General features: G+C 43.7%; 51 protein-coding genes, 8 tRNA genes, 3 rRNA genes and 1 other annotated feature (2 of these 63 running past the window's edge). Of the genes, 9 read left to right on the forward strand and 53 right to left on the reverse strand.

Translation table 11 applies throughout. From position 1 onward, the window contains the following. Positions 1-586, reverse strand: partial view of a membrane dipeptidase gene (locus tag MHI32_RS24145; RefSeq protein ID WP_340011097.1) — the 5' portion only. It extends 575 nt beyond the left edge of the window; only the first 586 of its 1,161 coding nucleotides appear in the window; its start codon is at positions 584-586; its stop codon lies beyond the left edge, outside the window. 14 nt (positions 587-600) lie between these two features. Beyond that, the gene (locus MHI32_RS24150) at positions 601-1,575 is read right to left on the reverse strand and encodes an ornithine cyclodeaminase family protein (protein ID WP_340011098.1); all 975 of its coding nucleotides are present in this window, start codon (positions 1,573-1,575) and stop codon (positions 601-603) included. Between the two features lie 183 nt (positions 1,576-1,758). On the opposite strand from MHI32_RS24150, the gene MHI32_RS24155 reads away from it, so the two are divergent. The 3 genes from MHI32_RS24155 to MHI32_RS24165 all read left to right on the forward strand — a co-directional run bounded on the left by MHI32_RS24155 (position 1,759) and on the right by MHI32_RS24165 (position 5,488). Next, complete coding sequence (locus tag MHI32_RS24155; protein WP_076278866.1) at positions 1,759-2,694, forward strand: aldo/keto reductase; 936 nt, start codon at positions 1,759-1,761, stop codon at positions 2,692-2,694. A gap of 520 nt (positions 2,695-3,214) precedes the next feature. Then, a complete protein-coding gene (fabV, locus tag MHI32_RS24160) occupies positions 3,215-4,405 on the forward strand; it encodes an enoyl-ACP reductase FabV (RefSeq protein WP_340011102.1) in 1,191 nt (396 codons plus the stop codon). A 162-nt stretch (positions 4,406-4,567) separates the two neighbouring features. Continuing rightward, complete coding sequence (locus MHI32_RS24165; RefSeq protein WP_340011103.1) at positions 4,568-5,488, forward strand: aldo/keto reductase; 921 nt, start codon at positions 4,568-4,570, stop codon at positions 5,486-5,488. A 210-nt stretch (positions 5,489-5,698) separates the two neighbouring features. On the opposite strand, the gene MHI32_RS24170 is transcribed toward MHI32_RS24165, so the two are convergent. Beyond that, entirely contained in the window at positions 5,699-6,481 is a 783-nt protein-coding gene (locus MHI32_RS24170; protein ID WP_340011104.1) for a hypothetical protein, read from the reverse strand. Continuing rightward, entirely contained in the window at positions 6,478-7,419 is a 942-nt protein-coding gene (locus MHI32_RS24175) for an ABC transporter ATP-binding protein (RefSeq protein WP_340011105.1), read from the reverse strand. Before MHI32_RS24175 ends, MHI32_RS24170 begins: the two co-directional genes overlap by 4 nt. Before the next feature lie 156 nt (positions 7,420-7,575). Here MHI32_RS24175 and MHI32_RS24180 point away from each other — a divergent pair, with 156 nt between their 5' ends. The 3 genes from MHI32_RS24180 to MHI32_RS24190 all read left to right on the forward strand — a co-directional run bounded on the left by MHI32_RS24180 (position 7,576) and on the right by MHI32_RS24190 (position 10,788). Further along, positions 7,576-8,313, forward strand: a complete 738-nt coding sequence (locus tag MHI32_RS24180; RefSeq protein WP_076307310.1) for a LytTR family DNA-binding domain-containing protein — start codon at positions 7,576-7,578, stop codon at positions 8,311-8,313. Then, positions 8,306-9,595 carry a GHKL domain-containing protein gene (locus MHI32_RS24185; RefSeq protein WP_340011107.1) on the forward strand — a complete coding sequence of 430 codons (1,290 nt, stop codon included), beginning with the start codon at positions 8,306-8,308 and terminating at the stop codon, positions 9,593-9,595. Before MHI32_RS24180 ends, MHI32_RS24185 begins: the two co-directional genes overlap by 8 nt. A gap of 563 nt (positions 9,596-10,158) precedes the next feature. Beyond that, entirely contained in the window at positions 10,159-10,788 is a 630-nt protein-coding gene (locus tag MHI32_RS24190; protein ID WP_339244585.1) for a glycoside hydrolase domain-containing protein, read from the forward strand. A 364-nt stretch (positions 10,789-11,152) separates the two neighbouring features. Here the strand turns inward: MHI32_RS24190 and MHI32_RS24195 are convergent, their stop codons facing one another. The 5 genes from MHI32_RS24195 to MHI32_RS24215 all read right to left on the reverse strand — a co-directional run bounded on the left by MHI32_RS24195 (position 11,153) and on the right by MHI32_RS24215 (position 17,730). Further along, positions 11,153-12,970, reverse strand: a complete 1,818-nt coding sequence (locus tag MHI32_RS24195; protein ID WP_076308782.1) for a M56 family metallopeptidase — start codon at positions 12,968-12,970, stop codon at positions 11,153-11,155. 2 nt (positions 12,971-12,972) lie between these two features. Further along, positions 12,973-13,362 carry a BlaI/MecI/CopY family transcriptional regulator gene (locus MHI32_RS24200; protein WP_076308781.1) on the reverse strand — a complete coding sequence of 130 codons (390 nt, stop codon included), beginning with the start codon at positions 13,360-13,362 and terminating at the stop codon, positions 12,973-12,975. 342 nt (positions 13,363-13,704) lie between these two features. Next, complete coding sequence (locus tag MHI32_RS24205; protein ID WP_076278873.1) at positions 13,705-14,712, reverse strand: iron ABC transporter permease; 1,008 nt, start codon at positions 14,710-14,712, stop codon at positions 13,705-13,707. Continuing rightward, the gene (locus MHI32_RS24210; RefSeq protein WP_080742574.1) at positions 14,709-15,758 is read right to left on the reverse strand and encodes an iron ABC transporter permease; all 1,050 of its coding nucleotides are present in this window, start codon (positions 15,756-15,758) and stop codon (positions 14,709-14,711) included. The genes MHI32_RS24205 and MHI32_RS24210 overlap by 4 nt, the downstream gene beginning before the upstream one ends. After that, positions 15,745-17,730, reverse strand: a complete 1,986-nt coding sequence (locus MHI32_RS24215; RefSeq protein ID WP_340011109.1) for an AraC family transcriptional regulator — start codon at positions 17,728-17,730, stop codon at positions 15,745-15,747. The genes MHI32_RS24210 and MHI32_RS24215 overlap by 14 nt, the downstream gene beginning before the upstream one ends. Positions 17,731-18,456: 726 nt before the next feature. Here MHI32_RS24215 and MHI32_RS24220 point away from each other — a divergent pair. Further along, positions 18,457-18,726 (forward strand): AAA family ATPase, encoded by a 270-nt coding sequence (locus MHI32_RS24220; protein ID WP_254849021.1) that lies wholly within the window; start codon positions 18,457-18,459, stop codon positions 18,724-18,726. Between the two features lie 207 nt (positions 18,727-18,933). Here the strand turns inward: MHI32_RS24220 and MHI32_RS24225 are convergent, their stop codons facing one another. The 5 genes from MHI32_RS24225 to MHI32_RS24245 all read right to left on the reverse strand — a co-directional run bounded on the left by MHI32_RS24225 (position 18,934) and on the right by MHI32_RS24245 (position 24,049). Then, the gene (locus tag MHI32_RS24225; RefSeq protein WP_339244600.1) at positions 18,934-20,091 is read right to left on the reverse strand and encodes a hypothetical protein; all 1,158 of its coding nucleotides are present in this window, start codon (positions 20,089-20,091) and stop codon (positions 18,934-18,936) included. 71 nt (positions 20,092-20,162) lie between these two features. Further along, positions 20,163-21,308 (reverse strand): hypothetical protein, encoded by a 1,146-nt coding sequence (locus tag MHI32_RS24230; protein WP_076220373.1) that lies wholly within the window; start codon positions 21,306-21,308, stop codon positions 20,163-20,165. 18 nt (positions 21,309-21,326) lie between these two features. Then, entirely contained in the window at positions 21,327-22,535 is a 1,209-nt protein-coding gene (locus MHI32_RS24235) for a hypothetical protein (RefSeq protein ID WP_076185530.1), read from the reverse strand. Further along, a complete protein-coding gene (locus MHI32_RS24240; RefSeq protein ID WP_076220372.1) occupies positions 22,528-23,391 on the reverse strand; it encodes an ABC transporter ATP-binding protein in 864 nt (287 codons plus the stop codon). The genes MHI32_RS24235 and MHI32_RS24240 overlap by 8 nt, the downstream gene beginning before the upstream one ends. Continuing rightward, positions 23,381-24,049: a hypothetical protein gene (locus MHI32_RS24245; protein ID WP_036687472.1), complete on the reverse strand. Its 669-nt coding sequence runs from the start codon at positions 24,047-24,049 to the stop codon at positions 23,381-23,383. The genes MHI32_RS24240 and MHI32_RS24245 overlap by 11 nt, the downstream gene beginning before the upstream one ends. Positions 24,050-24,507: 458 nt before the next feature. Between MHI32_RS24245 and MHI32_RS24250 the strand changes: the two genes are divergently transcribed. Beyond that, positions 24,508-24,795: a transposase gene (locus MHI32_RS24250; protein WP_339244607.1), complete on the forward strand. Its 288-nt coding sequence runs from the start codon at positions 24,508-24,510 to the stop codon at positions 24,793-24,795. A 262-nt stretch (positions 24,796-25,057) separates the two neighbouring features. After that, entirely contained in the window at positions 25,058-25,222 is a 165-nt protein-coding gene (locus tag MHI32_RS24255) for a hypothetical protein (protein WP_139331146.1), read from the forward strand. A gap of 499 nt (positions 25,223-25,721) precedes the next feature. Here the strand turns inward: MHI32_RS24255 and MHI32_RS24260 are convergent. From MHI32_RS24260 to MHI32_RS24450, 39 genes are all read right to left on the reverse strand, one after another. Beyond that, positions 25,722-25,800 (reverse strand) — tRNA-Leu (locus MHI32_RS24260). A 19-nt stretch (positions 25,801-25,819) separates the two neighbouring features. After that, positions 25,820-25,896, reverse strand: a tRNA-Arg gene (locus MHI32_RS24265). A gap of 10 nt (positions 25,897-25,906) precedes the next feature. Further along, positions 25,907-25,981: transfer RNA gene (locus tag MHI32_RS24270), tRNA-Gly, on the reverse strand. 36 nt (positions 25,982-26,017) lie between these two features. Further along, positions 26,018-26,090 (reverse strand) — tRNA-Lys (locus tag MHI32_RS24275). A gap of 14 nt (positions 26,091-26,104) precedes the next feature. Continuing rightward, positions 26,105-26,182 (reverse strand) — tRNA-Asp (locus MHI32_RS24280). A 25-nt stretch (positions 26,183-26,207) separates the two neighbouring features. Next, positions 26,208-26,284 (reverse strand) — tRNA-Met (locus MHI32_RS24285). An 89-nt stretch (positions 26,285-26,373) separates the two neighbouring features. Further along, positions 26,374-26,449, reverse strand: a tRNA-Val gene (locus tag MHI32_RS24290). A gap of 89 nt (positions 26,450-26,538) precedes the next feature. After that, a tRNA-Glu gene (locus MHI32_RS24295) sits at positions 26,539-26,613 on the reverse strand. A gap of 619 nt (positions 26,614-27,232) precedes the next feature. Continuing rightward, positions 27,233-27,349: ribosomal RNA gene (gene rrf, locus MHI32_RS24300) — 5S ribosomal RNA — on the reverse strand. A 146-nt stretch (positions 27,350-27,495) separates the two neighbouring features. Next, positions 27,496-30,421 (reverse strand): 23S ribosomal RNA (locus tag MHI32_RS24305). Between the two features lie 262 nt (positions 30,422-30,683). Continuing rightward, positions 30,684-32,241, reverse strand: a 16S ribosomal RNA gene (locus MHI32_RS24310). Together the 16S, 23S and 5S rRNA genes form the textbook arrangement of a ribosomal RNA operon. Before the next feature lie 453 nt (positions 32,242-32,694). Next, positions 32,695-34,461: a LysM peptidoglycan-binding domain-containing protein gene (locus MHI32_RS24315; protein ID WP_340011112.1), complete on the reverse strand. Its 1,767-nt coding sequence runs from the start codon at positions 34,459-34,461 to the stop codon at positions 32,695-32,697. Positions 34,462-34,765: 304 nt separating this feature from the next. Next, complete coding sequence (gene ilvE, locus MHI32_RS24320; RefSeq protein WP_036685189.1) at positions 34,766-35,647, reverse strand: branched-chain-amino-acid transaminase; 882 nt, start codon at positions 35,645-35,647, stop codon at positions 34,766-34,768. 4 nt (positions 35,648-35,651) lie between these two features. Next, the gene (pheA, locus tag MHI32_RS24325; RefSeq protein ID WP_036685188.1) at positions 35,652-36,539 is read right to left on the reverse strand and encodes a prephenate dehydratase; all 888 of its coding nucleotides are present in this window, start codon (positions 36,537-36,539) and stop codon (positions 35,652-35,654) included. Beyond that, positions 36,536-37,513 carry a homoserine kinase gene (gene thrB, locus MHI32_RS24330; RefSeq protein ID WP_038573028.1) on the reverse strand — a complete coding sequence of 326 codons (978 nt, stop codon included), beginning with the start codon at positions 37,511-37,513 and terminating at the stop codon, positions 36,536-36,538. Before thrB ends, pheA begins: the two co-directional genes overlap by 4 nt. A gap of 59 nt (positions 37,514-37,572) precedes the next feature. Then, a complete protein-coding gene (locus MHI32_RS24335) occupies positions 37,573-38,859 on the reverse strand; it encodes a homoserine dehydrogenase (RefSeq protein WP_036685184.1) in 1,287 nt (428 codons plus the stop codon). A 33-nt stretch (positions 38,860-38,892) separates the two neighbouring features. After that, entirely contained in the window at positions 38,893-39,330 is a 438-nt protein-coding gene (locus tag MHI32_RS24340) for an ACT domain-containing protein (protein ID WP_038573029.1), read from the reverse strand. A 158-nt stretch (positions 39,331-39,488) separates the two neighbouring features. Further along, positions 39,489-40,850 carry a hypothetical protein gene (locus MHI32_RS24345; protein ID WP_340011115.1) on the reverse strand — a complete coding sequence of 454 codons (1,362 nt, stop codon included), beginning with the start codon at positions 40,848-40,850 and terminating at the stop codon, positions 39,489-39,491. Positions 40,851-40,916: 66 nt separating this feature from the next. Next, a complete protein-coding gene (locus tag MHI32_RS24350; protein ID WP_038573031.1) occupies positions 40,917-41,693 on the reverse strand; it encodes a hypothetical protein in 777 nt (258 codons plus the stop codon). 14 nt (positions 41,694-41,707) lie between these two features. Then, positions 41,708-42,454: a hypothetical protein gene (locus MHI32_RS24355; RefSeq protein WP_076129386.1), complete on the reverse strand. Its 747-nt coding sequence runs from the start codon at positions 42,452-42,454 to the stop codon at positions 41,708-41,710. Between the two features lie 10 nt (positions 42,455-42,464). After that, positions 42,465-43,787 (reverse strand): SPFH domain-containing protein, encoded by a 1,323-nt coding sequence (locus tag MHI32_RS24360; RefSeq protein ID WP_038573034.1) that lies wholly within the window; start codon positions 43,785-43,787, stop codon positions 42,465-42,467. A gap of 210 nt (positions 43,788-43,997) precedes the next feature. Further along, positions 43,998-45,308 carry a GTPase ObgE gene (gene obgE / locus MHI32_RS24365; protein ID WP_076277483.1) on the reverse strand — a complete coding sequence of 437 codons (1,311 nt, stop codon included), beginning with the start codon at positions 45,306-45,308 and terminating at the stop codon, positions 43,998-44,000. Between the two features lie 15 nt (positions 45,309-45,323). After that, positions 45,324-46,064 carry a Spo0B domain-containing protein gene (locus tag MHI32_RS24370; RefSeq protein ID WP_076105522.1) on the reverse strand — a complete coding sequence of 247 codons (741 nt, stop codon included), beginning with the start codon at positions 46,062-46,064 and terminating at the stop codon, positions 45,324-45,326. Between the two features lie 243 nt (positions 46,065-46,307). Next, entirely contained in the window at positions 46,308-46,619 is a 312-nt protein-coding gene (rpmA, locus tag MHI32_RS24375) for a 50S ribosomal protein L27 (protein WP_036685171.1), read from the reverse strand. 17 nt (positions 46,620-46,636) lie between these two features. Then, complete coding sequence (locus MHI32_RS24380; protein ID WP_036685168.1) at positions 46,637-46,972, reverse strand: ribosomal-processing cysteine protease Prp; 336 nt, start codon at positions 46,970-46,972, stop codon at positions 46,637-46,639. Positions 46,973-46,984: 12 nt separating this feature from the next. Further along, positions 46,985-47,296 (reverse strand): 50S ribosomal protein L21, encoded by a 312-nt coding sequence (rplU, locus tag MHI32_RS24385; protein ID WP_036685166.1) that lies wholly within the window; start codon positions 47,294-47,296, stop codon positions 46,985-46,987. A 14-nt stretch (positions 47,297-47,310) separates the two neighbouring features. Beyond that, positions 47,311-47,397, reverse strand: a sequence feature (ribosomal protein L21 leader region). Beyond that, positions 47,312-47,479, reverse strand: coding sequence for a hypothetical protein (locus MHI32_RS24390; protein ID WP_155288184.1), 168 nt, complete (start codon positions 47,477-47,479; stop codon positions 47,312-47,314). It overlaps the preceding feature by 86 nt. Beyond that, positions 47,460-48,701 carry an Rne/Rng family ribonuclease gene (locus tag MHI32_RS24395; protein WP_340011117.1) on the reverse strand — a complete coding sequence of 414 codons (1,242 nt, stop codon included), beginning with the start codon at positions 48,699-48,701 and terminating at the stop codon, positions 47,460-47,462. Before MHI32_RS24395 ends, MHI32_RS24390 begins: the two co-directional genes overlap by 20 nt. A 54-nt stretch (positions 48,702-48,755) precedes the next feature. After that, on the reverse strand, positions 48,756-49,598 hold the full coding sequence (locus tag MHI32_RS24400) for a M50 family metallopeptidase (RefSeq protein WP_036685160.1): 843 nt from the start codon (positions 49,596-49,598) through the stop codon (positions 48,756-48,758). Beyond that, the gene (locus MHI32_RS24405; protein WP_076194474.1) at positions 49,591-50,487 is read right to left on the reverse strand and encodes a M23 family metallopeptidase; all 897 of its coding nucleotides are present in this window, start codon (positions 50,485-50,487) and stop codon (positions 49,591-49,593) included. The genes MHI32_RS24400 and MHI32_RS24405 overlap by 8 nt, the downstream gene beginning before the upstream one ends. 201 nt (positions 50,488-50,688) lie before the next feature. Further along, a complete protein-coding gene (minD, locus tag MHI32_RS24410) occupies positions 50,689-51,483 on the reverse strand; it encodes a septum site-determining protein MinD (RefSeq protein WP_036685156.1) in 795 nt (264 codons plus the stop codon). 5 nt (positions 51,484-51,488) lie between these two features. Beyond that, positions 51,489-52,148 carry a septum site-determining protein MinC gene (minC, locus tag MHI32_RS24415; RefSeq protein ID WP_036685154.1) on the reverse strand — a complete coding sequence of 220 codons (660 nt, stop codon included), beginning with the start codon at positions 52,146-52,148 and terminating at the stop codon, positions 51,489-51,491. Positions 52,149-52,227: 79 nt separating this feature from the next. Further along, positions 52,228-52,758 carry a rod shape-determining protein MreD gene (mreD, locus tag MHI32_RS24420; RefSeq protein ID WP_081386380.1) on the reverse strand — a complete coding sequence of 177 codons (531 nt, stop codon included), beginning with the start codon at positions 52,756-52,758 and terminating at the stop codon, positions 52,228-52,230. Next, on the reverse strand, positions 52,758-53,636 hold the full coding sequence (gene mreC / locus MHI32_RS24425) for a rod shape-determining protein MreC (RefSeq protein ID WP_076129391.1): 879 nt from the start codon (positions 53,634-53,636) through the stop codon (positions 52,758-52,760). The genes mreD and mreC overlap by 1 nt, the downstream gene beginning before the upstream one ends. Before the next feature lie 62 nt (positions 53,637-53,698). Next, positions 53,699-54,733, reverse strand: a complete 1,035-nt coding sequence (locus MHI32_RS24430; protein ID WP_036685150.1) for a rod shape-determining protein — start codon at positions 54,731-54,733, stop codon at positions 53,699-53,701. A gap of 38 nt (positions 54,734-54,771) precedes the next feature. Then, entirely contained in the window at positions 54,772-55,461 is a 690-nt protein-coding gene (radC, locus tag MHI32_RS24435; RefSeq protein WP_036685147.1) for a DNA repair protein RadC, read from the reverse strand. Between the two features lie 25 nt (positions 55,462-55,486). Further along, on the reverse strand, positions 55,487-56,083 hold the full coding sequence (locus MHI32_RS24440; protein WP_076277490.1) for a Maf family protein: 597 nt from the start codon (positions 56,081-56,083) through the stop codon (positions 55,487-55,489). A 34-nt stretch (positions 56,084-56,117) separates the two neighbouring features. Next, positions 56,118-56,363 carry a DUF4321 domain-containing protein gene (locus MHI32_RS24445; RefSeq protein ID WP_036685144.1) on the reverse strand — a complete coding sequence of 82 codons (246 nt, stop codon included), beginning with the start codon at positions 56,361-56,363 and terminating at the stop codon, positions 56,118-56,120. Between the two features lie 199 nt (positions 56,364-56,562). Further along, a protein-coding gene (locus MHI32_RS24450) for an SPOR domain-containing protein (protein ID WP_076194477.1) crosses the window boundary here: on the reverse strand, positions 56,563-57,671 show its 3' portion. 130 nt of this gene lie beyond the right edge of the window; 1,109 of the gene's 1,239 nt are visible here — the last part of the coding sequence; its start codon lies beyond the right edge, outside the window; it ends in the stop codon at positions 56,563-56,565.

Here is a 57,671-nt window from a genome sequence, read left to right on the forward strand (position 1 = left end):
CCCCGGCGTTTGATTGTTCTGCACAACCCGCCCCAATCTGGTTCTGATTGTTGTAGGTCAATTGTAGAATTCTTAATCCGAAGTTATAAAGTACATCTAATTGATCGAGATTCGTGCCCAGACCATCCGTTTCTTGTGCTGTGATAATGCCCGCTTTATAACCATTACGCTTGGCAGCACGTATGTCTTCGGCAGTTAAGGCTTTGATTAACCAATCTGCAGAATCAAATTGCAGCTGTACCTCTGCCATGCTTGTAATGATGCTGTCTAAGGATTCCAAATGAAGTTCGCGGTTCCCTGCTGTAATTCCAGACTTGTACCACTCTTCTTTATACTCAGGGATCTCTCCGCTCGCAGATAGCTTTGTGATGATTTTTGCAGGCATACTGCTGTATACCATTGGCTCATCTTTATAAGGCTCACATAATTCTTTGATTCTGTCAGAGATAGAGTCTGGAATCGCGCTTGGAGATAAGGGACCTTGAAACAGCAGATCGATAATAATGTTCTGCTCATGCAAGCGTTTAGCCCGCTCCTCCTCTTGCTCCGTCAACTTGAAATCATACAGGCCTTCATAAGTGCTCATCGTGTAGTCGCTCCTTAGAATGCAATTTCAGTGCCTTTATGTAATCTAACAGCTTCATTATATATAAAATTAGCTGCTGCTAAATCCTCTATGGCCAGCCCTAATCCTTTAAAAAGAGTTATTTCAGCCGCGGACCTTCTGCCCTCGATAGTGCCACTGATCAGCTCACCAATCTCCCCGACAATATGATCTGCTGTGATTTTGCCTTCGTTCAGCGGGATTAAATAATCCCCAGATTCATTCTGAGCGGATTCCAGCCGATCTACATATAACTTAGCTAATTGGACGGTCTCCGAATCCAGCTCACGATCATTTGGTCTACATGCGCCAACAGCATTGATATGTACACCCGGTTTCAGCCATTCTCCCTTGAGCACAGGTTCGGTGGATGCTGTCACGGTACAAATGATATCCGCTGCGCTGACTGCCGCTTGAACTGTCTCGGCAACAATGATCTGCACATCATATTTTTGGCTCATCTCCATTTGAAAATCCTGTGCCTTTGCGAGTGTCCTGCTCCATACTTTTACCTCGCGGATGGGTCGAACCCGCAACATCGCTTCCAGATGACTTTTTGCTTGTTCCCCAGTTCCAAGAAGAGCAAGGATTTCGGCATCCTCTCTGGCCAGATATCGGGTTGCTGCTGCACTGACTGCCGCCGTACGAATGGCTGTAATCTTTTGTCCATCCACTATAGCTTTCAGAACACCCGTAGATGAATCGAATAGGGTAACAAGACCTTGATGAGAAGGCAGGCCTGAACCATGATTGCTGGGAAATACACTGATGATTTTGGCACCAGCTACCTCTTCATGCTGCAAATAACCCGGCATTAAGCCGAGCAGATTGCTCTTTTGTAAAGGAAGCACTTGTCTTAAGCTTTGTACCGCTTGTCCAGCGGAAAGAGCCTTCAAAACAGATTCCATAACGGAGATGCAAGATTCCATAGCTAACAGTTCGGCCACTTCATTTTGATTAATGACTAGCATAAGACGGACCTCCTTCTCCTCATCATGATTGCACGAACGCGAATATAAAATTTTTCTTACTATCATAACTTATCCGGTTTAAATATTCATGTATAAAGCTGGAAGGCAAAATTTGTCCTGACCCGAGTTATTCTCTATACTTAATATAGTACGTATTATATTTTAAGGAGCTGACTATTGATTATGGCTAATAAAATAACTTTAGGAAAAACCAATCTGCAGGTTCTCCCGCTGGGTCTGGGTGCCAATGCTGTTGGCGGGCATAATTTATTTCCGGGTTTAAATGATGAAACCGGCAGAAATATTGTGCGCAGCGCTCTGGATCATGGGATTAATTTTATTGATTCCGCCTTTATTTATGGACCAGGAAGATCCGAGGAACTGATTGGCGAAGTGCTGAAGGAAAGAGGCGGCCGCGACAATGTGGTCATTGCTACTAAAGGCGCTCACGTGATTACCGGTGACAAGATTACACTCGACAACTCTCCAGCTTTTCTAAGACAGTCTGTAGAAGACAGCTTGAAACGCCTCCAGACCGATTATATTGATCTTTACTATATTCATTTCCCTGATGAAAGCACACCTAAGGACGAAGCTGTAGGTGAACTTAAGAAGCTGAAAGATGAAGGGAAGATTAGAGCCATCGGGGTGTCTAACTTCTCCATTGATCAGCTGAAAGAAGCCAACAAAGATGGTCATGTGGATGTTCTTCAATCCCACTACAATCTGCTGCATCGTGATGCGGAACAAGATTTGCTGCCTTATACGCAGGAGCATGGCATTTCTTTCGTGCCCTATTTCCCACTTGCGTCGGGCCTGCTGGGCGGCAAATATAAGCAAGGCGATACATTCAGCGACATTAGAAAAAATGACCCGCTATTTCAAGGGGAGACCTTTGCCAAGAATCTGGAGAAGGTGGACAAGGTTCGTCAGATTGCCAATGCTAAAGGTGTCGAAGTCGCACATGTCGTACTTGCCTGGTATTTGACCGTACCTTCCATCGATGCGCTTATTCCGGGCGCCAAACGTCCTGAGCAGATCGTTTCCAACTTAGAGACGCTGAAGGTGCGGCTGACACCAGAAGAGATCAAAACTATAGATTCCATATTTAAGGCGTAATCTAGCCTCATTAGATTAAGGGGTTGTCCCATGGCCACGAAATGGCTGCTGGGGCAGCCCCTTTTGTGCTTGGGTTCATCGGATGATTCGGGTTAGATAGTTCGATTGCCACGATTCGTAAGATTCGTCATTCGTTCGTTTTATTTCCTTCGTACGTTCGGTCGACCTATCACAGCTCCCCGCACAATGCCCCTATCGGACACAGTTGACCCTTAACGCAGCATTATTGCACATTTGGAATTCCAACGGACCTCATAGCCTCTATTGGCACAAAATACACCTAATATGAACCTTTTTCTAAGCAATAACGTCTCTGGGGTCCGAAACCCTGCTGAAAAGGCGATAAATTTGCATATAACGTCATCTGGGTCCGTAAGCGGCAGCGGATGGCAGTCGATCGTAGTGGAGAGCAGTCATTCTTCTCCAATATCCTAAATTCTTTGTATTAGTAAATATTGTTTGCTATACTTTCTCTGAAGTAACATTGGACTTTAATTTTTATAAAAAGGGGAATTCCTTGATGATTATTCAACCTAAAACTCGCGGATTTATATGTACAACAGCCCATCCAGAGGGATGCGCCAAACAAATACAACAACAAATTGAATATGTAAAAGCACAAAAGAAAATTGAGGGACCTGCTAATGTACTAGTCATTGGCGCTTCTACCGGATACGGACTAGCTTCCAGAATTTCAGCCGCTTTCGGTGCTGGCGCCAACACTATTGGTGTTTTCTTTGATAAAGCTGCTGAAGGTCAACGTACAGCTTCTGCTGGCTGGTACAACTCCGCAGCTTTTGAACAACAAGCAGCGCAGCTTGGACTTAAATCTCACAGCATAGTTGGCGATGCCTTCTCCGATGCTATCAAAGAGAAGACCATTGAATTGATTAAAGCTGAATATGGCACAGTTGATTTAGTTGTCTATAGTGTCGCTTCACCACGCCGCACTCATCCGGTAACAGGAGAAACCTTCTCCTCCGTCATTAAACCGGTGGGAACCGCTTATTCAAACAAAACCTTGAACTTCCACACAGGTGAAGTTTCCATGACCACTATTGAGCCTGCTTCAGAAGAGGAAGTACGTCAGACCATCGCAGTTATGGGCGGCGAAGATTGGAGAATGTGGATCGATCAGCTTCAAGCAGCTGGCGTGCTTGCCGAGGGAGCTACAACCGTTGCTTACTCCTACATCGGGCCTGAAATCACTCACCCTATCTATCGCGACGGAACGATTGGTCAAGCCAAACATGATCTGGAACAAACAGCGGTCCAACTGAATGATCGCCTGTCCACTCAAGGTGGACGTGCTTTTGTTTCCGTGAACAAAGCTCTGGTAACCCAATCCAGCTCCGCGATTCCTGTAGTCCCTCTTTATATTTCTGCATTGTATGAAGTAATGAAGGAAAAAGGGCTGCACGAGAACTGTATTGAACAAATGTACCGTTTATTCTCTGAGCATCTTTACAGTGGGGGCGAAGCTACTGCTGACGGAGGCTGCTTGATCCGAATTGATGACTGGGAAATGCGTGAGGATGTTCAGACTGAGGTTATGAAACGTTGGGACGAGCTGACAACCGACAATGCAGGTGAGCTTGCTGATCTTGAAGGCTACCGCCAAGATTTCTTTAACCTGTTTGGTTTTAGAACAGAGGGTGTAGACTACGAAGCTGACATTGATCCTAATGTCGACATTCCAAATATGTATTAATAACTGATTTATAGACAAATGAGGTTATCTCTGAAGTAGTGAATTCTACTGATGAGATAACCTCTTTCTCTTTTAGATAGACATTGGCTTACCTCCCCTCTTTATGATATGGTTTGATTGAATACTGCATGTTCTACTAACATTCGAAGGAGTGAGTCACTTTTGGTTAAAAAAATTAGTGTAGCAAACGGCGCACTTGAGGTGTCACAAATTTCGCTTGGCTGTATGCGGATTGCTGATTTATCTGCAAAAGAAGCAGATACACATGTACATAGTGCCCTCGAGCTCGGAATAGACTTTTTTGACCACGCCGACATCTACGCAGCTGGCAAAGCCGAGGAAGTATTCGCAGGTGTACTGGAGAACAATCCGGGTATGCGTGATAAAATGATGATCCAAACCAAATGCGGAATCCGCAACGGTTTTTTTGATTTCTCCAAGGAACATATCCTGCAATCCGTGGAAGGCAGCCTTAAGCGCTTGAAAACAGACTATATCGACGTCCTACTGCTTCACCGTCCTGATACGCTATTCGAGCCAGAAGAAGTCGCTGAGGCTTTTGATATTCTGGAAAGCAAAGGTATGGTCAAACACTTTGGTGTCAGCAATCAGAACCCGTTGCAAATCGAGCTGCTTAAAAAAAGTGTAAAGCAACCGCTGCTGTTCAACCAGCTGCAATTGAGCATTATGGTCACTGGCATGATTGATACAGGTTTCAATGTGAATATGACTAACTCCGGTTCAGTTGTTCATGATGGCGGGATTTTGGAGTACAGTCGCCTGCATGACATGACCATTCAGCCTTGGTCGCCTTTCCAATATTGCTTCTTTGAAGGCGTATTCTTAGATAACGATAAGTTCCCTGAATTGAACGAGGTCATTAACCGCTTAGCAGCTGAAAAAGACGTAACCAATACAGCGATTGCCATCGCATGGATTCTCAGACATCCGGCAAATATGCAGCCTGTCGTTGGCACAACTAATACGCAGCGCTTGCGTGATATTGCCAAAGCTTCCGATATTACTCTCACTCGGCAAGAATGGTATGAAATCTACCGTGCTGCCGGCAATGTCCTTCCATAAACACCTAAAGCCACGAGGTACGTTATTAACGTACGCCGTGGCTTTTTTACCAGAGAGCGATTCAATCCTCACGTTCTAGTAAAACTAGATAGACAGCGTCAAGATATTCGTATACTCACAAAAAGAACACAAAAAATAATAACTACTACCGAAATACTTAAGATCATAGTGAATCTTTTGTTATCCTTTTTCATAATCCATCCTTCCTTCCTATAGATGCACATCTCTCTTTTCAAAAGAAATTAAAGCAACGCTCAAGCAAACTCCTATGATTACAACAGGGATTAGGATCATACGAACACCCTCGTTTAGGGTATATATTTCATGTGAATTTACAGCAGAGAATTTAAAAATTTGCGTCGTTAGCGTATTTTCAGAAATCACTCTCAGATATACATACGAAGAGTCTTTCAGATAACCACTGAGCAGAAAATCGCCAAATACAAAAACAAACGTGGCAATAACAGCGGTAGCCGATTTTTTCATCAATACTCCTAACAACAGCACGACAGCGGAATAAGCTGCGAGATACAAAATATTGAATCCAATAGCCCCCATAGCAACGATAAACTTCCCCTCTAAGCTTTCATTTCCGATATGGGAACCCGTAACAAGCGCTGCCAGCATATACAATACATAAAAAAGACCAAAAAATTGAATTACCCACCATAATACAACTTTTAATTCGGTCAGATATTTTCCCAGTAAATATAATGACCTGCTCTGACCCGAAGCGATAATGATTTGAACCGACCCATACTCAAATCCCTCGGTAGCAAAAAAACAAACGTAAATCGGGATGATAAAATACAGAAAAAAAGATAACTGAATGCTAGTGATTAAAGGCTCTAAAGGACTGTCTATATCAAATCCTACTTGTACCCCCATCCAAACCAGTAATAAGGCACTTCCAAACAGCAAAAGAAGACTTATCCCCTTGAACATGGGATCCTTGGTTACATAATAAGCTTCAGCCTTAAGAAAATTCCTCATTCGTTACCTCCAGCAATTAGATCCATATAATAGTTCTCAAGATTTGGTGCCGACAGGTTAATCCCTTCAATATGGATGCCCCGCTTTAGAAAAAAAGACATCAGCTCTTCCAGATTTGTACTCTCTTTAGGAATTTGAATTTCTCCAGCTTCGCTGATCGTAATGGTTTCTAGTTGGAGTTCACTTTTCAAAATCTGAAGTGTCGCTGCGGGATCAGCCGTTCGAATACAGATCTTTGTTTCCGCCGTATGTAAGAGTTCCTCCGCAGAAGCTTCTTTGATTAACCTTCCTTTATGAATAAAACCGTATTGGGTCGCAAGTAGCTGCAACTCACTTAAAATATGACTGGATATTAGTATAGTCACTCCTTGCTCTTTGGATAGCTTCTCCAGGATCTTTCGCACTTCTACAATGCCTGACGGATCAAGACCATTAATAGGCTCGTCCAATACCAGAAATTTGGGATCGTTAAGTAGAGCAATAGCCAGACCTAAACGTTGTTTCATCCCAAGGGAGTATTCTGAGGTTAGCTTAGAACCGGCATCTGCCAGAGAAACTGCCTGCAATACTTCCGCAATTCTGCTCTTATCCTTAATCCCAAACGCACGGCAATAAAACGTAAGATTTTGCTTCGCATTTAGATTAGGATAAAGCGCTGGCCTTTCAATTAGAAATCCAACCTTTCGCCTCGCCTCGTGAACAGCTTTTGTGTCCTTTTTTTCAAAAAGAGAGATTTCGCCATGTGTCGGATGTACCAATCCGCCTATTATTTTCATTAATGTAGTTTTACCTGCCCCATTTTCGCCAACAAACCCATAAATATCTCCTACCCCAATCGTCATATAGACATCCTGAAGCGCAAAAGACTCTCCGTATTGTTTGCTTAAACCTCTGGCCTCAAAGATCGTTTGAGTCAAATCAAACACTCCTCTTCTCACTTTTCCACATCCTAACATGTTGTCATGGACACTACATTCAAACTGTAATAATCAAGTTAGTTAATGTAATTATTAAGAAGGATTTGTATAATGTGACTTATATGGTCGACAAATTCCCGGATATTTTGGACAATTCTTGTCGAAAGGAATGATAAAGTGATACGTATTGCTGTCTGTGATGATGACTTTCCCACTACTGAATTAATAGAGAGACTTATTCTGGAGACTCAAAGGAATTTCACAAGGAAAATAGAGGTGTCGATCTTTTATTCCGGAGAAAGCTTCACTAAGACCATTCAAGAGGCCTGCGCGTTTGATATTATTTTTATGGACATTGAAATGGCGGATATGGATGGAATAAAAGCTGGGTATGTACTGCGGGGAAATGATGAAAATGATCTAGTGCAGCTTATCTATGTCTCTAGTCATGATGAATATCATCTGCAACTCTTCGATGTTCAGCCCTCGGGATTTATAAAGAAACCTATCGATTCAGAGATATTTAAGCAAAAACTGATTTCTACGATTGAAAAAGTAATTCGCAAGCTGCAGCAAGGCAAAAAAAACTTCTTATCACTACAGCAAAAAGGAAAAGAAATTCTAATCCCCTATCGAAATATCATCTATCTGGAAAGCAACCGGCGGAGAATTATTCTTTATTCCTGCAACGATCAACTCGACTACTACAGTACACTAAACGAGGAAGAGCAGAAGCTTCCTGTGAGCGATTTTGTCCGAATCCATCAATCCTACATCGTTAACTTTTACTTTATTAAAGAAATCAGTAACCAGGGAGTAATTCTCCTTAATGGCGAAGCCTTACCCATTAGTGCAAAATACAGTGCCGATTTTAAGAAAAAATATCTGAAATTCAGGGGGAGTCTTGTTGGATAATATCTTTCTGGAGGAGTTATTTTATCTAGTAACGCTTCCACTTTTACCTATCATCATTCATTACTTCTACAGCCATTGTTTCGTTAGCCGACTTACCACCAAAGCCAATCTTGTTATCGTGTACTCTCTATATTTCCTCTGTATTGTCTTTCTGCACTATAGCTCACTGCCAGGCTCAATCCTACTCACACTCAATATTGGCCTGATTGCTCTCTTATCTTTTTTTTACAATGGAAATATCAAATGGCGGATCGTTGCCGCTCTTTTTCTGGTTGCGCTTATTACGCTTAGTGAGTTATCACTACCCCTATTTTACTCGACAAAGGGATATATTCTGAACCAGTTTCTTTCCAAGCTGCTGATGTTTATATTAGCTTTTGTATCCGTGCGCGTAGCTAAAGCCTTTGGAAATGGCGGGTTATCTAAATGGTATTGGGTTCTATTATTTATTTGCCCTTCTATAAGCACACTAGGGATCTACAGCTTCGCATCCAGTCTTTATATGCAGTCCTTCCCTACCCTTGTTCCAATCCTATCCACAGGACTACTCATTATAAATTTATTGATATTTATCTTATGCGACCGTATGTTAGTTATCCAATCTGCACAGAACCAAAGTTACTTACTTGAGCAACAAAATGCTTACTATGTAAATCAATATCTTTTGACAAAAGAAATACAGGAAGAATCTTTTAAGTTCCAGCATGATATTAAAAATATTCTCATAGGTTTACGCGCAAAGGTACAATCCGGTGAAGATGCCAATCTGAATGAGTTGGACAACTTACTGGGGCAAATAGACAATCCAATAGGCGTCAGCAATAGCGGGAATACGATTATTGATTCCATTATCAACTACAAGCAGCAGGTCGCTGAGAAGCATCAGATCCCCTTCAAGTTAGACTTGAACATCCCTGTACAGCTGACGCTCGACACCACAGTTATCAGTGTGATTTTAGGAAATGCACTGGACAATGCCATTGAAGCTTGTTGCGATAAAAGAAATGAAGAGTGCTATATCACCATACATATGCATTATCTTAATGAAAGCTTGTTCATCCGGATTCAGAATCCTTATGTGAATGAAATTCATACGAATCGTTTTGGCGACATCTGCTCCACAAAAACTAATAAATCCGGTCATGGTATAGGCTTAAAAAGTATCCAGAAGGTCGTTGAGGATAGTAATGGTTTAGTAGATATTTCATATAACAATAATCTATTTCAAGTCGAAATTGTTCTTTTTATGGTCCCCTGTAAAAAAAGGAACAGCCTATCGTAAGTACAATAGGGTGTTCTTTTTTAGTTAACAGTGAGATAAATCGAACCTCCACAGTTTTCCTCTCGATTTTGAGTAAACATATTATTGTGAGGATACCGAAATATAAGTCTAAGAATAGAAATCTAAAAAGCCAAAAAAATTCTTGTACAATGAAGCTTTTTCGCGGCTTTTTCCGCATTCACAAAAAGTCATAAGGATACAAAACTCCCACAGTTGGACATTAGAAAGAGAACGAAATGCACTACGAGAAAACCAACTCTCCCCTAACAAACTTAAGCGAAATTTAATAAAAATCTCAATAAAAATGCAGATCTGTTCTTCTTTTTCTAGATTAGATTTATAAATATGCTAGTTACTCCTCAAACAATGAATCTAGCACGGTTGAACCTCATATCCAACTAACTAAAGTCAATTGCCTCTTTTATATCTACTAAATTATTCCCCCAAGAACTTGTGAACTATTTCTCATATACTATTTTAGGTTGGCGCCAATCTTTCTCATAGAGGTCTTATGAATGCAGTTTAAAGAAATCTATCTAATAATTTGAAAGAAGGAAACCACATTGGCACTGGGTTGTGATACTGCAACAAACGTTACTTCAGCAAGATTGATGACACTTCAAAATAATAACTTTACATTTGTTGGACGATACCTGAACCGTGTAGAAGGTTCTCATGACGGGCTTACAGATGCTGAGATTACACGAATTTCTAATGCTGGGCTGTTCATAGTATCCCTTTATGAAAACAAAGGTGGAACAACTGTCAGTTACTTTACGAATGCACAGGGTGTTAGTGATGCGAAAGATGCTGTAGAATTGGCAAATGACTTCGGACAAACGAATGCCACTCCGATTTATTTCGCCGTGGATCGCGATATGACCACTACTCAAATTACTGGAAATGTTGTGCCTTATTTCCAAGGGATAATGTCAGTTCTAAACAGCAGCACTCAAAATCCTAACGGTTATAAAGTGGGAATCTACGGTTCAAGAGCTGTTTGTGCCTACATCCGCGGCTCCTTCTCAGCTACGACACGTTATACTTTTATCGTCGATAATAGCTGGGCAGGGACTTTCAATGATTGGAACTTAACTCAATATAATTTTAACACCACGCTTGGCTCAGGCAACGGTCAGATTAAGATTGATTACGTAGAGTCATCTTCTCATGGAGGAGGGGGTTGGAAATAGTAACCTATTTTATTCAAATTGAGAAACAAATAGAAGGGATCCTTTAGCCTCCGAATTTTCTCACTGCTGCATGTACCGCTAGATACCTTATAATATCCTATAAGAAGTTGCATCTGTAACACAACATATTAATTCATTGGATTCATGTTATTTTTTAATCAATGAACGTTGCAAAATTGGATCCCTTACAATTCGCTAATACTCTTTTCGAATATTTCTCTCATAGGCTTCTATCCTTAGGCATACTTTAGGATAGAAGCCTTTTTGACTTTAGTTCGGGAATTAGTATTCATCGTATCTATTTTCCCATTATCTGAGATCCCATTGGACAATCAAAAAGCGGCCATTCCAATGGCCGCTTTTTTTAAGGATTTAGAAGCTTATCATAAGCTTCATCATAAACCCAAGTGATTCCTTCATCTTTACTGGTAAGATATATAGTTCCTGCCACACCGGTATCTTGATCAATTAACGAGATAGGGAACAGTCCTTCCTTTCTATTAAAGATAGGAGAAAGGGGATTTTTTTTATATTTATCAAACTTTTCTGGAAGCGATACAGCAAGCCTTTCCCAAGTTTGCCCCTGATCTTTGGTCCAATAAATTACAGGACCCTCATCCATATAATATCTGTACCCTAAAAACCCGATATCCGAACTAGAAAACCCCACGCCGGTCAAATGTTCCGAATATATATCATTTGGATTGCCTATCTCTTTCCACGTCTTACCTCCGTCAGAGGTTTGATATACGTAATTCAGCGCACTCCCAACTCCTTGTGAAGCACCACTGACCAGCCAACCATCATTTTTATTCGTGAAACCGATAAATTTTGTTTCATATCCCATTGCTCCAGGAATAGGATAGTCATTCCATGTCTGTCCCTTATCATTACTGATTAAAACATGCAGCGGCAATGATTTTCCATCTGCAAAACCATAAACAATAGCTGTTTTATCCTCGGATATAAAATAACCGGTGTTCTCTTGCCCCATTCCCAGAACCCCTCCGGTCGTATCCAATTTTAATGGCACATTTGCTTTAACATCTCCATTCCGATATGAAACAGAAACGTTCCCCTCTGCATCTATGGAGTACGAATTGCCAGCATCATTAACAACAACTTGCTCCCCATCAAAGCCAATGGAATAGATCGTGCCGGGTTTGATGAATTCGCTGCCTTTTATATTAGTGCACGCCGCCAACACGCTGATTACCCCGATCAAAAGCAGGACGGTATAAAATAGAGTGATGCCGTTTCGTTTTTTCTTCGTATTAAGAATAGATATAAATCGCTCTTTCATAGAAATTCCCCCTCCTGAAAAGTTAGTTGATAAAGCCAAAAAGCGGGGATCCGAATTCTGCATGACAGATAAGATAGCCTCACAATATTTTTTACGGTAAGATAAGCTTCGTGTACCCACTACCGTCTCATCACAGTAAATTTCAATTTCACGTCCTGCTTGGCGTACCATGAACCACACGAAAGGATTAAACCAATGAATTGCATGTACAATTAAGAGGAGTATCTTGTATATAATGTCATGTCTCTTATAATGAACTAACTCATGCTTGAAGATAAATTCAAGCTCTTCATCGTTATATTGATCATGCGGCAAGAAGAGAATCGGCTTGTAAAAACCAACTAACATTGGATTTGGAACCTTTTCACTAATTAAAACGGTGATGGATAATTTCATTTTCATTTCTTTATAAACTTGGTTTATTTTCAATACCATCTGGTCACTTAAAAGAGAATTACTCCAACGAAGAGACTGTTTTCTGAAAAAGTAGTAACTGGTAAAATGATAAAGCAAAAAAAGTACGAACCCGGAAAACCAGAGCCAAGTTAAGATGTCCATAAGAGATGGTATATGATTTAACGATGCGGCCTGCTGAACAGGATGAGAAATCCCTGACATATCAATTTGTATGCTGTTGGAAGGAATGTCTTGAAACACTGTACTTATCTTTGAGCTATCAGGAAGCGGAATCCGTACGACATTATTGGCAAACGAAATGTTAAACGGAAGTAGCAAGCGTATAGTCAAAATCATCCATATCCAATATTTCCATTTTGCCGAATAGTTTTTGCTTAACCATGGAGACAAGAACATTAAAACGAAAATCATTAGACTTGTCGTTACTGAAATTATTAAAAAATCCGAAAAAAGGCTGGTCATTATCAGGATTCCTCTCTTTCTACCCGGTCAAGCATTTCACGCAGTTCTGCAAGATCATTTCTATCGATAGCCTTGCCATTGTACAGCGACATCACCATATCTTGAATAGAATTACCGAATAGTTTTTCAAGAGTAGATTTTCCTTCACATTCCTTATAATCCGTTTCTGAGATGGCTGCACGATAACTATTGCTCCGTCCCTCCTTTTCACAATACAAAAATCCCTTATCAACGAGTCGCGAAAGCACCGTCATTAAAGTAGCCAAAGCCCAATTTCGTTTATTACGTAATTGATCCGATATGTAGGAAGAACTCACTGGATTCCCAGTTTTCCAAATGACAAGCATAATTTCTAACTCTGCATCAGGTAGCTTCTTAATTTCATTAATCATGAATCAACCTCCATATTATACAGTTGTATAACTGCTTTTATTATACAACTGTATAAATAAAATGCAAGTGATCTTTTCTTTTGTTTCTATAAATTAGAGACGTTGAAAAGTAGGAAAAGGTTTGCACCTTATAGTATCAATGCTAAATCATCGAATGCGAAGCTAACGGTATATACTAGAACTTTGGAAATAGGGTAATTCAGAAGTAGTAGTAGAGGAAAATCTAATGCTCCTATTAGAAATTCAATAAGCTCTGAAAATGAAAAAGGTCTATAAAATCGCTTATTAAGCAATCTTATAGACCTTTTTAGTATACGGTGAGAGGCTCGAACCTATCGATATTTATTTTGAACGCATTAATAGATATAGAAAATAAGGCACACTCAGCATTGTTACAATAATTCCTGCGGGAATATCTGACTTAAAGCTGACCGTTCGAGCAATCGTATCCGCTACAAGCAGCAATAGCGCACCAATAAGCGCTGAAGTAGGTAGAAGCACTTTGTAGTCGTGACCTACCAGCTTGCGAGCCACATGCGGACTAATCAATCCAATAAAGAAGATCGAGCCCCCGAGCGCTACACAGCCAGAAGCTATGCCTACAGCCGCAATCGCCAAGCGCAAAAATTTCTTCTTTACAGCGACTCCTAATCCTATCGAAATTTCGTTGCCTAGCACCAAGACGTTCAATGTCCTGAAATTAGAAAGAATATATGCGAATAGCAGCAATACCCAAGGTGCCAACAAGCTGATATAAGACCACTTGTCACCCCATAAATATCCTGCTTGCCAACGCTGCGCAAACTCATACTTCTGGTCATCAAGCTTTAAAGTCAGGAATAGCGATAGCGCACTAAACCCCATATTGATCGCAACACCAGTCAAGACAAGTCGTGTAGAAGAAATCATACGACGTTTTCTATAGGCTAGAACATAGATCAGAGCTGCTGCCAGCAGACCACCTAAGAATGCCATAGACGGCAGTAATAATGTTATAGCGGCGCCTTGAATGCTTACCGTTGAGATAATCAGCAACACCATAAGACCTGAACCTGAGCTAATACCAAGCATGCCGGGATCAGCCAGATCATTGCGCAGCAAAGCCTGCATAACTGCACCTGCCAGTGCCATCCCAAATCCAACAAGTATCGCTAATACGATCCGAGGAAGACGAAACTTATAAACAACGAGATTATGCTCCTCTGGACCTTGTCCAAGCAATACTTGAAATACTTCAAGTGGATTGAGGGACACCTTTCCCATATTAAGACTAAGAATAGCTCCTGCAATAAGCAGTATTAAAAGAGATAGAATCCATATTGTAGCCTTATGCGATTTAACAACTTTCATTTGAAGGCTCTCCTCTCTTTGCTCGCAATTAGCAAGAAGAAAGGAACACCAATCATTGCAAAAATAATGCCCAGTGCTGTCTCTGCCGGACGATTAATCAGCCTTCCTGCGATATCCGCTACAACCATAAGTGCGCCGCCGTAAATGGCTGATGCCGGAATAATATAACGATAATCTACACCTACAAAAAAACGCATAATATGCGGAATAATCAACCCTACAAAGCCGATTGGCCCTACAAGTGCAACAGCTACACCCGCTAGTAAAAGGACCGCAAGCGTAGCTATCATCTTAACGAGAACGATCCGTTGCCCGAAGCCTTTCGCAATCTCTTCCCCCAAGTTTAAAACAGTGATAGAGCGTGCAATGAATAGTGACAAAGCCAGTCCACCTAAGAACCAAGGTATAACTAGCCTAATTTCCACCCATGTTGCTCCAGCCACACTACCCGAAGTCCAATAAGCAAGGGCACGACCAATTCCATAGTTTAATGAGATAAATGACCCCACAGCTCCAAATAGCATTGTAATTGATATTCCAGCTAGCACCAGTCGTTGAGGTGTCATTCCTGAACGATTCAATGAAGCGGCAAGATACGTTAATCCTGCTCCAAGTCCTGCGCCAATAAAGCTAACCAGCAAGGTTGTTGTCTGCAGTTGTCCTGGAAGAAAAACCAGTGTAACGGCCATTGCAAGAGCTGCTCCTGCATTTACTCCCATTAATCCGGAATCTGCTAAGGGATTTCGCGTATAGCCCTGCATAACCGCTCCTGCTACCGCGAGACACATACCTGCAATAATATCAGCTGCTGTACGCGGAATACGAAGGGCATGAATAATCTGATGCTCGGTCAGTTCAGGATCAAAATTAAAAATCGCTGTCCATGCCATTTTCAGGCTCATGGAAGCAGAGCCAAATGAGATAGAAGCTGCTACTGAAAGTAGCAGCAGCAGTATCCCTAGGAGTAGAAACAGACCGAAATACGATTTCCCTCTTAAATCAGGGATAACGGTTGTTCTATCATCTAGCTTTCTATTTTTTTTCATACGCTGACACTAGCTTCTCAACTACAAAATCTAGCTGCTTATCAAGAGAGTAGATATCGGAATAATATGAAAAATCAAACCCAATTTCGATCAATCTACCTTCTTTAATTGCTGGAATGCTGTTCCAAATTGGATTGTCTGACAAATCATCAGCCCCATCCCATACAGAGCGGAACACGAAGTCTCCTATATACTCAGGTAACACCTCTAAGGAAACAAACCCTCCAGTAGCCTTCTCTCTGCCATCAATCTTTTTCTGAAGAATCTCTGGTGCTTTTAGCCCTAAATATTCATAAATGATCTGAGAGCCCCTTCCATAAAGCTTGCTATCGATCACCGCCATCTCTTTTTTGCCGCCTTCGATAATGGTTACTGTCTTATCCAAAATTCCAAGTTCATCAAGCTGCTGCTTGCTCTTCTCCAACTTCTCGTGGAAATTATCTAATAGAGCTTGTGCCTCCTGCTCCTTGCCAAATACCTCGCCAATCTTCATTACACGTTCATCCGTCGCCATTTTTTCATAAGGGATTGGAACGGTCGGTGCAATATCCTTAAGGATTTCGTAAGTTTCTTCAGAAGCAGCTATGATCAAGTCCGGCTTTACTGCCATAATAGCCTCTGGATTAGGCTCATACCATGAACCTAGATCTTCAATCCCCCCAAGCTCTTCTGCAAAGGCCGCTCCTTCAAAGACACTCGAAGTCCCTACTGGCTTAATGCCGAGGGCCACAAGATCCCCTTGAAGGTATAACACGACAACCCTCTTTGGATTAGCTGGAACAACAATATCTCCCTTTATTGTAGAGATAGTTCTTGTCTGAGCCTCCTTATTGGCATTGTCAGCTGGAGTTGAATTATTTGCTGGTGATGATGTAACTTCAGAAGCTTTGGATCCATTAGAATTTGTGGCATTAGAACCAACACTTGCAGATCCACATGCACTTAATAGCAAGGTAAAGCTAAGCAGCATCGCTACAATAAAACTTGACGTCTTTGTTAATCTCATAGGTGAAGACCCTCCGGTTATTTCATTATGGTAATAGTAATGATAATGATTATCATACTCAATAACATTATATCGGGAGGATATGTGCTCGCCAATGGAGAATTTGGCGGTGGTAAATGGACGATTGTCCGATGAGCTCACCTGCCTGCTTTCCTTGCGGAACCGGATGGGAGATTGACCATTGTATTTACTGAACATGCGACTGAAGTAATATACATCGTTATATCCAACTTCTTCTGCAATATCGCGAAGTGGAGCATCGGTACATCGTAATAGCTCTTCTGCATGTTTAAGCCGGAATCGTATCAAATATTCAATCAAGCTAAACCCTGTCTCCCCTTTAAAGCGGGTTGATAAATGACGAGGGCTATAATTAAATTGCTCCGCTATAGATTCTAGTGATAAATTATGACGATAATGCTCCTCAATATAACGGACAACCTGCCCAATGACATCCGGTTGCCTGAGGTTAATTCCATCCTTTGTAAACTGCTTTAATAATTCATGTATAAACTGATAGAACAAGCCTTTAACTTGAATTCTTTCCAATTGGCTTCCTTGTGCCCAAAGTTGTTCCATTGCCATTAGTTGATAGTGCAGTGGTAATGGCTCCAAAGACTCGAAGCTATACTGCATCCGAAATGGATTGCTGCGTTCTAAAAGTCTTGCTAAATCCTTTCTTCCTGGCAAGGAGGCTCTATAGAATAATAAATAGTACTCAAACAACTTCCCTGTCTCTATACTTAGTCTCATACCCTTACCACCATGTACAATAAAGTGACGGTCTGCCTCGTAATCTATGCCGTTGAGATTCAAGCTGGCCGTACCCCGCACACAGTAGATAAATCCACATGCTGGTAATACATAGCCTTGCAGCTTGTCCCCAGGCTTCATCACAGCATGTCGAATATCAAGTACTTTAACAGCGGCATAATTCCATGCGAAAATATGATCTTCCAGCCTCATCTTTGCAATACACTCCGATCTGCTCCACAATCTATTTGAATTAATTATATTTCACAATAAATGATAATGATTATCAATTAGTATTAGGTAGTTCCTCTATTTTGTCAATCGCTGTTTAGTATCATGATTGCTTATAGCTTTCGAAATGGAGCTTCCTCAGGAATGCCTCTATCTCATTCACATATCCGCTTACATTAATCTTCCTCAGTACCACTAAGTACAATTTCTTATTCACACTTGAAGGATGTATCAAAAGTTTTCCGGCACAGGCATGAACTGAATTGTAAAAAAACAAACAAAAAAGTTCATCAGATATAGTATCTAATGAACTTTGAGTTGATTTAGTTGGTACCGGTGAGAGGACTCGAACCTCCACGGATTCCCTCTCGATTTTGAGTCGCTCATGCTATCGGGAAGATAGCAGAAACTAAGTCAAAGAAAAGGAATCTAAAGCCCGCGAAAATCCTTGTAAGATCAAGTTTTTTTGCAGGTTCTTTCGTTAGATTTAAACGCCGCAAGGCTTCCGGGAATCTTCTCAAATAGTAGTCGCTTTTGCACAAATGAGAGAACTCGGAGAGAACTATAACAGATCAGCCCGCTCCCTATCATTGACAGATAATATCGAAGCTTTGGCTTCAGGGAGGGGAATTGATATGAGCAAAACAACAGTAAAACACTATCGCTAATCAAAAAGGCAGTACAGGTAAAACCACCACCGCTTATAACCTGGCTTACGCCTTATATAATGAAGGAAAAAAGATATTACTGATTGATTTTGATCCTCAAGGGAATCTAACGATGTACTTTGGTATCGAACAACCTGATAAACTCCCTTACTCTATGTTCAACATCAAGAACGCGATGATGACGGACGAACCGCTTCCATCGCCCGATGAGTGCATTCATTCTCAAGGTAACATTGACCTGATTCCTAGCAACACTTGGCTTACTCAATATCAATGCTTTGGTAGCACTCAACTGCTCAGATCATTGTGAAGGTAAAGAAGCGAATCAATCCACATATTCGCATTGAGGGCGACTTGATGACCAGGTGCTACACCCGTACCAATTTATATAATGAAACCATTCGTCTAGTGAAAGTGTGGTGTATCATAGAAGTCAGTCATCCGGCAAGTTTATTTTGATCAATGAAAATGGACTCTAGACTCCAAAGCGAGGAAAACTGTCGGCCTGTCTTTTACGTTATTCAAAAATAATTAAGTCATCTATCTCCCCTAACGCAAAATACAAGAATCCTTTGAATTTATCAATCGTAACATTCCGTAAAATATCAGCAAAATCTTCATAATCTTTTATTACTTGAAAATTATTAAAGTAAACTTTATTCAATATCTCTGCTTCGCATTCACTTCGACTTATTGGACTAAATCTATTACTGTATACATTTATCCTTAACTCCTCTTTTAACTCGTGGAAATTTACACTTTCAAGCATGAAATTTATTATCTGTTCCACATCTATGGTTATCTTATTTGGAGTCTCGTAAATATCATTGCTGCTCGTTAATTCAAATATATAGTAAATTCTAGTAGAGTCCTCATTACTAAAAAATATAATTTCAAATTTACAGTTATTTTTGACACCATAAGCTTTATCTAATAATTTGCAAATACTTATCAAGTACAATTCATTGAGAATCGTTTGTTCTTTGTTAAAAATCTTAGAAAAATAAGTACTAGAAAGTGCAACTTTTTTATCACTATTACAAAATAATTTAAATATTTGTACATCTATATTTAAATTAGATGCTATCCGTTCCAGTTCTTTGTCATGGAATTCTTGCTTTTCCACACAACCTTTTCGCTTTGTTTTTTGAGGCAAGTCAGAAATAACAAACTCATTTTTTTCATGATTAAAAATGAAATATCTTAAATTTCCTGCTACATAAATACTACTTAAAGTCTCAAATAATTGGTCAACGTTCAAACTTTTTACGTCCTCAAGTAGGCCTATTGGTCGAGAAACAATATCTTTATTTAAAAAATGAATCATTACATTGATCTTTGCCACCTCATTGTGTTTCGATAGTATTTCTTCCTCGACCTCTCTAATGGCCATTAACATTAAGTCATAATATTCATTTTTATTATCTAATATCCTCCTCACATAGTTTTCAAATTCAAAGATAAGGTTTAAACCTACTTGGTACTTCGCATTGCTCCAACTATATAAGCAATAGCAGTAACTTGTTTGTCCTCTCAAATTACTTTCTTTCTCTGTGAAAAAATCTTTGAGCATCGCCAGTATAACAAAGTGCTCTAGAACGTGAGCTAAACCGTTGTTGCTAATACCATCTTTTTCTGATCCAGCTTCGCATAAAATAAAAAATGAATACATCATCTACCTTCTTTCCGAACTTCACTTCATTTTTTTATCCTTGATGTGTTTTAACTTTATGCGTAATGCTCAATCTAAGAAGTAAACCTCATTTTATTAATCCATCTTGGCAAAAATAGTAGGAGTATAAATAAAACTGCAACAGTAATGGAAGGAACGGCAATAATTCTAGAAATACCTCCATAGGGTTCAAAACTTGTGTAATAGCTATTGAACTTGGCTATCTGCATGGGCAGAAAATTGCCCACATAATGTTTCAGAAAGAATACCTCGCTCATCTGAATGGCGTAAGATATGGCTATGGTGAATAGTAACAGGGCGTAGCCAGTATAAATCTGTGTGACTAATACGCTGATCAATAAAGTAATCCCTGTCATCAGTGAGATTGCCACATATCCAATAACCAGGTTGATTAAAAACTGCTCGAAATAATTCACCGCAACCATTGATAAAAAAAATTGTGGACTACTTTGTATAGGCAAATCCGCTCCTTGTAAACCGTACATAAAGAATATAGGCGTAATGTAAATCGCTACCGCCGTCAGATAAAGCAATAAAGAGAGCTGGAAGGCGTTGATAATCCGTATCCTACTCAGCTTACGTTTTCCAAACCTCGTGGATTTGACCAGTCCGTCCACGCCCAAGGTCTCGTCTTCATTAAAAATTGGGACCAGTAGAATGGAAATGAGAACCAGGACAATAAAAACACACTGGCTCATCCCTGAGTTAACGTTCTTCCATCCCTCGGCATAACCCATCCGGATAGGTTCGGAGAGAGAAGCCGCTGCAAAATTCCCGTTGCTGATTCCTTCCCTAGAACTCCCCGCTTCCTTCTGTGCACTTTTGATGATGTCTGCCCTGTCCTGATAAAATTGTTCTGCTGAGACATCCCGTATTCCAGTCCAGTTCCAGCCATACACTTGGATAATTATATCCAAGGCTGGCAAATCTGCAACATCCGCTTTATTCCTGTCTTCTGGTAGGCTAAGTTCTCTGTATTTTTCCAAAATTTTATTAATCTCAACTTCATCCAATACCTCCGGTTGATAGAAATACCGGTATTCCGTCCCATCTGTTACCTCATATCTTGCCTGATTTAAATAACCTGTTTTGATGGTGTCTAAGTTGTAAAAGGTAAGTATCAGAAACAATGCCAACAAAAAACCGAATATGTTTATGTTTAGGATTTTACTTCTGTTTACTTTTGATAAATAGCTCATGATTTCACCTACCTTCCTCTACTGTAAATAATATCTTCTCATCCATATAGAGATACCGATTCGAGATAAGAGAATGTACACAGTACCCAGAAACAGGGCGACAAAAACATAAGGAAATACAGTATTACCCACAAAATATAATTTCTCTATGCCTATAAGATTATTGATAAAGTTCTGGGGCATGAAGACCATCACTTTTTCAATCAGCGCCCCCCTCCCCATCTGATAAGTATTTACGAGATAAAAATAAATCAGTGAAAGTGCTAATACCAGTTTCCCTCTTTTAAAAACCACGGACAAAAACAGGATAAGATGCGTCACGACAAGTGTGGAAAAGTATCCCATGGAAATATAGAGTAACCCCTCTTGAAGCTGATTCATAGAATAAAATGTAATTGTTCCGATTTGAACCGAAGAGTCCCAGCCGTGCAGCGTATACACTGCGGTAATAAATAGCAGTATGATCGCAATATACACAAAATAGGCTATCGTAGAAAACACACAAGCGGCACCAAGCTTGTAGCTGAGCAGCCTCCTCCTGCTCTCCTTGGTGGATAAGGTCACCTTGTCAATTCCTTTGCTGCTGTTTTTGGAGAATCCTTCGCATAGGATAAAGGCCAAGAACATAAAGAAAAGGTAGATCGTATTTAATAAACCTATTTTCAGGTACTCCCAGCCACTATCGTATTTGAATAAAAATGGGGTGGGTACTTTTTGCATTTTCTGGGATATGATTTCGATTTGTTTCTCTGTATAAGGAAATAGATTTTGTTCAGTGGATAAATATTCGGTAAAACTGCCCTTCCAATCTACATAAAAATTGGAGAGCTGCTCATCCGTTAAATTTAAGCTGTTATCGAGAACACGGTACTTTATATATGGAAAGTTCAGTTCCCAGTTCAGCGCATCGTGAGGAAAAGTTAATCTTTTTCCCAACTTGCGATCTGTATCTACTTCGCCTTCAATATAAGGTTTGTCCACGCTGTTTTCGTAGTTTTGTTTCATTTGTAATAAATAATCCGTCGTCATCGTGCCCTCAACCGTGCGCTCCCTTAAAATTTTCCAGCCTCCAAGACCGCTATGTATGGTTCCCTCATCATCCAAGACATCTATACTCTTGGCGGTTTGAATCCAGGGGATCAGAATAATAGTGAGAAAGAGTAGGCTGATAATTACTGTATTTTTATTTAATATTTTTTTCAGTTCTAATGGAATGAAATTACGCATGGCTCCCACTCCCTAAGTAGATGTAGTAATCTTCCAGCGTGGGCTCGCATACGATTGCGCCTGATTCCTTTTCTCCCAAGTAACGGACATTAACAACGTTTTCTTCCTGCCGGATCCGTACGATCAGGTGCTCCTTTTTAAAGGAGGCCAGTCGCTCTCTGTCCATCTCCTCAGTAAATACTTTTCCTTTAATCCCGGATAACATCTTTTGCACATTACCTTGCTCTTTAATTTTCCCCTGATTTAGGATGATCACATTGGTGGTAATTGCTTCGATATCCGAAATAATGTGGGTAGAAAACAAGATGATCTTGTCCTGTCCCATTTCGCTTATGATGTTTGAAAAACGGATTCGCTCATGGGGGTCAAGCCCAGCGGTGGGCTCGTCAAAAATTAATATCTTCGGATCGTTAATAATGGCTTGGGCAATGCCCACCCGCCTTTTCATCCCTCCGGAAAAGGTTTTGACCTTTTTATTAGCAACATTCTCCAGGTTGACAAACTGTAATACCTCTGGAACTTTGTGCATCAGTTCTTTTTTTGACAACCCCTTCAGTGCTCCCATATATTCCAGATATTCTGTTGCTGTAAACGCGGAATAAACCTCGAAATCCTGGGGAATATATCCCACAAGATTCCGGTAGTCGTCGTTCATATGGAAGATATCCTTGCCGTTAAAGGTAACCTTACCACTAGTTTGATGGTCAATTGCCACAAGGATTCTCATCAAGGTGCTTTTCCCTGCCCCATTATCTCCCAAAAGCCCATACACACCTTCAGGCAATGTAAAATTTAGTTCACTGATTGCCCGTTTCATTCCAAATGTTCTTGTTAAATTCTCCGCTTTAATTTCCATCGCTAATTTCCTCTCTCAATTGATATACGTCTCCTTCCGAGAGAACTTGCCATTCTTCTCCCGTAGACTTTCTACCTAACAGGAGGTTGGTATATTCTCCGTCCAGCTTTTTCACTTCCCATGCGAACAGATTTTCATTTTCGAATCCTGCTATGATACCTGTTTTTTCTTCCTTGTATAGAATATTTTGGATTCTCGGATCATCAGTGTTTCCCCTAGTGCCATTGTCCGCTGGTTCGGGAAACCGATCTGAATTTTCTCTCATGTATGCATCAACTGTTTTGTAGATGCCTGTTATATCCTCGATAGAAAGAGATGGAACTTCTATTGTTGGCCTAATTGAAGACTCTTTTCTTCCTTGCTCCCGATAAGTTCTTTCATTTTTTTTCCTCCCTTCATCAAGACGTTTGTCCAAAGCAATATCCTCAAAAGTCCTTTTATCATCTAGCGTTGCATCCTTTGGAGATTCCTCATTGCCCGGATTCTTATTCTCTGACTTTACATCCTTCGGATTATTATCTAAGGTAATTAAATCCTCTGAGATGGTTTTATCATCCTGTATGCTTGCATATTCTGAGTAGCTGCTTTGATTTTGGAAGTAGAGGCTTCCTCCAATCAAAATGGTTATAGTTAATACAAACATTAAGATTTTTTTCACTAAGACACCTCCATTTTTTATATGTAATTCTACATTTTATCGTTTATTTCAACTGACTTAATCTTTCGTATAACTTTAATTTATCACCAATTTTCTCAACTTCCATTTTATACCTATTCTTCTTGGTACAAATTATAGATTGAACACCTTAAAAATCTAGGTGTGTAGATCTTAAATTTTTATTAACAAATGGTTGTCAATGGTATTATGAGTAAAATCTCCTGAATGATAGATCTTGGAATCAGTCTGTAGCCGAATTTTTTGTATGACCATTTCGCATCACTATAAAAAATTGAACAGCTTCATCCGAAAAAATCGGTAATTGAAAAGATAAAGAGAACAAGAACAAATAAAACTTCCGTTTTATTGAACAGTGGTATTATCCCCTTCAAGTAGACACTCGAAAAAAACTACATGTTATCATGGAGATTCGAGTAACACTTGGAGGGGATATTTTTATGGCGAAAAAAGGACAAACATTTCAGATGTATACAGAAGCATTTAAATTAAAGGCGGTTAGAACCTACTTAGATGGATCATCTAGCTATACGATCATAGCTGAACAACAAGGTATCCGTAGTTGCACGCAATTGAAGGTTTGGGTGAGAAAATGGAAAAACGGAGATTCTTTCGATGAACGTAAAAATGAGGAAAAAGAGATGAATCCTAGGAAAGGTCGCTCTCGCACGTCCTTTGGTAGTGTCGAACAAGAAAGTGACTACCTGAAAGCGCAGGTGGATATTTAAAAAAGCGGTATCCAAATCTAATAAAGGAGAAGCTCCCAGGCAGCGAGAGAACTACGCTACCCGCATCATATTACAGACCTCATAGCGATTGCAGGGATATCACGGACCAGTTACTACAAATGGCTAGCTACATAGCCTAAGCGTCAGAGCCAGGAATGACAAAAATCAAGAGATCAAGGAACACATGATGGCCATTCATTTTTCGCATCCAGATTTAGGCTATCCTCGCATTTCGACTGCCATGTAGGAGGCAGGCTTCAACGTGAATCACAAGAAAGTATGGCGAATCATGAAAGAACTATCGATCAAATCTATCATTCGAAAGAATCGAAGACAGTCTAGTTATACCCTTTCTATCGTTTTCCCGAATCGCTTAAAACGTAAATTTCATGCCACAGCACCACAGCACCACAGCAAAAAATGGTAACGGATATTACCTATATTTCGGACGGAACTAACTTTCATTACTTATCCGTCATACAAGATCTATTCAACAACGAGATTGTCACTTTGCAATTGTCAGAACGTAACGATGTTCAACTCGTGTTGGATACGGTTACGAAGTGGACAAGAAAAAGAGACGTACATTGGAAGCCGTGCTCCATTCGGTTCAGGGCTTCCAATACACGTCTCAGGCATACAATACAGGATTAGAGGTATTCGGCATTAAAGGCAGCACTCTCGCAAAGCTACCTCCCTAGATAATGCATGTTTCGAATCCTTCTTTTCGCATCTCAAAACAGAGGAGTTGTACCTCAAACAGTGTAATTCAAGAGCGGAAATATCACCGCTTTCAAGCAAAACTATCGGTGCGCGCTGGCAGCATAGCTTTTTTCATTTGTCTACTTGACAGGGGTATGACCAATACTCAGAAAATAAAAAAACTTGTAAAATTGCTGAAAGCAATCTTACAAGTTTTTTCGATATACCGGTGAGAGGACTCGAACCTCCACGGTTTCCCTCTCGATTTTGAGTCGAGCGCGTCTGCCATTCCGCCACACCGGCAAAGTATTAAGTTAAAATATGGCGCGCCCTGAGAGATTCGAACTCCCGGCCTTTTGATTCGTAGTCAAACGCTCTATCCAGCTGAGCTAAGGGCGCAAAATTTATATGGAGCGGACGACGGGAATCGAACCCGCGACCCTCGCCTTGGCAAGGCGATGCTCTACCGCTGAGCCACGTCCGCACACGGTATGTATTGATGTCCGACTCACTAAAGAAGTGAGCCATGAAGGACTCGAACCTTCGACACCCTGATTAAAAGTCAGGTGCTCTACCAACTGAGCTAATGGCTCATAAAGCAAGAAAATGGCGGAACCGACGGGATTCGAACCCGCGGTCTCCTGCGTGACAGGCAGGCATGTTAGGCCAACTACACCACGGTTCCAGAAGAATAATTGCTTAATGAAAATTGGTTGCGGGGGCAGGATTTGAACCTGCGACCTTCGGGTTATGAGCCCGACGAGCTACCGGGCTGCTCCACCCCGCGTCAGTAAAAAAGTATTAATTCCCTTGGATCCCCCGGAAAGTATCCAGAATCCTCAGTGAAGCATTAACTTCACTTTTGGGGATGTGTTATGGTGGAGGCTGAGGGGATCGAACCCCCGACCCTCTGCTTGTAAGGCAGATGCTCTCCCAGCTGAGCTAAGCCTCCATGTAAAGAAGCAACTTAATTATCATAACATAATCAAATCTGTAATGCAACCTTTTTTTCTAGAAGTCTGAAGCTGTTTCAAGAAGAAATGGTGACCCGTATGGGATTCGAACCCATGTTACCTCCGTGAAAGGGAGGTGTCTTAACCCCTTGACCAACGGGCCGTTTTAAAAACAAATTGTTTTGACAACAAAAAAGATTATATCATGTATTATTAAGTATAGCAATACCTAAACTAATTATTTTTCTTTTTACTCTTCCCTAGGTAATAGATTGATATGAAGCTTTTGAGCTATTATCTCAACGATTTCACCTATAGTTCTATCATTCGTGTCTAGATGCTGCTTAAATACCTCGTGATCAAGCCCTCTGATGCACCTGTCGATCTGCTGAGCAGCCCAAGAGTCTTTTCCTTCACTCTAATGCTTAATCTCTTAAGCAAGGTCTCTCGGCAGGCACACAAACTAAAATGATAAAGCTCTATACCTCCATCAATTAACTTGCTGATGATTTCCCTGCAATAATCCGGATTCACTAGGGTCATAGGTACGATAATTATTCCATCATATTCGCTAGCTATGTTTTTCTTCGATAAATTTCATTTGCGGTTTCTGTCTTCCCTGGACCAAAAGCACCATTGATCCATATAATCATGATCATTTGCCTCCATGAACTAATTTTCATTCAAAAACCACTTCACAGTGATTGCCTATCCTTATAATAAACTGCTAAACATCGTACAACAAAAAGACCACTGTCGAATACTCAACAGTGGTCTTGCGTGCTTGGCAACGTCCTACTCTCCCAGGACCCTTCGGTCCAAGTACCATCGGCGCTGGAGGGCTTAACGGTCGTGTTCGGGATGGGTACGCGTGGAACCCCTCCGCTATCGCCACCAAACGGGCATTTGCGGTACAAATGCATTATTCAGGTCTCAGCATCGCCAAATGCTGAAAACAAATTCATCATCACACAGTCACTTGGACTATATAAATCTGAGCTTGATGCCTGAAAACTGAATCCGAAACGAATCTGCATTCTAACTATAGGATAAGCCCTCGACCGATTAGTATTGGTCAGCTCCATGCATTGCTGCACTTCCACCTCCAACCTATCTACCTCGTCGTCTTCAAGGGGTCTTACTAATTGGGAAATCTCATCTTGAGGGGGGCTTCACGCTTAGATGCTTTCAGCGCTTATCCCGTCCGTACGTAGCTACCCAGCCATGCTCCTGGCGGAACAACTGGTGCACCAGCGGTACGTCCATCCCGGTCCTCTCGTACTAAGGACAGCTCCTCTCAAATTTCCTGCGCCCACGACAGATAGGGACCGAACTGTCTCACGACGTTCTGAACCCAGCTCGCGTACCGCTTTAATGGGCGAACAGCCCAACCCTTGGGACCTACTTCAGCCCCAGGATGCGATGAGCCGACATCGAGGTGCCAAACCTCCCCGTCGATGTGGACTCTTGGGGGAGATAAGCCTGTTATCCCCAGGGTAGCTTTTATCCGTTGAGCGATGGCCCTTCCATGCGGTACCACCGGATCACTAAGTCCGACTTTCGTCCCTGCTCGACTTGTAGGTCTCGCAGTCAAGCTCCCTTATGCCTTTGCACTCTGCGAATGATTTCCAACCATTCTGAGGGAACCTTGGAACGCCTCCGTTACTCTTTAGGAGGCGACCGCCCCAGTCAAACTGCCCGCCTGACACGGTCCCCGTACCCGATAAGGGTACTAGGTTAGAACCTAGATACGATCAGGGTGGTATCCCAACGGCGCCTCCACCGAAGCTTGCGCTCCGATTTCTACGGCTCCCACCTATCCTGTACAGATCGTACCCAAATTCAATATCAAGCTGCAGTAAAGCTCCATGGGGTCTTTCCGTCTTGTCGCGGGTAACCTGCATCTTCACAGGTATTAAAATTTCACCGGATCTCTCGTTGAGACAGCGCCCAAGTCGTTACGCCATTCGTGCGGGTCAGAATTTACCTGACAAGGAATTTCGCTACCTTAGGACCGTTATAGTTACGGCCGCCGTTTACTGGGGCTTCGGTTCATAGCTTCGGGTTACCCCTAACCACTCCCCTTAACCTTCCAGCACCGGGCAGGCGTCAGCCCGTATACTTCGCCTTGCGGCTTCGCACAGACCTGTGTTTTTGCTAAACAGTCGCTTGGGCCTTTTCACTGCGGCCCCCTCGTGCTATTCACACTACCGGGGCACCCCTTCTCCCGAAGTTACGGGGTCATTTTGCCGAGTTCCTTAACGAGAGTTCTTCCGCGCGCCTTAGAATTCTCTTCTCGCCTACCTGTGTCGGTTTGCGGTACGGGCACCTTCTCCTGGCTAGAGGCTTTTCTTGGCAGTGTGAGATCATGACCTTCGCTACTACAATTTTCGCTCCCCATCACAGCCCAGCCTTAATGATGTGCGGATTTGCCTACACATCAGCCTCACTGCTTAGACGGACATCCATCAGTCCGCGTCACTACCCTCCTGCGTCACCCCATCGCTCATAGCGGATTACGGTGGTACAGTAATTTCAAACTGTTGTCCTTCGACTACGCCTTTCGGCCTCGCCTTAGGTCCCGACTTACCCTGAGCGGACGAGCCTTCCTCAGGAAACCTTGGGCTTTCGGCGGATCAGATTCTCACTGATCTTTTCGTTACTCATACCGGCATTCTCACTTGTGTAGTGTCCAGCGCTCTTTTCAGTACACCTTCAACCCCTACACAACGCTCCCCTACCCCAGATACATAGTATCTAGCCATAGCTTCGGTGGTGTGTTTAGCCCCGTTACATTTTCGGCGCAGAGTCACTCGACCAGTGAGCTATTACGCACTCTTTCAATGGTGGCTGCTTCTAAGCCAACATCCTGGTTGTCTGTGCAACTCCACATCCTTTCCCACTTAACACACACTTGGGGACCTTAGCTGATGGTCTGGGCTGTTTCCCTTTTGACAATGGATCTTAGCACTCACTGTCTGACTCCCGGCAATAAGTATATGGCATTCGGAGTTTGACTGAGCTTGGTAATCCTTGCGGACCCCGCACCCAATCAGTGCTCTACCTCCACTACTCTTATACCGAGGCTAGCCCTAAAGCTATTTCGGGGAGAACCAGCTATCTCCGAGTTCGATTGGAATTTCTCCGCTACCCCCACCTCATCCCCGCACTTTTCAACGTACGTGGGTTCGGGCCTCCAGTGCGTGTTACCGCACCTTCACCCTGGACAGGGGTAGATCACACGGTTTCGGGTCTACGTCCACATACTAATTCGCCCTATTCAGACTCGCTTTCGCTGCGGCTCCACCTTCTCGGCTTAACCTTGCATGTTAAACGTAACTCGCCGGTTCATTCTACAAAAGGCACGCCATCACCCATTAATAGGGCTCTGACTTTTTGTAAGCACACGGTTTCAGGTTCTATTTCACTCCCCTTCCGGGGTGCTTTTCACCTTTCCCTCACGGTACTGTTTCACTATCGGTCGCCAGGTAGTATTTAGCCTTAGCAGATGGTCCTGCTGGATTCATACGGGGTTTCACGTGCCCCGCACTACTCGGGATCCGTCTCGGAGAGAATACAGTTTAGGTTACAGGGCTTTTACCTCTATCGCGGGCCTTTCCAGACCTCTTCACCTACCATATTCCTTTGTAACTCCATGTGAGACGTCCCACAACCCCTAAGAGCAAGCTCTTAGGTTTAGGCTGTTCCGCGTTCGCTCGCCGCTACTGACGGAATCACTATTGTTTTCTCTTCCTCAGGGTACTTAGATGTTTCAGTTCCCCTGGTCTGCCTCTACATTTCCTATGTATTCAGAAATGAGTAACTGCGAATTACCACAGCTGGGTTTCCCCATTCGGACACCCCCGGATCAAAGCTTGCTTACAGCTCCCCGAGGCAGTTTCGTTGTTCGCCACGTCCTTCGTCGGCTCCTGGCGCCTAGGCATCCTCCGTGTGCTCTTATTAGCTTAACCTTGATTTTTCCGCAGGAAAATATCATACGATGACATTCTCTTTGGAATCATCTCACTAATAACATTTACTTGTTTACACAAGTTGCTAAAAGATGTTCTAAAACGCAAATTCGTTTCGGTATCCAGTTTTCAAGGATCAAGTCTTACTTGAGAGCTTAAACTCTCAAAACTGAGCAACGAGTGAGTAACAGGCCTAAACCTGAGTTTTGGAAGCTGAGCTTCCGATTTGAATGTCCTCATTGCAGAGAACGATTCTCCATAGAAAGGAGGTGATCCAGCCGCACCTTCCGATACGGCTACCTTGTTACGACTTCACCCCAATCATCTACCCCACCTTCGGCGGCTGGCTCCCTTGCGGGTTACCCCACCGACTTCGGGTGTTGTAAACTCTCGTGGTGTGACGGGCGGTGTGTACAAGACCCGGGAACGTATTCACCGCGGCATGCTGATCCGCGATTACTAGCAATTCCGACTTCATGCAGGCGAGTTGCAGCCTGCAATCCGAACTGAGACCGGCTTTGATGGGATTGGCTCCACCTCGCGGCTTCGCTTCCCGTTGTACCGGCCATTGTAGTACGTGTGTAGCCCAGGTCATAAGGGGCATGATGATTTGACGTCATCCCCACCTTCCTCCGGTTTGTCACCGGCAGTCACTCTAGAGTGCCCAGCATTACCTGCTGGCAACTAAAGTTAAGGGTTGCGCTCGTTGCGGGACTTAACCCAACATCTCACGACACGAGCTGACGACAACCATGCACCACCTGTCTCCTCTGTCCCGAAGGCCGCTGCTATCTCTAGCAGATTCAGAGGGATGTCAAGACCTGGTAAGGTTCTTCGCGTTGCTTCGAATTAAACCACATACTCCACTGCTTGTGCGGGTCCCCGTCAATTCCTTTGAGTTTCAGTCTTGCGACCGTACTCCCCAGGCGGAGTGCTTACTGTGTTAACTTCGGCACCAAGGGTATCGAAACCCCTAACACCTAGCACTCATCGTTTACGGCGTGGACTACCAGGGTATCTAATCCTGTTTGCTCCCCACGCTTTCGCGCCTCAGCGTCAGTTACAGCCCAGAAAGTCGCCTTCGCCACTGGTGTTCCTCCACATATCTACGCATTTCACCGCTACACGTGGAATTCCACTTTCCTCTTCTGTACTCAAGCCACCCAGTTTCCAGTGCGACCTCAGGTTGAGCCCAAGGTTTAAACACCAGACTTAAATAGCCGCCTGCGCGCGCTTTACGCCCAATAATTCCGGACAACGCTTGCCCCCTACGTATTACCGCGGCTGCTGGCACGTAGTTAGCCGGGGCTTTCTTCTCAGGTACCGTCACTCCGGTAGCAGTTACTCTACCGGACGTTCTTCCCTGGCAACAGAGCTTTACGATCCGAAAACCTTCATCACTCACGCGGCGTTGCTCCGTCAGGCTTTCGCCCATTGCGGAAGATTCCCTACTGCTGCCTCCCGTAGGAGTCTGGGCCGTGTCTCAGTCCCAGTGTGGCCGTTCACCCTCTCAGGTCGGCTACGCATCGTCGCCTTGGTGGGCCGTTACCCCACCAACTAGCTAATGCGCCGCAGGCCCATCCCTCAGTGACAGATTGCTCCGTCTTTCATTCTTCTCTCAGGAGAAAAAAGAAATTATCCGGTATTAGCTACCGTTTCCGGTAGTTATCCCAGTCTGAAGGGCAGGTTGCCTACGTGTTACTCACCCGTCCGCCGCTAAGTTATTTTGAAAGCAAGCTTTCAAAATAACTCCGCTCGACTTGCATGTATTAGGCACGCCGCCAGCGTTCGTCCTGAGCCAGGATCAAACTCTCCAATTAGTATTGAAAAGAGCGATATGCTCATTTTGAAACATCTGACGAGAAAATTAATTCTCTAATTTGGATTTCACTTACGTGATTTCCTACTCACTCGTTGTTCAGTTTTCAAAGATCAAGTTCTCGTTGGCGCCGTTTAATGTCTCAGCAGCAACTCTTATAATATATCATGCTTTCTGATTTATTGCAACTCTTTTTTTTCAAAGTTCTTTGCAATCTAATTCAGATTATCATTCACCAACCGAAAGCTTTATAGTTCCTCTTTGCGACTGGATTTATAATGTACCATATATCCCTACATAAAAACAACACTTAAAAATTTATATTTTATAAATAAGTGCTTTTGCCCCACTTTATTTAACATCTTTTATCCCTATTTACCTATAAAAAAACGTGTAGATTCTAAGGATACAGAATCTACACGTAAGTCAAACAACGGCTTAATATATAAATTTATTAGTTTGAAATCCAAGGATTTCTACGTTTTTTAGTACTCGCTGCTGAACCTTGAGATTTCGTAGCAGTTTTGCTTTTCTTGCTACTAGGTTGACCTGAGGTCTTTGCTTTTTTGCCTGTTGCTGTTTCCTTTGCTACATTCCCCTTATTCTTGAGAGATGCGTTAGAAGTTGACTCATCACTCTCTGTTCTAGCCGTTTCGGGAGATTCCTGCACGAACGCTTCAGGTTCTTGAATTTCCGGCACCCGATTATGCTGCGAATAATTACCTATCCCTGGATACTGCGGATTGGATGGAATATTAGAGTTATCCGGTCCACCAAATGCTCCAAGCGTAGAAGTAGGTACCGTTCCCTGATTAGGCATTCCTGCTCCATATGCGGAAAAAGCGTTTGGATTCCCATATTCAGGATAGGTGTTATATACAGGCATGTCATATGAATAAGTTTGCACTGGTTGAATATGCACGCCTCCGCACCCACAAGTTGGCCAAGGAAGGTTCGGCGTCTGTCCTCCATATTGAGGAACAGCATACGGGGAGAAATCCCCGCCAACATTCATGCCAGCAACATTAGCCTCCATCGGATTCCACTGTCCTGGACTCATATTAGGGGCAGCATTGGGATTCCATTGTTCTGGGCTCACGTTAGGCGCTGCATTGGGATTCCATTGCTCTGGGCTTATGTTTGGCGCGGCATTTGGATTCCATTGTTCTGGGCTTATGTTTGGCGCGGCATTTGGATTCCACTGTTCCGGGCTTATGTTTGGCGCGGCATTTGGATTCCACTGTTCTGGGCTTATGTTTGGCGCGGCATTGGGATTCCACTGTTCTGGACTCATATTAGAATACATATTGCCCGAAAAATAACATGGTGAAATACATTCTGGTGCATAAGCCATTGGCTGAACATAACTTGGTGCCCAGTTCATGTTCATATTAGGGCTATTTTGATATGAATCATAGAGATAAGGATTTCCTCCCAGGCCCGGGTATCCGTTGGAATTGTCCCATGAGCAATCATTGTCTGCTTTCTTCTCAGCTTTAGGTGCTTCTTGTTGAGCAATCGGTTCTTGATTTGGAACCGTAATCTGAACAAATAAACTCTGCATTTCAATTTCTTGCACTGGAGCAACTTCCATTTGCATATTAGGCGCAGGATTGGGTGCAATGTTTTGTGTATTAATAGGGGCGATGTTTAGCGATGGGTGTGGTGCAGAATTGGATTCAGGTGAGATATTTGTCACTGGTTTAGGTGCAGGTTTAGCTTCTGGCTTGGTCTCTGGTTTTACTTCTGGTTTAGTTTCTGGTTTAGGTGCAGGCACTACCTCAGCAGCAGGCTGTTCTTTAGGACCTGTATATTCCTTGCCACCCACCTGCGTTTTCTCTGAGGCGTTAGAAGGTGTATACCCAGGCTGTGTCGGTGAGGTATTGGATACTTTTTTAGGAATATTAACTACTTCCCCTAGCATAAGTACATTTGGATTCTTTAGTTGGGGATTGGCCTCAACCATATCCTTTAAAGGAATTCCCCAGGCTTTAGATAATTTCCACAAGGTATCTCCTTGTTTAACGGTGTGCTTGTAGTAAACTTCACTGTTCTCCGGTACGGATACAGGGGCCGTAGGTATTTTCACTTTGTCTCCAACCGCTAACACATTCGGATTACTGATCTGCGGGTTTGCTTCAATAATTTTTTGTAACGGCACTCCGTACTTTTGCGATAAGGCATACAAACTATCGCCTTGTTTGACAATGTGTATTTTCACGTAGCATTAACCTCCTAAAAGTTTTGTGGAGTATTGCTTTCTTTACAGCTACACAGCAAAACTGACTTCGAAAGCAAACACCCTTTTCATGGAACATTGCTCTCTTACAAAGTTATATGCGGTACAGCCGCCTCCTTCGTTACTACATCTTATGCAGCCCATGGGCGAATGACATCCCCGAAATAAAAAAAATCCTTTCATGATCCATGAAAAGATTAACCGGAGACTCCCGTTTTCTTCTGCATGTATGCATAAAAGGACTTCTGATGCGTATTCAATGCTATTTACGTTGTATGATTAGTCTTTATTCCCAAACCTTGTAGCCATCTTTATCAACCACATTACGGAACTCTTCGAGCAGCTTCAAAGTGATTGGACCCGCTTGTCCTTCACCAATGATCCGGCCGTCAATTTCACGTGCAGCAATAACCTCAGCAGCTGTGCCAGTGAAGAACACCTCGTCCGCTATATAAACATCATGCATTGTGAACGGTTCTTCTTTCAGTTTAATACCTAATTTCTCGCAGAGCTCAATGATCGCCAGACGGGTAATTCCTTCAAGGGCTCCCAAGTAACATGGAGGAGTGAAAACTACACCATTTTTGATGATGAAAATGTTATCGCCCGAACCCTCAGTAACATAACCTTGAGCGTTCATCATGATGGCTTCGTCGGCTTCTGCCAAGTTGGATTGGATTTTTACTAGGATATTGTTTAGGTAATTAAGCGATTTGATCTTTGGATTGAGTGCATCCGGAATATTACGGCGTTGGGACACAGAAACTGCACGAAGTCCGTTCAAATACGCTTGTTCTGGGTAAATAGCCAGTTGCTCAACGATAATAATTACACTAGCTTTTGGACAACGACGCGGATCAAGACCTAAGTTCCCTGGTCCCCGGGAGACGATCAGTCGAATATAGCCATTCCGCATGTCGTTAAGACGAATCGTTTCAGCCATAGCTTCCAGCATCTCATCATACGTTAGCGGAATGTCCAGCATGATCGATTTTGCCGAATCATACAGTCTGTCCAAATGCTCTTTACATTTAAATATATTGCCGTTATAGATACGGATACCTTCAAAAATGCCGTCTCCATACAAAAAACCGTGATCAAAAACGGATACCTTTGCATTTTCCTTCGTTACGTGTTGTCCATCCAAATAGATCCATTGCTCAGCCATGAATTTACTGCACCTCCGCTTTCTCTTCCTCATAGGTGTATGTGGGATACGAGCCCAGAATCCTTACCTGACAGCCTAAAGCACTAATTTCTTCAATAGCCCCTGGCAGCAGAACAGATTCTATCGGTTCCAGCACATCAATATAAAAATAATAAGTACCCAGCTTCTTCTTCGTTGGTCGTGATTCAATACGCGATAAATTCAGTTTCCGCCAGGAAAAAGCAGCAAGCACCTGATGCAAGGCACCTGGAAAATCCTCTGGCAGCGTTACTAGAACACTCGTCTTTACTCCTGTGCTGCTCCGCGGAAGATCTATCTTCTGTGGACCAACCAGGACAAACCGTGTGTAGTTGTTGTTGTGATCTGTAATTTGCCGATCTACAATCTCCAGCCCATGAGTAGCGGCGCCAAGAGCGGTACCGATAGCAGCCCAGCCCTTGCCGGGATTGTTTTTGACGATTTCCACAGCTTCAGAGGTACTTCCGACCGACTCCAGTTCAGCCCAAGGGGCATGCTTACGAACAAATTGCATGCATTGCGCCATTGCTACGGGGTGCGAAAGGATTTTTACCATCTTGGTGAAATCCTTGTTGCCGTCTGTATCTGTGAATTCCCTTGGGTTACCGATAAGATTCTGTATCGATGGAAAAATCCATTCCGTCTGCATTGGCAGATCCACTTCATTGATGAGCCAATCGATGTGAAGACTAACTGAGCCTTCAATGGTATTTTCAATCGGAATCACGCTGTAATCGGTGGTACCATTCGCCGTAGAGAGAAATACATCGGAAATTAACTTGTGATGCACAAGCTTTACAGGTTCACCGTTAAACAAATGCAGCAGCGCTTCGTGGGATACCGAGCCCTGCGGCAATACCGCTATTGATTTCATGACCGTACTCCTTTTATCATATCCAAAAATGATACGTTTTGCATCTCGTTTATTTCGAGCAGCTCTGTAGTAACTCCAGAAGCACAAGGTGTTAACCAGCAGGTCCGAGCGGAAATGCCATGTTCCTGCATCGTATTCTTCAAGAAGGCCTCAAGCTCACTCTTACGGGTCTCTTGGCGATCCACTAAACATAGCAGAGTCGGTCCAGCACCGCTAAGTGCGATCCCTAAAGCACCGTGTTCAGGAGCTTCTGCGAGCAGCTTCTCCATGCCCGGTATAAGCGGTGCACGATACGGCTGATGCAGGCGATCCTGCATCGCTCTGCTAAGCAGGTCAAGCCGGCCTGATGCCAGCGAAGCCGTCAATAGAGAGGTTCTGCTGATGTTGTACACAGCATCACTAACTGAGATTTCTGTTGGAAGCAATCCCCGCGCTTTTGTGGTTTCCAGTTCAAATTCAGGAATAACCACCAGCACCTCAAGATTTTGTGGTGGTTCTAGCCGAACATAATCCGCATGTTCACCATCCCACACGGCAGTAATAATGCCGCCAAACAAGGAGGCACCCACATTATCGGGATGTTTCTCAAGCTGGGTAGCCATATCAAACAGCTTAGCATTATCCAGCGGAGAGCCAATCATTGTGTTCGCTGCGGCCATTCCGCCAATAATAGCTGAGGCACTGCTGCCGAGTCCACGCGTAAGCGGAATTTCCGAGTACATGGATATCGATAATTCAGGCACCGTAACGCCTGCCTCTGCAAATACCATTTGAGCGACCTTATAGAGTAAATTGCTCTTATCCTGAGCCACTCCATTCATCTCATCACCATATAGATGAAAAACAGTCTCCTCTGCTTCCTCCATCTCAATCCAGGCATATAGCGGCAATGCCATACCCAGAGTATCGAAGCCCGGACCAAGATTGGCAGTACTAGCAGGCACTTTAACCCTAGCTCTTCCGTAAATACTCATAACAGGTACAATCTCCTTACTATGTTTTGAAATATGAAAGTATTAGTTCAGTGGCTTGGTTAACCTTCCACACGATAATGGCTCTTAATCCGGCGGATGACTTTCAGCTCCTCGAAATGGCGCAGCACTTTGTTCATGCTTGCTTTACTAGCGTTATGAGTGACAATAATGATCTCCGCATCAGGATTATTGGGATTGGCTTGCTGAACTACTGAATCCAAACTTACATCATATTCGGCAAACACTTGAGTAATCTTAGCCAATACCCCTGCTTTATCATCAACATGCAGAAGCAAAAAGTTTTTATAAAAAATAGCTTCATCACTCTTAAGCTTTTTCTGCTTGTAAGGTACTTTTTGCTTCAATCCATTCACACCTAGTTTAAGGTTCTTAATGACAGCTACCAAATCAGCTACCACTGAGGTTGCAGTTGGCATTGCGCCCGCACCCGCACCGTAGAACATGGTCTCTCCCACTGCTTCCCCGTATACGTAAACTGCGTTGAACACGCCATTGACGGAAGCCAAGGGATGACTAGCCCGAATCAAGGTTGGCTGAACACTGATGCTGAATTCTTCATCCTGACGTTCAGCGATGCCTAACAGCTTAATTTCATATCCGAGACGTTTCGCAAAGGCGATATCCGCCTTACTCACCTGAGAAATCCCACTCACACTTACATCATGCAGCTCCACATTAGTACGGAAACCTAAGGTTCCGAGAATCGCCATTTTGCGGGCCGCGTCCAGGCCTTCCACATCCGAGGTTGGATCAGACTCTGCGTATCCCAGATCCTGCGCTTCTTTTAACACATCATTATAGGAAGCGCCTTCTTGGCTCATTTTGGTTAGTATGTAATTAGTCGTTCCATTCACGATACCTATAATCTTCATAATCTTATCTGAGGAAAAGCCCTCGATAAGTGTGCGGATAATCGGAATGCCTCCTGCTACGCTAGCCTCATAAAAGACATCACATTGCTTCTCCTGCGCCTTAGCAAGAATCTCCGAGCCGTGCAGCGCCATCAAATCCTTGTTCGCAGTTACGACATGTTTACCGCGTTCCAAAGCTTCAAGAATATATTCTTTGGTTCCCGCGATTCCCCCCATAACTTCAACGATGACATCAATTTCAGGATCACGAATCACATCCCATGGATCTGTCGTTATTTTAGCAGGATCAACCTCGATTTCGCGTGGTTTATTAGAATTATTCACAGCTATACGTTCAATGACAATTGAAGAGCCTACCTGGCTGCTTAAATCCTCTTGATTCCCTTCCACGATACGAACTACACCTGTGCCTACTGTTCCCAGGCCCAGCAACCCCACTTTAACCGGCTTCATCTGTCTCCTCCTAAAAGTTTACGAATATAGTTCCTATCCCTGTCCAACAATTAAAGCACGCTTCACTCCTGGAATCTCTTTCAGACTATCCAGCATCTCTCCGAGTTCCTCATTTAAGTGTGAAATTTCTACGGAGATCACCACATTTGCCCGCCCTTGCAGCGGAATACTCTGGTGAATCGTCAACACATTAGCCCCATGTCCCGCTACAGAGCCTAGTACCTTGGAAAGCATTCCAGATTCGTGCTCCAAATCCATGGAAATCGTAACGATCCGCTCTCGTTCGAGCTGATGGATCAAGTGAATTCCATCCTTGTATTTATAAAAAGCGCTTCGGCTTAATCCCACCTGCTCTACACCTTCATTTACGGTCTTCGCATCCCCGGCCTCAAGCAATTGTTTAACCTGCATAGTCTTAAGTACAGCATCAGGCAATATGTCCTCCCGGACCAAATAATAGCGTTCTCTCACGAACGTCCTCACCTCAAAGACTTTTGTGTTTTCTTAGTGGACATTATATCGGAAAAGGCTTGTAAAATGCAATAACTTTATCTGGATGCTCCAAGGCCGGGTAGTTAGGTGTAGTAAAACCCCCGGATTCCCGGGGGCAGAAGGCAATCGTATGTACACTAGCTGTATGGAATCGTCGTCCCGCAATAGTCACAGATTTTATCCTGCCCTGGAAGTACTCTACTCTTAGCACCGCAACTCGGACAAACGATGGATTTCGGCAGTTGGACAGGTGGCTTAGGCCTATTCTCCGGCAATGACTGCCGTCCAGATGATGGCTGGTTCTCTGTTGCCGCGGAGGGCTGTGCCCGGTCAGGATGTACAAGATTGGGCGGTTGTTTATCTAAGAGCTTAACACGTCCTTCATAATAGACAAGATCAGAAGCAAGTAACCCCCATCTCACCAAATACCGTAGGTCTCTACGTACATCATCTTCACTTTGTTTCGTGATATCAGCTAAATTACCAATATGCCTAACATCATCCACTACGATCAGCATGAGATACTTCTTGCACAGAAAATCAAAGTTTTCTGTTGCGAAGGTAGCCCTCCCTGCAAAGCTGTCTGCCGGAATTATAAAGATCACGTAGAGGACCACCAGAATGATCAATAAAGTGTACCACTTAAAATCCCCTTTGTAGGTCCCCACGGCGAAGAGGACAGCAAGTTCCATAAAAGCTCCCATACATACATGATAGAGCAATTTGTAGTTAAATGATTTCCGCTCATTCTTATAATGAGTGCTTACAAAACGAAGCATCGCAAGTACAAACCCAAGCGGAGCAAACAAATAGGCAATCGCCATGATGATTCGATCAAACACTGTCTGGTCTCGTTTGTTACGGTAGCGAAGGTTATTCTCAGGCGCACGCACCAGTGCTTGTGCCCGTTTGGAATAAATAAGCTTCGGCGGCAATTTCACAAATGGATTGTCTACACGTCCTTCATAATAAACAATATCTGGAGAAAGCACTCCCTGATCTTTTAAATATTCCAAAACCTCGCGGACATTCTCTTCACTGAATCCGCGGATATCGGATAGGCTGCCGATATGCCTTATGCCGTCCACAAGAACCAATGCGATATAGTCATTGCAAAGATAGGTGAATCCCTCTCTCCATCCTACGGCCCTAACGGATAATTTGATGGCGGGAATCCTAAACAATGCGTAGATAATCACCAGCCTGATCAAGAGTGCGACATAATCGATTTGACCGAGTAGCTTGCTAATAATGAAATAGATCGCCAATTCTACAAAGGCACCCATACACGCATGATAAAACAGGTTAATATTGCTTGCTTTGCGCTGTCTCTTGGAATGTGTAGATAATAACCGAATGGCAGCCAATATAAAGCCAACCGGAGCAAATACATACGCAAACACAATAGTCGTATAATCAAACGCCGTCCGCTCATATTCATGCTTGTACACAGGTTTTCCCGATGCCGGCGGCTGTCTGCGTATATCCAATCCACTCATTTTGTCTTTAATCCCCTTATTTATGTAATCCTATATGCGATGAAGCTAATCTGTTGGTTGACGGCATTAATTGTACGGGATCTTCGTTCCACAGTAATCACAGCTTTTAGATTGGCTTGGGAGCACAGTATTCTGGGCTCCGCACCCCGGACAACGGATAGACTTAGGCAGTTGCGGCGGAGACTGAGGCTGCGCAGGTATTTGCTGCCCCGATGCTTGGGTTCTCCCCGTTCCTCCAAAGCCCGAAGTACTTTCAGGGTAACCTTGATTAGCTGCTGATGGTTCTGGCGTCTGGCGCCCTTCGGATAATGCGACATCAATATCAAGCAGTCCTTTATCCTTCAGATACTGGACATCTCTCCGTACATCACTTTCACTTTGGCCTATTCGTTCAGATATACTGCCAATATGCCGGATATTCTTATTTTGAATCAGCTCTATATAAGAAGTGTTAAGCTTAGAAAGGGTATATTTAGCTTTCGCTGTCACACTGGCCAGTATAAAAGCTGGAGTCAAAAACATGATTGCAATTAAAATAAGCGTTGATACTAATTCAGAAGTTCCAAATTCCCCATTGAGCGCACTAGAAAACATGGCAATAGAAAGTTCAACAAACCCACCAATAAATACATGCATCAGCAGATTGAGGTTAGTCGGTCTACGGTAATTTTTGTAATGCGTTGTCATCAAACGTAACAAGGCAAGCACAAGTCCAACTGGCATCAGTAGATAAGCAGCCGCGAGAATAACATAATCAAACCCGGTACGTTCGTATTTAAGCCGGGGAACGGCTGCATTTCCTCCCGGGAGCGGTGACGGCTCTTGTAGGTTCAAACTGTTCATGTAGTAAACTCCTCCTATTTAAGTGCCGCTAATTCACGGTTACGCCGCTGAAGTGTAGACTTTATACTCTCTGACATCTCATTTACTTCTACCTGCCAGCCCTCATGTGGCTCTTGGGTCGCCAGCAGTAGCTTCACGTGATCATGTAACAGAGAAATCTGCTGCTGCAGAATATCCTCTGTAGCATATAAAGACGGTTCTGATATCGGATCACTGTACTTAAATTTTTCCTCCAACATATCTAACACGTTCACTAGCTGCTCGGATTCGGAATTCTTCCAGCTACTAGCCAGCTCACTCATTTCAGTTAATTCGTTCTGATACCGCCGAAACTTTTGTAAAGACCTTTTGGCTTGCTGTTCCCCTGCCCCAGCATTCCACCCGTAAAGCCCTATCGCGGCCAAAGTGATCGCTCCTAACACAAGAATCAGCAATTGTTCGGCTGCGTACCACAAGGCGGGTAACTCCAGCAGCCAATCGAAGAGTAAGGCCGATACAAATACGATGGCTGCATAGATTCCCGTAATGATTGCGCCGCTGATAAGAACAGGCGGAGTCTGCTGAATGCTACTTGCCGTTCGGAGCCAAAAAATACAATAGCCATAGATTACACTTTCTGCTAGCAGAACCGCGGATAAAGAAATTATGAACCGAAACAGTGAGTCAGAGAAACCTAATCCAATAAACGAGAACACTGTCAGTACTATAGCTACCGCATAAATGATGGTAATAATGTATATATATCTCCTGCTTTTGTTCATTAGGTCCTCCTTAGCCTGCTTTTGTTCCGCACTCTGCACAGAATTTTTGTCCAGCTTTCAGCTCATGTCCACAGCCGCTGCATTTAATCACCATGCTGTCTCCACAATGAGGACAGAATTTCACCCCTGGCGCTACCATAGTCCCACATTTACCGCAAGCTTTAGGCATTTCTTTTCCACAGGAGACACAAGAAGCCGCTCCCTCAGGATTATCTGCTTTACAGGATGGGCAAGGACGATAAGGATTCCCGCAACCTGGACAGAACTTAGCTCCCGCATTTAGTTCATGCCCGCATTCAAAACATTTGATCTTGTTCGCAGAGGGAGAACCTTGCGGGTTGCCTCCAAGCGCCTGCCCACAACCGCTGCAGAACCGTCCCTCTACTGGATTCATAACTCCACACTTAGAGCAGGAACGCTGCTCTTGACGTATAACTGTAGTCCCTGAATCCAAGTTCATCCCTCTAGTCATACGGTTCACCATATCCATAGCGGGTCCAGCAAATCCCATTCCAAGTCCAAGCCCCATCCCGGTGTTCATCATGCCCACTCCAAGATTGCCAGGATTACCTGCCGCTTCTTCCATCGTGTCAAAACCACGCTCCTGCTGATAGGTGAAGCCCATGATATCCATTTCCGCTTTTTTAGCCAAAGCTTCCTTCAAACGAATCGTTGCCGGATCATCCTCTGGAATATTGATCGAATCAATATAGAAATTATTCAGCTCAATGCCATTATCCAAGAAAGCCGAGGCTAGTCGGCCCTGAATATGTTTGGAGATCTCTGCAACATAAGCATTAATCTCCAGTATGCTGATTTGCTTGTGCACAAGGTAAGAAGAAATAAGTTCATTTATATTCGACATCAGCAGTCCGCGGAAATAACTGATAAGTGTTTCATGATCAAACTGCGGGAGCGTCCCTACGAGCTTCAGCAAGAATTTTCGCGGATCATCGATTTTTACACCAAACTGCCCAAAAGAACGAACAGAAATCATAATTTTGTATTTGGGATCCTGAAGCTGCAAAGGTGAGCTCGTTCCCCATTTGACATTCATCGAATTCGTCTTATTCACATACCATACTTCAGCCGTAAATGGTGATTTTCCACCAAAAGGAAGATTAACGATATTGGATAAAATAGGTATATTAGCGGTGCTTAGCGTGTGCCGCCCAGCTGTAAAAGAATCAAGCGCTTGTCCGCCCTTGAATAGAATCGCTTCCTGGGATTCATTAACGATTAGTTGTGTCCATGTCCCCAGCTCCTGGTTAGGATATTTCCATGCAAATATACCTGGAGGACCGTCATACTTCACCACTTCTATAATTGCCATCTGCTATTCCTTCTTTCATTATCTTATATATAAATAACGTGTACGCTCCCAAATGGGAATTAGTGTATTTCGATATTTATTGTATACGATATATATCGTGTTTTGGGTTCTTTTATTGAAAAAAATTACTGATCTCCTCACAAAAAAAGCGCCAACTATGCTATCCCTTTACAGGAAAACCATAGTTGGCGCTTCATAGTCAGCTAAATATTAATAGTAGCTGCTGTTCTCAACGAATTCGAATTCGAAATCAGCGATACGGACAATCGTTCCTTCTACAGCACCACGTTTACGAAGCTCGGCATCTACACCCATATGACGCAAAGTCCGTGCCAGCTTGAGAATCGCATCATGTGTGCTAAGCTGCATGCGCTTCAGCATACGTTCGATACGTGGGCTTGTGACCACAAACGCCTCGTTATCACGTGTAATAGTAAACGAATTATCCTCTTCTGCTTCCAGCTTATACACCTTACGTTCAGTAGTTTCAGCAACTTCCTCAACCACCGGCGCAACCGGAATGCTGTCGAGAATATCCGTTGCACGATATAGGAGCTCCTGAACACCCTGACGGGTAAGGGATGAAATTGGCATGATTTCTAAATCCGCCCGCACCTCAGCTACGCGTTCGCGGAAAGAAATAAGATTCTCTTCTGATTCAGGCATATCCATCTTATTCGCCGCCACAATCTGCGGACGATCGATTAGACTAGCATTGTACTGCTTCAGCTCATCATTAATTAGAACCCAATCCTCGAAGGGATCACGGCCCTCAGAGCCAGACATATCAACTACATGAATGATGATACGCGTACGTTCAACGTGACGCAGGAATTCGTGACCCAGACCTATGCCTTCACTAGCTCCCTCGATTAATCCAGGCAGATCCGCCATCACAAAGCTTCGGCCATCCCCAACATCCACTACCCCTAAATTCGGTGTAATTGTTGTGAAATGGTAAGCTCCGATTTTGGGCTGAGCAGCGGACACAACCGACAGCAACGTAGATTTACCCACACTCGGGAAGCCTACAAGCCCTACATCAGCCATTACCTTAAGTTCCATAACAACATAACGCTCTTGGCCTTCTTCACCGTTCTCCGCAAGCTCTGGTGCAGTATTATTAGCTGTGGCAAAACGGGTGTTACCCCGGCCTCCACGGCCTCCACGTGCAACTACAACCTGTTGTCCATGACGCGTCATATCGGCAATGATCTCTTGCGTATCATCGTCAATCAGAATGGTTCCTGGCGGAATACGAACGATCATATGATCCGCATTCGCTCCATGTTGGCTTTTGTTCCGTCCTTTAATCCCTTTGTCAGCTTTGAAGTGGCGCTGATAACGGAAATCCATCAACGTGCGCAGTCCCTCATCTACACGGAAAATAACGTCGCCTCCACGGCCTCCGTCACCACCGGCAGGACCACCCTCCGGTACATATTTCTCCCGGCGAAACGCAACGAGACCATCCCCGCCGTCACCGCCTTTAACATAAATCTTAGCTTTATCTACGAACATAAATGTTCACCTTCCTCACATTTCAAGCGGTAATCGCAGCTCTACATAAGCCCTGCTAGGCTTAAACTGCTCTGCTTTCATGATTTTTCCTTGTACTATATTATAAATTTGCCCTTTGAGCAGCTCGGGATTGCCATGCTCCCCCTCGCCTTCGAAGGAGATAAGAATGTCTCCTCCATCCTGAAAAAAGCCAAGGCGCAGCTTGCGCGTCTCCCCCTGAGGAGCCAGCCCGTTGTACTGATAAGCCCGTATGGTCTGCATAATCACTGAAGTCAGCTCATCTCCTGCTTCTGGATTTAGCTTGTCCTCTAGCTGCAACCCTTCCTCCACCTGAACTTCCAATTCCAGACTAGACCTGTTAGTTCGGAAGGATTGGATATAGAAAACCAATGAAGGAATGCCCAACTTAGCGATACGACTATCAAGTGCTATGCGTTCCTTTATTCTTTCCACACACTCCACGGATTTATTAGGCTTTCCAAGCTGAATATATCCGTATAGAATCTGCAAATCGTTCATCCAATCATGTCGATGATGATTCAGTGTCCGAATCGCCGCCTGTTGCAGAGTGTTCTCTTGTATACGTAGCTCCCGTTCATAATGACGCTGGCTCCAGATAAAACTGAAAGCAACGATTGCCACTACCCAGACTCCGAGTAATAGACACGTCAGAAGAGAAGTATGCCAATACAAAAGACCTAAAGGAAGCATTACGGATAACATGACTGCCCAGATTGCACTTTTCCAGGATTTCATTCTTTCTCCCCGTCCCTCAGTTCGCAAAATTCATGACTTCGTTTAGATAATTTGTTTTGTTAGTATCATTTACCATTTCCTAGTATAACACACGCGTTCACTGTAGTTCACCAGAGATAATAACGAGATTTTCACATCTATCTAACCATTCCAACTTTGCAACACAAATAATTATGAATATTCTACAAAAAAGCCTCCGGCACTCATGCCGGAGGCTTCTACTTGCTCATATGGTCCGTAAGCTTACGCTTCCAGTGCCGCTGCTACCGGAGCGACATCAACTGGGTACACGCTCACTTTTTTGCGATCGCGGCCCCAACGTTCGAACTTCACTACGCCATCCACCATTGCGAACAAAGTATCATCTTTACCGATGCCTACGTTAGTTCCTGGGTGAATTTTTGTTCCGCGTTGACGAACCAAGATGTTACCGCCGGTTACTGCTTGACCGTCAGCACGTTTCACGCCAAGACGTTTGGAATGGGAATCCCGTCCGTTTTTTGTGGAACCTACACCTTTTTTCGATGCGAACAATTGAAGATTCAATTTCAACATGTTGTCAACCTCCTTCTTTAAATATTTACTTGCTGTATTTGAATATACTTCCCGTATGATTCTGCGATATCATTCAGCATCACGACCATGGATTCAAGCAGCAATTGTACCTTCGCGGAAGTATCGAAATCTTCAACAGAACTTAATGTTCCACTTAAGAATCCGTTCTTCATGGACGTGTCCATGGAGATTCCGGTCAAGGTCTCAATCGAATTGACGGTTCCAACTGTTACAGCGGATACCCCGGCACATACGATATCTTCGCCACGCTTCGCATAACCCGCATGCCCCTTAACCTCAAAGCCAACGATAGTTCCTAGATCCGATAATCGTGTAATCCGCACGCTAATCATTAACGCACCTTCTTACGCTTGAATCTTCTCGATAGTTACTTTCGTGTACGGTTGACGATGACCTTGTTTCTTGTGGTAGTTCTTCTTAGGTTTGTATTTGTAAACTACAACCTTAGCGCCTTTACCATGTTTCTCGACTTTAGCTGTTACAGACGCGCCGCTTACTAGCGGAGTTCCTGCAGTCAGACCACCATCGTTAGAAACAGCCAATACACGGTCAAAAGTTACACTTGCGCCGTCTTCAGCTTCCAACTTTTCAATGAACAAAACGTCGCCCTCTTGGACTTTGTATTGTTTACCACCAGTTTCGATAATTGCATACATTTTACTTGCACCTCCTCATGTCTCAGACTCGCCTAGTCTAGGTGGCAGAATTCCCGTAGGAACTGCGCTTATGTACCCGATCGGAGCGGTTACAGCATGTGCAGGATCAACTGCATCAAACACATACTTGAAGATAGTATCATACTTATGACTTATCGTCAACTCATTCCAGCCATTCTCCAACTTTTCCGGTTCCCCCGCAGCACTGGCAAATCACAGGCGCAAAGCTGGCTGAATCATGCCTTGCCTTCTTTCTGGTCATCTCGAGCAGCCCGAGTCTTGTCCACCCCAAAATATGTGTTTTGGTGCGATCCTTGCAGATCACTTTCTCTAATCGCTCTGTAACCATCTTGCGGTGAAGCTCTTGTTCCATATCAATAAAATCGACAATAATGATTCCACCAGTATCGCGTAACCGGATCAAACGACCGATCTCCTCAGCTGCGAGCAAATTCGTATTAGTAACCGTTTCTTCAAGCGATGCTCCGCCAATATATTGAGCGGTGTTGACATCAATTACGGTTAACGCCTCTGTCTCATCCCAGATCATTGTTGCTCCGCCCTCCAGCGTGATTTTGCGGCTGAAGCTCTTGAGCAATTGATCCTGAATACCATAAGCAGCGAAAATAGACTCCGCTCCATTATAAAGACAGACTGGCTTGTACCCTTCAGGAGCCATGTCGTCCAGAAAGGCTGTTGCTTCTCTAGCTGCGGCAGATGAATCAATAATCAACTGATCCCGTTGCGGATTAAAGGCATCTCTTATAAAGCGTTGGACAATACTAAGATCACGATGTAGTAAAGCGGGAGCCTCTACCGTTTGTGCCTTACGTGTAATATTCTCCCATTGGGCACGCAAAAAAGAAAGATCACCCTCCACAGCTTCATGTGGCTCGTCCTGAGAAACCGTCCGCATAATAAGCCCTTCTTCTTTCATTCGCAGACGTTCTCCGATTCCTTTGAGACGACTGCGCTCTGCATCCCGGCTTATTTTTTTGGAGACACCGACGTATTCTGCAAAGGGCATGTACACCATCCAGCGCCCGGGCAACGTATAATGAGTCGTTACACGCGCGCCTTTTCCGCCGCTCGGCTCTTTCCGCACTTGAACAACAATATCCTGTCCCGGCTGCAAAAGCGTCTCGATAGAGGGCTTCACATCAGGCTGTTTATCCAAATTAGGATGCAATACATCATCAACATATAAAAAAGCATTCTTCTTCTGTCCGATATCAACAAAAGCAGCCTGCATACCTGAAAGTACGTTAATCACACGGCCCTTGTAATAACTGCCGACCAACCCTTGCTGCTGATCGCGTTCAGCCGCGTACTCCACCAGCCTTCCGTTTTCCAGAAGAGCCATTCGGGTAATGTGCTGCGTGCAGTGAACGATCATCTGTTTCATGGCTTCACCTCTGGTTTCGTTCGTTCATTCCTTCACATTCTCTGCATAAATACACTATATTCCGAAGTAGGTTGATATTAAGCGCTGTTCCGGCACAACAGCAACAACATTTCCTTTACCGTTTAACACATAGATAAAATGATATTGATTACGTTTAAATAGACGCAATATATCATCTAAAGGTTTCGCAGATAATGCAACTATTGGACGAGCTACGCTTCCTGTTCGCAAATGATACTCATAAACAGCCTCCCGATTCATCAAAAAAGCAACAAACCGGTACGGTAAATTACGATGGTCGGTGAAATTCGAATACAGCAGAAAAGCTCCGATCATGACCATATTAAGCCTAAGGCCTCCACCCGCTCCAAGAGGCAGCAGCGCATATATAATCACAAGGACACTTGCGGCTACACTCACCCGTCCAGTCCATAACAAAGTGTAGTAATAAGGAAGTACTAAACTAATAGTGGCCTGAAGCACTTTACCTCCGTCAAGCGGCAGCACTGGCACTAGATTAAAAAGCCCAATAATGGCATTGGCATGAATAAAATAGGTAAGAAATTCCTGATTGCCATAACCGGCTTGTTGAAGTCCAAAAGCAATAACGATCATAATTCCATTTTGCAGTGGACCGGCAAGGGCTATTCCGATCTCACGACTGGCTGTAAGCCGCCCATGATCTTCAATAACAGCCACTCCGCCAAACGGAAGAAGCTGAACCGACTTAACTGTGACACCAGCCAAAAGAGCCGCAACGACATGTCCCATTTCATGAATGAAGACAATCGTAAATAAGGTGAGCAGCTCTAGAAATTGTCCCGTGACCACGGAGAATAACATAATGATCACGAACAGTGGATGTAGTGACAGTTCGATACCAAAGATCCTAATCAAACGATACCACTTCTGTAGGATCAATATAAGTCTTGTCTTTTATCACTGCGAAAAATAGTGTTGAAGCTGAGGATACGTCCTTCTCCATCATCCAACCGAGTGAATCCCCGCTCTGCACCCAGTCATCAACCTCCAGCTTAGTGCCGCTCAAATGTCCGTATTCTGCAGTGACACCGCCTGAATGCTGAACAGCAATTCGAATGCCCCCTTCCAGCTCTTTAGAGATGGAGAGAATACGTCCCATGTCTATACTTTTCACCGTCACATTTAAGGTTGAATCGATTTGAGGCATAATTTCCACCCCTTTTAGCGTAGATGCAAAAGGCTGGACAATGCTCCCAGCTATCGGGGCAGTGAGTTGATGATGAGCGGCTACTTTTTGAGCAGGCTCATCTTTATCCCCAAATATCGGAATGAACGCTGGAGCTCCGTTAAAGTTCTCCTCATACCAGACTCTCACAGCCGTGAAATCCATGTCATTGCTTAACGCATCACTAATAAAAGCTTGCATCTTATAGGACCATGGCTGATGTACCGCAAAAATCCCCCACACTGCTCCAAACACAAGAACACTAGCAACAAAGCGCCGAATAAAACCGGCAGTGAAATTTGAGCCTCCACCGCCGTTATCCTCCCAGCCTCCACGACTCTTTTTCCACATCACCTCTGGATCGGGCTCTACAGAGGATTGATCCGCATTCTTAAATCCTGTTCCCCATTCCTTAAAGCTCGTACTCTTATCCGGCATAATAAATAAAGGGGGAGCCTCCGCTATTTCAAGTTCCGGGACTTCCGAAACTCCTGAGACTGCTGAGACTTCCGGGAGTTCCTCCAATAAACTACGAATACGCTCCTTGCGGCGATTCTTGATATCTGATTTCTGATCCATATTTATCCCTCCGGACGGGCTTGTTTTACTTCCATTTTATGAAGCACGGAAGTCTCTTTAGAACAAGCCCCTCCAAGACAGACCATTTAAATCCCGGAAATGCCATACATTCATATTTATTCAAAAAAATAAGCCCCACCATAGATTTCTCTACTGGTGGGACCCGTGTATGCTTCTTATCATAGGATTGCTTAGTAAAAATTAAGCCATGCCGAAAAATTTCTTAAGTTTCTTAAATGCTCCCGGTTTGCGGTCAAGCTGCATCAGGGGTACAGCATCACCTAAAATTCGGCGTGCAATATTGCGATAGGCAATAGCAGCTGAAGAATCGGGATTCATAACTGTAGGTTCTCCGTTATTTGCGGCTTTAATGACTAGTTCATCATCCGGAACAATTCCGATAAGATCAATGTTCAGCACCTGTAATATATCCTCAATATCAAGCATATCCCCAGACTTCACAAGACCTGGACGAATACGGTTTACCACCAATTTCGGCGATTCCACACTCGACTGTTCTAATAGTCCGATAATACGATCGGCATCCCGCACAGCGGCATGCTCTGGTGTGGTAACCACAATCGCTTTATCCGCACCGGCAATCGCATTGCGGAAGCCGTGCTCGATTCCTGCCGGACAATCGATCAGAACATACTCATATTCCTTCTTTAGTTCAAGAATGATATCTCTTACTTGTTCAGGAGAGACAGCCGTTTTATCCTTTGTTTGAGCTGCAGGCAGCATATACAATTCATCAAAGCGCTTGTCTTTAACGAGCGCTTGATTAAGGCGGCAACGTCCTTCCGCTACATCCACAAGATCATAAATAATACGATTCTCAAGCCCCATAACTACATCCAGATTACGCAGTCCAATGTCGGTATCGACGAGACATACTTTTTTGCCCTGCAGTGCAAGTGCGGTTCCAATGTTGGCTGTTGTGGTTGTTTTGCCAACTCCGCCTTTGCCCGAGGTTACGACTATCGCTTCTCCCATGGAGGCTACACCCCTTTAAACACATTTAAATCCTGACGTAATTTGACCAAATTATGAATCTTATCGATCTGCATAGCTCCGTTTGTTAAATATGCAAATTCCATACTGCTTTCTCGGGTTTCCCATTCATCGGGCGGACGACTAATAATATCGGCAATTCGCAGCTGCGTTGGAGACATTAAAGAAGCAGCTATAATCGCTTCCTCATTCCCGTCTACTCCAGCATGCGCCATCCCTCTTAGCGAACCTAGTATATAAATATCGCCTGAACAGGTTATGGTCCCCCCAGGGTTCACATCCCCCAGATATAGAAGATTTCCGTTATGGTGCAGCACCTGACCGGAACGTAGAATTCCGCTCATCAGAAACAATGCGTCATTATCCTCACTGCCGGGCGCTGGAAGCGCCTCTATAGATCGAATCAACAGATTTCCCTGTCCCTTAAGAATCTCCAGCACAGCTTCCTTGTCTTCCTCAGTTACGGTACGATTGCCCAGCTTTATGTCCACATGTACAATCGGTCCAGTTAAAATATTTTGATGGCTGTGCTCCAGCTTATAGCGAAGCTCGCTCAGAAGATCTTCAAAGGGACATTTGTCGTCTAGCAGGAATATCAGGCCATCCTTGATGCCCTTAATCCTTACATGCTTGGATTTTACTGTCATATGCCTGGCCCCCTATCCTCATTCATTCGTGCCGGGCCCCTTAAATTCCTGCTTTGTATAGAAAGAAAATAGAAGCTCTTTAAGCCGCTTCTTCCTTATTCGTTTCTTTCTTGATTAGCTCAAGCTGGCGCCGAACCGGTATGTAGAAGAGTAGCCCGATGGCAAAATGAAAAAGCATCGTCGGCAGCATGTGATTCAAAATCGCCCAGCTATAAGGTTCTTGATTAAGATTAAATACACTATAGATACCAAATAGTATACTATCCCCAAGTAGACTTCCAAGCAGAACCACAGTCATCATAAGGGGCAGCGGAGCACGTGGAATCTGAAATAAAAGGCCGATTAAATAAGCCGACAATCCCATCGCAAAAGAGTGTGCTCCAAGAATTCTGCCGTAAAAAACGACATCATGCAGCATTCCAAAACATAATCCCAATATAAGTGCTGTATGCCGATGATGATATATAGTCACGAACAATAACACTACAAAAACCAAATTCGGAATGATTCGCATCTGCCACACATCTGGAATCAGCCAAGGTAAGATGGTTCCCTCCACAATAAATAAGAGGAACAGTATCAGAATAAGAACTGATCTGCGCATATTCACTATTCAGCACGCTCCTCCGTAAACACAACAATCAAATGCTTCCAGTCCTGAAATTCTGCTGAAGGCTTTATCACTGCTGTGGAGGTTAATCCAAATTCACCAACATCGACGCTTTCAACTGTGCCTATTGTCAACCCCCTTGGATACAAGCCTCCAATACCGGAAGACAGAATAGTATCCTCCGCTGCAATAGGATCACCCGGTGGAATCTTGGTCATCAGCAGTCTGTTCGTCTCTGGATTATAACTCTCAATCATCCCAAAGGACTTACCCTCTTTATTAAAGGCAGTTGCCGCAATAGGCGGCTGGGAATTAGGATCATTAGTGTCCATCATGGTCATCAGTTTCACAGTAGAAGTGAAATTGCTAACTTGACTGATAACACCTACCAGACCATCGGTTGAAATAACAGACATATTAGGTCTGACACCATCTTTGGAGCCTAAATCAATTACAATGGTGCTGTTGCTTGGTTCTGTAGTCTGGCTAATTACTTGCGCAATACGATATTCATACTTATACAAATTCTTCTGTTCTTTAGTGAATTGCCATTTTTTTTCCAAGTCTTCATTCTGTGCTTTAATAAAATTATACTGGGCTTTATCACGTGCATACTGGGCAGCCATAATTTTAAGCTGTTCATTTTCTTTAGCAAGATCACTCAGATTTCCAATATCTTCAAACAAGCCCGCTACATATCCAGCGGGCTTGTAGAACATTTTTTGCACGAAACCAGTCGAATCTCTGAGAAAGTTCTCCGGCCAGGACAAGCCTTTCCTTGTTGCCAAGCTGAAGCCCATTACCACAATGAACAGCACCAGTGTAATCAACAGAATAAACAGACGTTTATTGCTTAAGAGTTTAAACAGTTTCAACACCCTCTAACAACAGTATTTCTCCCATAACAGGGGTTGACTTACACAAGTGGTAGAACATCATCTTATCTCTTCGAACGAAGACTGGATCCGCTGCGGCTCTTGAACAAATGAATGTTCTCAAGTGCCTTACCGGTTCCAATAGCTACACAGTCCAGTGGATTCTCAGCAACAATAACCGGCATTCCCGTCTCACGTGCAAGCAGCTTATCCAAGTTGCGAAGCAAAGCTCCCCCACCTGTCAAAACAATTCCACGATCCATAATATCTGCTGCAAGCTCTGGCGGACATTTTTCCAACGTTACTTTAACAGCTTCAATAATAGCATTCACTGTGTCAGACAAAGCTTCACAGATTTCATCAGAAGTAATTGTAAGTGTTTTTGGCAGACCTGTTACGAGATCACGGCCGCGAATTTCCATGGTTTCAGCCTTTTCAAGAGGAAGGGCAGAGCCAACATCCATTTTGAGCTGCTCCGAAGTACGTTCACCGATCATCAGATTGTATTGACGTTTGATGTATTGAATGATGGACTCATCCGCTTCATCACCTGCAACACGCACTGAACGGCTAGTAACAATACCGCCGAGCGAGATTACAGCAACTTCAGTTGTACCTCCACCGATATCTACAACCATACTACCTGTAGGCTCCCATACTGGCAGATCCGCGCCGATAGCAGCAGCAAAAGGCTCTTCGATAATGTAAGCTTCACGAGCTCCAGCTTGTTTGGTAGCATCTTCTACCGCACGTTGCTCTACAGCAGTAATGCCAGATGGTACGCAGACCATTACATTAGGGTGACGCTGGAACATAGAACGCTGTTTCTGTGCTTGACGAATAAAATATTTAATCATCGTAGCCGTTGTATCAAAATCAGCGATAACGCCATCTTTCATCGGACGGATCGCACGGATATTTCCAGGTGTACGACCGATCATTTTTTTGGCGGATTCACCCACAGCTTCAATCGTCTTAGTATCAGTGTTAATGGCTACAACGGAAGGCTCTCTTACAACAACACCCTTACCGCGTACGTAGACAAGCGTATTCGCTGTCCCCAAGTCAATTCCTAAATCTTTTGTGAAACCACCCAACATGCTAATTTCTCCTTTTCCTAAGTAAATCTACATTTATATTACATATGTCCTTTTTCTTTCAAGCTTACGAAACTGCTATCTCCGATAATTAGATGGTCCAGCACATCTATTCCGATAATCTCGCCTGCCTGAAGCAATCTAGCAGTTAGGGAAATATCTTCTGGACTAGGTGTTGGATCACCACTAGGATGATTGTGCGCGCATATAATAGAGGCGCTACTGCATTTTATAGCTGCTCTGAATACCTCACGAGGATGAACGATCGAAGCATTCAGGCTGCCCATGGACAATGTTTCTTGTCCAATCACATGATTCTTCGTGTTCAGAAACAGACAGACAAAATGCTCCTTTTGCAAATAACGCAATTGCTCAGTCAGAATCTCAGCAGCGTCCCCAGGACAGCGGATAATGACCGGCATATTGAACCTGGAATTCGCAAGGCGCCTTCCCAGTTCGATGCCTGCTTTTAGTTGTACGGCCTTGGCAGGACCGATACCGTTGATTTTGGTCAGTTCTTCGATGCTAAGGTCAACTAGCCCACGCAGGCCACCGATCTTCCCCAGCATCTGCTGTGCAATATGAATAGCCGACTCGCGGCGTGTTCCCGTACGCAGCAGAATGGCTAACAACTCCGCTTGACTTAATGATTCCGCCCCATAATGCATCATGCGCTCTCTAGGTCGTTCTTCATGGGGGAGGTCCCGCAGCATAATTGGTTGCGACTCCATCCCTATCCCTCTTTCCCCAGGCTTCCTACCGGATCAATACAGTTATACCGAACTCGGATAGCATTTCGCCAAGAAGCGACAAAGGCAATCCGACTACATTGAAATAACAGCCTTCAATTCGTTCCACCAAAATGGACCCAAGCCCTTGTATCGCATAAGAGCCAGCCTTATCAGCGGGCTCTCCCGTAGCTATATAAGCAGCAATTTCCTCTTCAGTCATTGCCCTCATCGTTACGGAAGTAACACGGTGCTCCACTATAGTCTTCCCATTCGGGAGTCCGAGGCAGGCTACACCCGTGTATACCTTATGAGTTCGGCCCTGAAGTCTGGTAAGCATCGCTTTGCTGTCCAGCTTGTCCACCGGTTTGCCTAGCACAGTATTATCTAGTACAACAATTGTGTCGCTTCCTATAATGACTGCGTTACGCTCTCCGGCTGTAGCTACTACGGCTTCTGCTTTTCGCAAAGCTAGACTGCGCACGATTCTCTCCGGCGTCCAATCCGGCGGTGTGCTCTCATCAGCTTCGCTGGTAATGACCTCAAAGGGTAAACCCAGTAAGGATAACAGCTCACGTCGACGCGGTGAACCTGAGGCTAGAATAATGAGTGGTGAGTTGTCCACGTTGTAAACGTCCCTTCTTGCTCAGTAACGAGAGTTACAGTCTGCGGTACAGCCATACAGCTGTAATAATACCGGCGAGACTAAGCATGCACAATTTCAAATGAATAGTGATGTCATAGGTTATGATGTCTAAATCGGCTCGCGGAGACCATTTGAGCACAGTCGATGTTGTTAGAAAAGACAGAGCCTTTACGGGCTGCAGCAGCTTGGCGATCCAGGCTCCAGCCAGCCAGCCTAGAATTAGAAATAACAGCAGTGTTCCTACATTTTTCTTCTTCATCTCAGTCTTCCCTCGCCATTTTTTGACACCCTAATTATTATACGGTGAAACGGTGATCAATACAAACGTAAAATCCCCTACGGTAATGTTTACCACCTTTTGCCCTAAAAGTTGCGGAACGATACCCTTCTCCGAAAAAAACAACAAGCCCCCAATTCCCCGGAGACTTGTTGTTATTTTGAATCCGCAATCCAAGCATTCAATTCATAGCAGACAGCAGCTGTTTTTGGCTGGTCAAGAAGCTCAGCATGGATTCCTGCACTTCCCAAAGCAGGGCTTGCGCCTTGTTCTTGTTATATTCACTCAGTGCTGAAATTCCTTGGCTCATAGATTTCTCTAGCGCTGCGCAAATGCTTTTGGCTTCAGGCGTTATGCCTTGCTCCAGAGCTTTAACAGCTTCACTCCATTGGAGATGAAGATCACTCACAGCTGAGGTATTAGCTGCCGCATCCGTTTGTCCGCCACTGAGTAAAGAAGCGGATTGACTGCTTAGTTCACTGAGCAACTGTCCACTCACCGCAAAATAACTATTCACAGCCTCCGCATTTCCGGCAAATCCTAATCGTTCCACTCCGGGAAGATCCACCTCTCTTACATAAAGCTCAATCCCTTGATTCTTCAGTCCACTGCTGAGCAGCTTAGCTTGTTCACGGTCAGAGGACATTCCGGCATATACACGATTTCCGTCAGCAGGGTCCAAGCCCGCAGCCAAGCCAGCGTCCAACAGCTCTTGTCTAGCTTGTTCCGCGCCTGCCGGCGTACTGAATACGCCATACTGCAGCAGGTAGTAGCTTTGCGCAGCCACTTGAACAGGAATACTGTTTTTGCCAGCATCATCTGTGCCCGTAACCGGCAATCCCGAGGTTCCTACACCTGCTGGATCATTAGCTCCGGAAGTCTGCCCTGAAGTAGCCAATGTATCTGTTATCCCGGTTCCTGAACTACTATCCATGTTTCCTCCATAAAAAAAGGAAAGCGCCGCATACCCAAGCAGTAGACCTGTGCCGATGGCCCCCACCACAGACAGGGATAATTTCCACCAATACGATGGGCGACGAGTATGATATGAGCCCCCATAACCTCCCGTGTAAACCTCTGCTGATTTATCTCTGTCATCTAGTACCAAATCTGAGAGCAGATACGATTGCTGCGTATTTCTGAAATCTCTATCCTGTTCGTCCCATTCTTGCTGGCGTGGATCTACAGTTCCTGAGTAATAGTCGTAAGCATCCTCCGGCGGTGCCTCACGCGTAGAGCGTAGATCAGGTTCTTGCACCCAAGTATGCTGCTGTGCTGGACCGACCTCCT

Origin of the sequence: Paenibacillus sp. FSL H7-0690, from assembly GCF_037980415.1 — a bacterium.
Taxonomy (GTDB): Bacteria; Bacillota; Bacilli; order Paenibacillales; family Paenibacillaceae; genus Paenibacillus_AQ; species Paenibacillus_AQ odorifer.

Bases quoted from the DNA above. Each gene is read 5' to 3' on its own strand.
- rplU (WP_036685166.1), bottom strand. From the start codon at position 47,296: ATGTATGCAATTATCGAAACTGGTGGTAAACAATACAAAGTCCAAGAG.
- pheA (WP_036685188.1), bottom strand. From the start codon at position 36,539: ATGAAATCAATAGCGGTATTGCCGCAGGGCTCGGTATCCCACGAAGCG.
- MHI32_RS24235 (WP_076185530.1), bottom strand. From the start codon at position 22,535: ATGCGTAATTTCATTCCATTAGAACTGAAAAAAATATTAAATAAAAAT.
- MHI32_RS24430 (WP_036685150.1), bottom strand. From the start codon at position 54,733: ATGTTGGGTGGTTTCACAAAAGATTTAGGAATTGACTTGGGGACAGCG.
- MHI32_RS24205 (WP_076278873.1), bottom strand. From the start codon at position 14,712: ATGAAAGTTGTTAAATCGCATAAGGCTACAATATGGATTCTATCTCTT.
- MHI32_RS24405 (WP_076194474.1), bottom strand. From the start codon at position 50,487: ATGGATCAGAAATCAGATATCAAGAATCGCCGCAAGGAGCGTATTCGT.
- MHI32_RS24345 (WP_340011115.1), bottom strand. From the start codon at position 40,850: ATGAGTGGATTGGATATACGCAGACAGCCGCCGGCATCGGGAAAACCT.
- MHI32_RS24230 (WP_076220373.1), bottom strand. From the start codon at position 21,308: ATGAGCTATTTATCAAAAGTAAACAGAAGTAAAATCCTAAACATAAAC.
- MHI32_RS24210 (WP_080742574.1), bottom strand. From the start codon at position 15,758: ATGAAAAAAAATAGAAAGCTAGATGATAGAACAACCGTTATCCCTGAT.
- MHI32_RS24360 (WP_038573034.1), bottom strand. From the start codon at position 43,787: ATGGCAATTATAGAAGTGGTGAAGTATGACGGTCCTCCAGGTATATTT.
- minD (WP_036685156.1), bottom strand. From the start codon at position 51,483: ATGGGAGAAGCGATAGTCGTAACCTCGGGCAAAGGCGGAGTTGGCAAA.
- MHI32_RS24215 (WP_340011109.1), bottom strand. From the start codon at position 17,730: ATGAGGCTGGAAGATCATATTTTCGCATGGAATTATGCCGCTGTTAAA.
- MHI32_RS24380 (WP_036685168.1), bottom strand. From the start codon at position 46,972: ATGATTAGCGTGCGGATTACACGATTATCGGATCTAGGAACTATCGTT.
- minC (WP_036685154.1), bottom strand. From the start codon at position 52,148: ATGACAGTAAAATCCAAGCATGTAAGGATTAAGGGCATCAAGGATGGC.
- MHI32_RS24155 (WP_076278866.1), top strand. From the start codon at position 1,759: ATGGCTAATAAAATAACTTTAGGAAAAACCAATCTGCAGGTTCTCCCG.
- MHI32_RS24395 (WP_340011117.1), bottom strand. From the start codon at position 48,701: ATGAAACAGATGATCGTTCACTGCACGCAGCACATTACCCGAATGGCT.
- MHI32_RS24170 (WP_340011104.1), bottom strand. From the start codon at position 6,481: ATGAGGAATTTTCTTAAGGCTGAAGCTTATTATGTAACCAAGGATCCC.
- MHI32_RS24350 (WP_038573031.1), bottom strand. From the start codon at position 41,693: ATGAACAGTTTGAACCTACAAGAGCCGTCACCGCTCCCGGGAGGAAAT.
- ilvE (WP_036685189.1), bottom strand. From the start codon at position 35,647: ATGGCTGAGCAATGGATCTATTTGGATGGACAACACGTAACGAAGGAA.
- MHI32_RS24370 (WP_076105522.1), bottom strand. From the start codon at position 46,064: ATGAAATCCTGGAAAAGTGCAATCTGGGCAGTCATGTTATCCGTAATG.
- MHI32_RS24240 (WP_076220372.1), bottom strand. From the start codon at position 23,391: ATGGAAATTAAAGCGGAGAATTTAACAAGAACATTTGGAATGAAACGG.
- MHI32_RS24225 (WP_339244600.1), bottom strand. From the start codon at position 20,091: ATGATGTATTCATTTTTTATTTTATGCGAAGCTGGATCAGAAAAAGAT.
- thrB (WP_038573028.1), bottom strand. From the start codon at position 37,513: ATGAGTATTTACGGAAGAGCTAGGGTTAAAGTGCCTGCTAGTACTGCC.
- MHI32_RS24150 (WP_340011098.1), bottom strand. From the start codon at position 1,575: ATGCTAGTCATTAATCAAAATGAAGTGGCCGAACTGTTAGCTATGGAA.
- MHI32_RS24445 (WP_036685144.1), bottom strand. From the start codon at position 56,363: ATGAAGAAGAAAAATGTAGGAACACTGCTGTTATTTCTAATTCTAGGC.
- radC (WP_036685147.1), bottom strand. From the start codon at position 55,461: ATGGAGTCGCAACCAATTATGCTGCGGGACCTCCCCCATGAAGAACGA.
- MHI32_RS24250 (WP_339244607.1), top strand. From the start codon at position 24,508: ATGGCGAAAAAAGGACAAACATTTCAGATGTATACAGAAGCATTTAAA.
- rpmA (WP_036685171.1), bottom strand. From the start codon at position 46,619: ATGTTGAAATTGAATCTTCAATTGTTCGCATCGAAAAAAGGTGTAGGT.
- obgE (WP_076277483.1), bottom strand. From the start codon at position 45,308: ATGTTCGTAGATAAAGCTAAGATTTATGTTAAAGGCGGTGACGGCGGG.
- fabV (WP_340011102.1), top strand. From the start codon at position 3,215: ATGATTATTCAACCTAAAACTCGCGGATTTATATGTACAACAGCCCAT.
- MHI32_RS24200 (WP_076308781.1), bottom strand. From the start codon at position 13,362: ATGATTAATGAAATTAAGAAGCTACCTGATGCAGAGTTAGAAATTATG.
- MHI32_RS24195 (WP_076308782.1), bottom strand. From the start codon at position 12,970: ATGACCAGCCTTTTTTCGGATTTTTTAATAATTTCAGTAACGACAAGT.
- MHI32_RS24335 (WP_036685184.1), bottom strand. From the start codon at position 38,859: ATGAAGCCGGTTAAAGTGGGGTTGCTGGGCCTGGGAACAGTAGGCACA.
- MHI32_RS24355 (WP_076129386.1), bottom strand. From the start codon at position 42,454: ATGAACAAAAGCAGGAGATATATATACATTATTACCATCATTTATGCG.